Annotated in this window: 59 protein-coding genes (2 of these 59 cut by a window edge); 35 read left to right on the forward strand and 24 right to left on the reverse strand. The window is 46.3% G+C overall.

Annotated features, from left to right (window positions below):
• Both G395_RS0122275 and G395_RS0122285 read left to right on the forward strand, forming a co-directional pair.
• Positions 1-625 carry the 3' end of an outer membrane protein assembly factor BamB family protein gene (locus tag G395_RS0122275; protein WP_026632103.1) on the forward strand. Its footprint begins 1511 nt before the window's first position, so only the last 625 of its 2136 coding nucleotides appear in the window; its start codon lies beyond the left edge, outside the window; its stop codon occupies positions 623-625.
• Between the two features lie 166 nt (positions 626-791).
• A complete protein-coding gene (locus tag G395_RS0122285; protein ID WP_229204256.1) occupies positions 792-1757 on the forward strand; it encodes a bestrophin family protein in 966 nt (321 codons plus the stop codon).
• A gap of 33 nt (positions 1758-1790) precedes the next feature.
• Here G395_RS0122285 and G395_RS0122290 read toward each other — a convergent pair whose 3' ends face one another.
• The 3 genes from G395_RS0122290 to rluF form a co-directional block, all read right to left on the reverse strand.
• Positions 1791-2867 (reverse strand): AI-2E family transporter, encoded by a 1077-nt coding sequence (locus tag G395_RS0122290; RefSeq protein ID WP_026632105.1) that lies wholly within the window; start codon positions 2865-2867, stop codon positions 1791-1793.
• Between the two features lie 86 nt (positions 2868-2953).
• Positions 2954-3658, reverse strand: a complete 705-nt coding sequence (locus G395_RS0122295; protein ID WP_026632106.1) for a hypothetical protein — start codon at positions 3656-3658, stop codon at positions 2954-2956.
• A gap of 87 nt (positions 3659-3745) precedes the next feature.
• Entirely contained in the window at positions 3746-4486 is a 741-nt protein-coding gene (rluF, locus tag G395_RS0122300) for a 23S rRNA pseudouridine(2604) synthase RluF (RefSeq protein WP_084439772.1), read from the reverse strand.
• A 171-nt stretch (positions 4487-4657) separates the two neighbouring features.
• Between rluF and G395_RS0122305 the strand changes: the two genes are divergently transcribed.
• Together G395_RS0122305 and G395_RS0122310 are read left to right on the forward strand one after the other, a co-directional pair.
• Entirely contained in the window at positions 4658-5956 is a 1299-nt protein-coding gene (locus tag G395_RS0122305) for an acetylxylan esterase (protein ID WP_026632108.1), read from the forward strand.
• A 16-nt stretch (positions 5957-5972) separates the two neighbouring features.
• The gene (locus G395_RS0122310; RefSeq protein WP_026632109.1) at positions 5973-7292 is read left to right on the forward strand and encodes a Gfo/Idh/MocA family protein; all 1320 of its coding nucleotides are present in this window, start codon (positions 5973-5975) and stop codon (positions 7290-7292) included.
• A 43-nt stretch (positions 7293-7335) separates the two neighbouring features.
• On the opposite strand, the gene G395_RS0122315 is transcribed toward G395_RS0122310, so the two are convergent.
• Both G395_RS0122315 and G395_RS0122320 read right to left on the reverse strand, forming a co-directional pair.
• Positions 7336-7692, reverse strand: coding sequence for a hypothetical protein (locus G395_RS0122315; RefSeq protein ID WP_026632110.1), 357 nt, complete (start codon positions 7690-7692; stop codon positions 7336-7338).
• A gap of 170 nt (positions 7693-7862) precedes the next feature.
• Positions 7863-8189 (reverse strand): tetratricopeptide repeat protein, encoded by a 327-nt coding sequence (locus G395_RS0122320; protein ID WP_026632111.1) that lies wholly within the window; start codon positions 8187-8189, stop codon positions 7863-7865.
• Positions 8190-8284: 95 nt separating this feature from the next.
• On the opposite strand from G395_RS0122320, the gene G395_RS0122325 reads away from it, so the two are divergent.
• The 13 genes from G395_RS0122325 to G395_RS0122385 all read left to right on the forward strand — a co-directional run bounded on the left by G395_RS0122325 (position 8285) and on the right by G395_RS0122385 (position 20719).
• Complete coding sequence (locus G395_RS0122325) at positions 8285-9022, forward strand: electron transfer flavoprotein subunit beta/FixA family protein (RefSeq protein WP_026632112.1); 738 nt, start codon at positions 8285-8287, stop codon at positions 9020-9022.
• 36 nt (positions 9023-9058) lie between these two features.
• Entirely contained in the window at positions 9059-10030 is a 972-nt protein-coding gene (locus G395_RS0122330) for an electron transfer flavoprotein subunit alpha/FixB family protein (protein WP_026632113.1), read from the forward strand.
• A 242-nt stretch (positions 10031-10272) separates the two neighbouring features.
• Positions 10273-10869 (forward strand): bifunctional nuclease family protein, encoded by a 597-nt coding sequence (locus G395_RS0122335; RefSeq protein WP_026632114.1) that lies wholly within the window; start codon positions 10273-10275, stop codon positions 10867-10869.
• 133 nt (positions 10870-11002) lie between these two features.
• Complete coding sequence (locus G395_RS0122340) at positions 11003-11881, forward strand: cell division protein FtsX (RefSeq protein WP_026632115.1); 879 nt, start codon at positions 11003-11005, stop codon at positions 11879-11881.
• A 53-nt stretch (positions 11882-11934) separates the two neighbouring features.
• Positions 11935-12150 carry a DUF3098 domain-containing protein gene (locus G395_RS0122345; protein ID WP_026632116.1) on the forward strand — a complete coding sequence of 72 codons (216 nt, stop codon included), beginning with the start codon at positions 11935-11937 and terminating at the stop codon, positions 12148-12150.
• A complete protein-coding gene (locus G395_RS0122350; protein WP_026632117.1) occupies positions 12147-12926 on the forward strand; it encodes an undecaprenyl-diphosphate phosphatase in 780 nt (259 codons plus the stop codon). Before G395_RS0122345 ends, G395_RS0122350 begins: the two co-directional genes overlap by 4 nt.
• 28 nt (positions 12927-12954) lie before the next feature.
• Entirely contained in the window at positions 12955-13656 is a 702-nt protein-coding gene (truB, locus tag G395_RS0122355; protein ID WP_026632118.1) for a tRNA pseudouridine(55) synthase TruB, read from the forward strand.
• On the forward strand, positions 13653-14579 hold the full coding sequence (locus G395_RS0122360) for a bifunctional riboflavin kinase/FAD synthetase (protein ID WP_026632119.1): 927 nt from the start codon (positions 13653-13655) through the stop codon (positions 14577-14579). Before truB ends, G395_RS0122360 begins: the two co-directional genes overlap by 4 nt.
• A gap of 106 nt (positions 14580-14685) precedes the next feature.
• The gene (locus G395_RS0122365) at positions 14686-16068 is read left to right on the forward strand and encodes a mercuric reductase (protein WP_026632120.1); all 1383 of its coding nucleotides are present in this window, start codon (positions 14686-14688) and stop codon (positions 16066-16068) included.
• A gap of 4 nt (positions 16069-16072) precedes the next feature.
• Positions 16073-17044, forward strand: a complete 972-nt coding sequence (locus G395_RS0122370; RefSeq protein ID WP_026632121.1) for an ABC transporter ATP-binding protein — start codon at positions 16073-16075, stop codon at positions 17042-17044.
• Entirely contained in the window at positions 17044-18621 is a 1578-nt protein-coding gene (locus tag G395_RS0122375; RefSeq protein WP_026632122.1) for an ABC transporter permease/substrate-binding protein, read from the forward strand. The genes G395_RS0122370 and G395_RS0122375 overlap by 1 nt, the downstream gene beginning before the upstream one ends.
• Entirely contained in the window at positions 18593-19759 is a 1167-nt protein-coding gene (gene egtB, locus G395_RS0122380) for an ergothioneine biosynthesis protein EgtB (RefSeq protein ID WP_035361885.1), read from the forward strand. The genes G395_RS0122375 and egtB overlap by 29 nt, the downstream gene beginning before the upstream one ends.
• An 18-nt stretch (positions 19760-19777) precedes the next feature.
• A complete protein-coding gene (locus tag G395_RS0122385) occupies positions 19778-20719 on the forward strand; it encodes an L-histidine N(alpha)-methyltransferase (RefSeq protein ID WP_026632124.1) in 942 nt (313 codons plus the stop codon).
• Positions 20720-20745: 26 nt separating this feature from the next.
• Here the strand turns inward: G395_RS0122385 and G395_RS0122390 are convergent, their stop codons facing one another.
• On the reverse strand, positions 20746-21171 hold the full coding sequence (locus G395_RS0122390; protein WP_026632125.1) for a response regulator: 426 nt from the start codon (positions 21169-21171) through the stop codon (positions 20746-20748).
• A gap of 194 nt (positions 21172-21365) precedes the next feature.
• On the opposite strand from G395_RS0122390, the gene G395_RS0122400 reads away from it, so the two are divergent.
• On the forward strand, positions 21366-21986 hold the full coding sequence (locus tag G395_RS0122400) for a YceI family protein (RefSeq protein WP_026632126.1): 621 nt from the start codon (positions 21366-21368) through the stop codon (positions 21984-21986).
• 2 nt (positions 21987-21988) lie between these two features.
• Here the strand turns inward: G395_RS0122400 and G395_RS0122405 are convergent, their stop codons facing one another.
• The 6 genes from G395_RS0122405 to G395_RS0122430 form a co-directional block, all read right to left on the reverse strand.
• Entirely contained in the window at positions 21989-22753 is a 765-nt protein-coding gene (locus G395_RS0122405) for an SDR family oxidoreductase (RefSeq protein ID WP_026632127.1), read from the reverse strand.
• 94 nt (positions 22754-22847) lie between these two features.
• Positions 22848-23753 (reverse strand): helix-turn-helix domain-containing protein, encoded by a 906-nt coding sequence (locus tag G395_RS0122410; RefSeq protein WP_026632128.1) that lies wholly within the window; start codon positions 23751-23753, stop codon positions 22848-22850.
• 38 nt (positions 23754-23791) lie between these two features.
• Complete coding sequence (locus G395_RS0122415) at positions 23792-24061, reverse strand: UBP-type zinc finger domain-containing protein (protein WP_035361886.1); 270 nt, start codon at positions 24059-24061, stop codon at positions 23792-23794.
• A complete protein-coding gene (locus G395_RS0122420) occupies positions 24061-25722 on the reverse strand; it encodes a response regulator (protein WP_026632130.1) in 1662 nt (553 codons plus the stop codon). The genes G395_RS0122415 and G395_RS0122420 overlap by 1 nt, the downstream gene beginning before the upstream one ends.
• A 36-nt stretch (positions 25723-25758) precedes the next feature.
• Positions 25759-27159: an ATP-binding protein gene (locus G395_RS0122425; protein WP_026632131.1), complete on the reverse strand. Its 1401-nt coding sequence runs from the start codon at positions 27157-27159 to the stop codon at positions 25759-25761.
• A 99-nt stretch (positions 27160-27258) separates the two neighbouring features.
• Positions 27259-27618: a hypothetical protein gene (locus G395_RS0122430; protein ID WP_026632132.1), complete on the reverse strand. Its 360-nt coding sequence runs from the start codon at positions 27616-27618 to the stop codon at positions 27259-27261.
• 108 nt (positions 27619-27726) lie between these two features.
• Between G395_RS0122430 and G395_RS0122435 the strand changes: the two genes are divergently transcribed.
• The 3 genes from G395_RS0122435 (at position 27727) to G395_RS0122445 (ending at position 32602) form a co-directional block, all read left to right on the forward strand.
• Positions 27727-28479 (forward strand): DUF72 domain-containing protein, encoded by a 753-nt coding sequence (locus G395_RS0122435; RefSeq protein ID WP_026632133.1) that lies wholly within the window; start codon positions 27727-27729, stop codon positions 28477-28479.
• Between the two features lie 23 nt (positions 28480-28502).
• Positions 28503-31259 carry a DNA ligase D gene (ligD, locus tag G395_RS0122440; protein ID WP_026632134.1) on the forward strand — a complete coding sequence of 919 codons (2757 nt, stop codon included), beginning with the start codon at positions 28503-28505 and terminating at the stop codon, positions 31257-31259.
• A gap of 161 nt (positions 31260-31420) precedes the next feature.
• Positions 31421-32602: a PAS domain-containing protein gene (locus tag G395_RS0122445; RefSeq protein WP_026632135.1), complete on the forward strand. Its 1182-nt coding sequence runs from the start codon at positions 31421-31423 to the stop codon at positions 32600-32602.
• On the opposite strand, the gene G395_RS0122450 is transcribed toward G395_RS0122445, so the two are convergent.
• Together G395_RS0122450 and G395_RS0122455 are read right to left on the reverse strand one after the other, a co-directional pair.
• On the reverse strand, positions 32599-33195 hold the full coding sequence (locus G395_RS0122450; RefSeq protein WP_026632136.1) for a hypothetical protein: 597 nt from the start codon (positions 33193-33195) through the stop codon (positions 32599-32601). The genes G395_RS0122445 and G395_RS0122450 overlap by 4 nt on opposite strands.
• Positions 33196-33200: 5 nt before the next feature.
• On the reverse strand, positions 33201-34007 hold the full coding sequence (locus G395_RS0122455; protein WP_035361887.1) for a metallophosphoesterase family protein: 807 nt from the start codon (positions 34005-34007) through the stop codon (positions 33201-33203).
• A gap of 163 nt (positions 34008-34170) precedes the next feature.
• Between G395_RS0122455 and G395_RS0122460 the strand changes: the two genes are divergently transcribed.
• The 6 genes from G395_RS0122460 to G395_RS0122485 all read left to right on the forward strand — a co-directional run bounded on the left by G395_RS0122460 (position 34171) and on the right by G395_RS0122485 (position 38051).
• On the forward strand, positions 34171-34635 hold the full coding sequence (locus G395_RS0122460) for a hypothetical protein (protein WP_035361888.1): 465 nt from the start codon (positions 34171-34173) through the stop codon (positions 34633-34635).
• Positions 34636-34751: 116 nt separating this feature from the next.
• A complete protein-coding gene (locus G395_RS32550) occupies positions 34752-35327 on the forward strand; it encodes a hypothetical protein (RefSeq protein WP_035361894.1) in 576 nt (191 codons plus the stop codon).
• 252 nt (positions 35328-35579) lie between these two features.
• The gene (locus tag G395_RS0122470; protein ID WP_026632140.1) at positions 35580-36050 is read left to right on the forward strand and encodes a helix-turn-helix transcriptional regulator; all 471 of its coding nucleotides are present in this window, start codon (positions 35580-35582) and stop codon (positions 36048-36050) included.
• 119 nt (positions 36051-36169) lie between these two features.
• Positions 36170-36706 (forward strand): DUF4199 domain-containing protein, encoded by a 537-nt coding sequence (locus G395_RS0122475; RefSeq protein WP_026632141.1) that lies wholly within the window; start codon positions 36170-36172, stop codon positions 36704-36706.
• A gap of 33 nt (positions 36707-36739) precedes the next feature.
• Positions 36740-37126, forward strand: coding sequence for a VOC family protein (locus G395_RS0122480; RefSeq protein WP_026632142.1), 387 nt, complete (start codon positions 36740-36742; stop codon positions 37124-37126).
• 328 nt (positions 37127-37454) lie between these two features.
• Positions 37455-38051, forward strand: coding sequence for a short chain dehydrogenase (locus tag G395_RS0122485; protein ID WP_026632143.1), 597 nt, complete (start codon positions 37455-37457; stop codon positions 38049-38051).
• Positions 38052-38118: 67 nt separating this feature from the next.
• Here G395_RS0122485 and G395_RS31245 read toward each other — a convergent pair whose 3' ends face one another.
• Complete coding sequence (locus G395_RS31245; protein WP_157486774.1) at positions 38119-42309, reverse strand: hybrid sensor histidine kinase/response regulator; 4191 nt, start codon at positions 42307-42309, stop codon at positions 38119-38121.
• A gap of 140 nt (positions 42310-42449) precedes the next feature.
• Here G395_RS31245 and G395_RS29965 point away from each other — a divergent pair, with 140 nt between their 5' ends.
• Both G395_RS29965 and G395_RS0122500 read left to right on the forward strand, forming a co-directional pair.
• On the forward strand, positions 42450-43064 hold the full coding sequence (locus tag G395_RS29965; protein ID WP_051350299.1) for a site-specific integrase: 615 nt from the start codon (positions 42450-42452) through the stop codon (positions 43062-43064).
• Positions 43065-43140: 76 nt separating this feature from the next.
• On the forward strand, positions 43141-43440 hold the full coding sequence (locus G395_RS0122500; RefSeq protein WP_026632144.1) for a hypothetical protein: 300 nt from the start codon (positions 43141-43143) through the stop codon (positions 43438-43440).
• Between the two features lie 285 nt (positions 43441-43725).
• Here the strand turns inward: G395_RS0122500 and G395_RS0122505 are convergent, their stop codons facing one another.
• From G395_RS0122505 to G395_RS0122525, 5 genes are all read right to left on the reverse strand, one after another.
• A complete protein-coding gene (locus tag G395_RS0122505; RefSeq protein ID WP_026632145.1) occupies positions 43726-44160 on the reverse strand; it encodes a Fur family transcriptional regulator in 435 nt (144 codons plus the stop codon).
• Positions 44161-44318: 158 nt separating this feature from the next.
• Positions 44319-44792: a DUF4625 domain-containing protein gene (locus G395_RS0122510; protein WP_026632146.1), complete on the reverse strand. Its 474-nt coding sequence runs from the start codon at positions 44790-44792 to the stop codon at positions 44319-44321.
• 92 nt (positions 44793-44884) lie between these two features.
• A complete protein-coding gene (locus tag G395_RS0122515) occupies positions 44885-45868 on the reverse strand; it encodes a DUF4625 domain-containing protein (protein WP_026632147.1) in 984 nt (327 codons plus the stop codon).
• Positions 45869-45887: 19 nt separating this feature from the next.
• Positions 45888-46595: a DUF4625 domain-containing protein gene (locus tag G395_RS0122520; RefSeq protein ID WP_026632148.1), complete on the reverse strand. Its 708-nt coding sequence runs from the start codon at positions 46593-46595 to the stop codon at positions 45888-45890.
• A 39-nt stretch (positions 46596-46634) separates the two neighbouring features.
• The gene (locus G395_RS0122525) at positions 46635-49046 is read right to left on the reverse strand and encodes a TonB-dependent receptor (protein ID WP_211237796.1); all 2412 of its coding nucleotides are present in this window, start codon (positions 49044-49046) and stop codon (positions 46635-46637) included.
• Between the two features lie 208 nt (positions 49047-49254).
• Here G395_RS0122525 and G395_RS0122530 point away from each other — a divergent pair, with 208 nt between their 5' ends.
• The gene (locus G395_RS0122530) at positions 49255-50232 is read left to right on the forward strand and encodes a succinylglutamate desuccinylase/aspartoacylase family protein (RefSeq protein ID WP_229204257.1); all 978 of its coding nucleotides are present in this window, start codon (positions 49255-49257) and stop codon (positions 50230-50232) included.
• Positions 50233-50415: 183 nt separating this feature from the next.
• Here G395_RS0122530 and G395_RS29970 read toward each other — a convergent pair whose 3' ends face one another.
• On the reverse strand, positions 50416-51087 hold the full coding sequence (locus G395_RS29970; RefSeq protein WP_051350300.1) for a DJ-1/PfpI family protein: 672 nt from the start codon (positions 51085-51087) through the stop codon (positions 50416-50418).
• A 222-nt stretch (positions 51088-51309) separates the two neighbouring features.
• Between G395_RS29970 and G395_RS32430 the strand changes: the two genes are divergently transcribed.
• The 4 genes from G395_RS32430 to G395_RS0122560 all read left to right on the forward strand — a co-directional run bounded on the left by G395_RS32430 (position 51310) and on the right by G395_RS0122560 (position 53767).
• Complete coding sequence (locus G395_RS32430; RefSeq protein ID WP_169720058.1) at positions 51310-51756, forward strand: transposase; 447 nt, start codon at positions 51310-51312, stop codon at positions 51754-51756.
• Between the two features lie 552 nt (positions 51757-52308).
• Positions 52309-52788, forward strand: a complete 480-nt coding sequence (locus G395_RS31250; RefSeq protein ID WP_157486777.1) for a transposase — start codon at positions 52309-52311, stop codon at positions 52786-52788.
• Positions 52789-52852: 64 nt separating this feature from the next.
• The gene (locus G395_RS29980; RefSeq protein WP_262485401.1) at positions 52853-53383 is read left to right on the forward strand and encodes a TetR/AcrR family transcriptional regulator; all 531 of its coding nucleotides are present in this window, start codon (positions 52853-52855) and stop codon (positions 53381-53383) included.
• Positions 53384-53404: 21 nt separating this feature from the next.
• On the forward strand, positions 53405-53767 hold the full coding sequence (locus G395_RS0122560) for a hypothetical protein (RefSeq protein ID WP_157486778.1): 363 nt from the start codon (positions 53405-53407) through the stop codon (positions 53765-53767).
• Here the strand turns inward: G395_RS0122560 and G395_RS0122565 are convergent.
• Entirely contained in the window at positions 53741-54028 is a 288-nt protein-coding gene (locus G395_RS0122565; protein ID WP_026632154.1) for a hypothetical protein, read from the reverse strand. The genes G395_RS0122560 and G395_RS0122565 overlap by 27 nt on opposite strands.
• A gap of 257 nt (positions 54029-54285) precedes the next feature.
• Between G395_RS0122565 and G395_RS0122570 the strand changes: the two genes are divergently transcribed.
• Entirely contained in the window at positions 54286-54642 is a 357-nt protein-coding gene (locus tag G395_RS0122570; RefSeq protein ID WP_169720059.1) for a DUF892 family protein, read from the forward strand.
• 218 nt (positions 54643-54860) lie between these two features.
• On the opposite strand, the gene G395_RS31255 is transcribed toward G395_RS0122570, so the two are convergent.
• Together G395_RS31255 and G395_RS0122580 are read right to left on the reverse strand one after the other, a co-directional pair.
• Complete coding sequence (locus G395_RS31255) at positions 54861-57308, reverse strand: PAS domain-containing protein (RefSeq protein WP_051350302.1); 2448 nt, start codon at positions 57306-57308, stop codon at positions 54861-54863.
• A gap of 97 nt (positions 57309-57405) precedes the next feature.
• A protein-coding gene (locus tag G395_RS0122580; protein ID WP_026632156.1) for a hybrid sensor histidine kinase/response regulator crosses the window boundary here: on the reverse strand, positions 57406-57671 show its final stretch. It continues 1291 nt past the right edge of the window; 266 of the gene's 1557 nt are visible here — the last part of the coding sequence; its start codon lies beyond the right edge, outside the window — the gene reads right to left on this strand; the stop codon is at positions 57406-57408.

Below are 57671 nucleotides of genomic sequence, written 5' to 3' on the forward strand. Positions count from 1 at the left end.
AAGCGGTTACCCCTCGCTGGTCAACATCGGCGCCCGCCGCGATCGCGCATTCGTAAGCCAGATCATTTCTTCCGGGAAGGGAATGATGCCGGGTTTTACCACGCTTTCCGCTGACGAAAAACAGGCACTCGTTGCCTTTTTATTTGATGAGGAAAAAGTGGAAGCCACCTCTGTTACGACGACTTCCAATAAAGGGTATCTGCCTTACCAGAGCACGGGTTATAACAAATTCCTCGATGCCAACGGCCTTCCTGCCATTTCGCCGCCCTGGGGAACATTGAATGCCATTGATCTCAACACCGGAGAATTCCTGTGGCGCATTCCTTTCGGTGAAGTAGAATCCTTGAAAAAGCAGGGGTATCCCACAACCGGAACAGAAAATTACGGCGGACCGGTAGTGACAGCGAGCGGCTTACTATTCATTGCGGCAACCAAAGACGGGAAATTCCGGGTTTTTGATAAGAAAAATGGGAAGCTGCTTTGGGAAACAATGCTTCCGGCAGCAGGCTTTGCAACGCCGTCCACTTACGTCGTCAATGGCAGGCAGTTCGTGGTGATCGCCTGCGGCGGAACCAAGCTGGGGACCAGGAAGGGCAATCAATATGTAGCTTTTGCATTGGAATGATAAAAATTTCCACTTCCGGTTTCGGAAGCTTAATGTTTGAAATTATCCGGTTCACCGCATTGCCTGTCCGCGTTTTAATCTAAAATTGAAACCTTAGTGCTTGTTAACTACACCATTTCTATTCAACTGAATGTATACTGCCCGAGAAATTAAACTGGGGATCGTTATGTCCTTCGCATGGAGGCCGATCCTGATCTTTTTTGCTTACGCCACATTACTCTGCGCTCTGAGTTACATTTCCGGCATCACGCTCGGCATCTCATTCGTTCCCATCGGGCTGATTGGTACGGCTGTGGCATTTTATGTGGGTTTTAAAAACAACTCTTCTTATGAGAGGCTTTGGGAAGCGAGGCGCATCTGGGGTGCCATTGTCAACGCCAGCCGGAGCTGGGGAACATTCGCAGCCACTTACATTCAACCCTTACCCGATGATCCTGAGCACAATGTGAAGGAAATAAGCACAACGCTCATTCACAGGCACATCGCTTATATTAATGCGGTACGATTGCAGTTGCGGGCAAAAAGTGTTTGGGATGATAAACATTCCATCGCGCACCACGTGGTGGCAGAACAGCGCGATCCGGATGAATTTCCTCTTTTGCATACATTGAACGGCCTTCTACCCGGCGATGAAGTAGCGTATTATTTATCCAAAAAAAATCCGGCAACGCATATCCTCAAAGCCCAAGCTAAGCAGCTGGATGCTGTTTTCCGTAAAGGCGCGATCAACGAGCTGTTTTACTTTCATATGATGAATGTGATTCAGGAATTTTACAACCAGCAGGGCGCTGCGGAAAGGATCAAAAACTTTCCCTTTCCGCGCCAGTATGCCTTTTTCTCCAAAGTTTTTGTCTGGCTTTTTCTGGCCATTTTACCTTTCGGGCTCATTGGAGAATTCGCTAAACTGGGCGAAAATCTGGTATGGCTTGCCATCCCAAGCTACATCATCATTGGCTGGGTGTTTTACACCATGGAAGTCGTCGGTGACACGAGCGAAAACCCTTTCGAGAATGCTATCAATGATGTACCAATGACAGCGATTTGCCGCACCATTGAAATTGATCTCCGCGAAATGCTGAATGAGGACAACATTCCGGCGCCTGTCAAAGCAGTCAACAATATATTAATGTAGCATGAATGGGCTGGAAACGCGCCAGGCTGTTGCCTAAGCGCTGTTTCGTTCGTCTACCTGATGCTTCACGCCTTCCAGATCCATCACTGGCTTTTCATTCCCCATCAGGAAAGCCAGTGATTTTGTATTGGGCAAATATTGAAATGCGACCCGCAAAATGCCGGTAATTGGAATGGCTATAATAGCTCCCGCAACGCCCCACAGCACACCGAAAGCGACAACCGAAGTAATGGTCATGAACGGGTTAAGATCCACTTCTTTACCTACAATATAAGGCTGGGTAATGTAATTATCGATCATCTGGGCAGCAAACATGACTATGACCACAACCAAAACGCTCGACGGACCGCCTGAAACCAAGGCTAGTAAAGCTGCCAAACTACCGCCTATCGCATTTCCCACGTAAGGAATAAATGAGAAAACCGCTGCAATCAGCGCCAGCAAAAGTGCATACTTAACGCCTCCGATCATAAAACCGGTTCCGTAAAGGATGGCAAGGATGATCATTGCCTTTAACATTCCGTAGAAATAACCGCCGGATGTTTTGCGAATATCTTTCAAGGCTTTACGCACGCGCACATGGTCCTGTTTAGGAAAATTAATTAAGATAAACTCCTTAAAACGCTCCCGCTGCGAAAGTAACAGCACTACATATACGATAATGAGGATAACATTGGCAATGGCCCCTCCTACCGAACCAATGGCCGCCGGACTGCCGCTTCCCAGCTTGGAAACCATTGTTTTTGCCTGAGCAAGCTGCTCGTCTGGATCCAGCCCAGTCTTGTCTTCTATAAACTTTTGTCCGTCTTCCAGATATTGCACTGACTTTTTCTCAATTTCCGGCCAGTCCTTGGATATCATTTTGACCTGAATGGTAATCAGTGATCCCAGAAAAACCAGGAACAGCAGCAATGTTACCGTGCTTCCGGCAACTGCCCAGCCCTTGGCCAGGCCTTTCGACATCAGCCAGTCCATTATCGGAATGAGCATCATGGAGAGAACTGCGCCGATAACAAGTGGCGCGAGAAAAGTTTTGCCGAAGTATAAACCGGCTGGAATGGCAATCATTAATAATACCCAAACGAGGATCTTGGAGACGCTTTCCTTCATAGAGAATAAGTTTTCAGGAAAACCTAAAAAATCATTCCAAGCCTCCGATCCACAGTATACGTCTCAAAATTCGTTCAAATTCGAGTTTATTCCAGACTGCTGGCAAATTCCAGCACGTTCTTCAGATCCGCTTCTTTCTCGAAACTTGTCTCGTTCTCCCGGAGGTATTCGTTGAGCTTTCTTTTGTGTTTGGGATAAATTTTCAGAAGGTTGGGCCGGGTAGCAAACATAACGCGCTCATTCTTATCGATTAGAAAGAAAATGGACCTGCGCTTTAAGATCACTTTCACATTACTCTCCAAATTTTGAAAGTTGCCATTTTGATTTACAAATGAGGAATAACTCGAAATCGCAGAAGTAGCCGAATATTGCTCATAGGAAGCATATTTCTCATTGCCCATCCGGACCAGAAACTGCTTTTTACCCAATTGCACACCACTGTAATCCTTGATTGCATGCACGTGCCCGTGGCCTTTGGCGTAAAAATAGAGATTGTCACCAACGAAGATTTTGCTGATAAACGGATTATCGTTGAACATCAGCGTATCTTTTTTGACGTCAACAAACAGCACTTCGCCATGAACAAGACTGTAGTTCATTTGCGCTTTGGAGGTTTTTCCATTGCGGAAAAGCACATGCCCGTCCAGAAATTTGTCAAACTGGTAACGTTCCGTGAAGGCGATCACCTTCGTGACGTCAGAGCCGTTCTTGACTCGATAAATATCGTTGATCTGCCCGCGGACTATATTTCCAGAAAACAGCAGTACGAAAAGCAGAGACCAAGTTTTCATGAAGATCCGGGGAAGGGGTTTATTTCAATATTTTATTATAAATTTAGACAATTCGGACAAATATTTCTTTGTTTGTTCAATTTAAACCTACTCTTCCCAGCCGGAGACATATGAACCTTCCTCGGTTTTCACAGAACTCTCCACAGCAGCGTTAATCGTCTGCATTTCCTCAGCCGTCAGGTTTCGCCATTTCCCGGTGGGCAGATTGTCCAGTGTAACGTTCATGATCCTGACCCGTTTCAGTTTCGTCACGTGATAGCCCAGATATTCACACATGCGCCGGATCTGGCGGTTCAGGCCCTGGGTCAGGATAATGGTGAAAACATGGCTGCTTTCCTTTTTGACGTAACACTTTTTGGTAATCGTGCCCAGGACGGGAACGCCGGCTGACATTTTAGCGACGAATTCAGACGTGATCTGTTTATCGACTGTTACCACATATTCCTTTTCGTGGTTGTTTCCGGCCCTTAATATCTTGTTCACAATGTCGCCATCGCTGGTCAGGAAGATGAGCCCTTCGGAAGGTTTGTCCAGCCTGCCGATCGGGAAAATGCGTTCGGGGTGCAGGATGTAATCGATGATGTTTCCCTTTACATCGCGCTCCGTTGTGCACGTTATGCCTACGGGTTTGTTAAACGCAATATAGACCGATGCTTTCCTGACTTTCAGCAGCTTACCATCAATTTTCACTTCATCCTCGGCCGAAGCCTTATCACCCAGAACAGCCGTTCTGCCGTTCAGCATAACGCGGCCCTGTTCCACCAGCTTATCCGCTTCCCGCCTTGAACAAAAACCTGTTTCGCTGATATATTTATTAATCCTGATCAAAATCTGCTTTTTAAGATATTACTGATCCAGCCCAGAAGGCCGCAATTAAAGAGAAGCAAATTACTGCAATTCGCAAAAATTATCCTGTTTTTATTAAAGATTCCGGCAGCGTGTCACTTTTACGTTACAAGCTGAAATCATTTTAACTCAATTGACAAAATCTGTCCACTTATGAAACATCGTTTTTTACCATTAGCCGCGCTTTTCTGGCTCTCATTATTAACCGCTATCGCACAGCCCGCAAGGCGCCCTGTGGAGGTGATCGTTACCATGGACCGGGATGACTGGACTTACAAAACCGGCGACAAAGTGCAATTCCTGGTGACTGTGATAAGAAATGGGAATATGGTAAAAAATGCCTCTGTACGCTACGAGATCGGTTTGGAAAAACTGGATCCAACCATTAAGGAAACCAAAACAGCCACTGACGGCAAACTGACCATTGACGGCGGAACACTCAAAACCCCGGGCTTCCTGAGATGCATTGCCTGGGTTACCGTGGACGGAAATGAATATCGCGGCCTGGCCACAGCTGGTTTTGACCCGCAAAAAATTGAACCAACCGTTGCCAACCCACAGGATTTCGACACATTCTGGGCGACGGCAAAGCAAGAACTTGCCGCCGTTCCTATGGACGCAAAAATGACGCTCTTGCCCGAACGTTGTACTGAAAAGGTGAATGTGTATCACCTTAACCTGCAAAACAACCGGAAAGGCGTCCGCGTTTACGGGATTCTGAGCATTCCTAAAAAAGAAGGAAAATACCCTGCGTTACTAAGGGTTCCGGGCGCAGGCGTGAGAGCCTACTATGGTGATGTGGCCACCGCAGAGAACAACATTATCACTCTCGAAATCGGTATTCACGGCATTCCGGTGACTATGGACCCTTCGGTATATGTGGATATGGGACAGGGACTGTTGAATGGTTATCCGGCTTATAATATGGATGACCGCGATAAATTCTATTACAAAAAAGTTTATCTCGGCTGTGTGCGTGCCAATGATTTTCTGACAAGCCTTCCGCAATACGACGGAACCAACCTGGCAGTAACCGGCGGAAGCCAGGGGGGTGCATTGTCCATCATCACAGCCGGGCTTGATCCGCGCGTGAAATGGCTGGGTGCATTTTACCCTGCATTGAGCGATGTGACAGGTTACCTGCACGGACGCGCAGGCGGCTGGCCGCATTATTTTGATAAAAACGGTGTGAAATGGAACAATACGAAAGAAAAAGTGGCGACGGTGGCCTACTACGACGTGGTGAACTTTGCCAGAAGGGTTAAAGTGCCCGGACTTTATATCTGGGGATATAATGATGAAACCTGCCCTCCTACTTCCATGCACGCGGCCTACAATGTTACCACTGCGCCAAAAGAGCTGAAACTTTACCTGGATACCGGGCACTGGACCTACCAGGAAGAAAAGGATATCATGAACAACTGGCTGATTGAAAAACTGACCAAAAAATAGTTTAAAAAACATTAAAATGGATCGTAGAACCTTTATAGAGAAATCGGCACTTGCGGGTGCTGCACTATCCAGTGCGGCCTTCTCATCACTCCCACTCCTAAGCGCCATCAGCCGCGCCGCTCCTTACCGCACGGCGCTGATCGGAACGGGATGGTGGGGAACCAATATCCTGCGCTGCGCGCTGCAATCGGGAGAAAACAAACTGGTTGCGCTTTGTGATGTGGATGATAACCAGCTCAAAGTTTGCGCGACGGAAATGTCCAAGCTCACGCCGGACAAACCAAAAATGTATAAGGATTACCGCGAACTGCTGGCGAAGGAAAAGCCGGAAGTGGTGATTGTTGCGACGCCGGATCACTGGCATGCGTTGTGCTGCATTGCAGCTATCGAGTCGGGTGCGCACGTGTATGTGGAGAAGCCCATTTCGCATACGATCAAGGAAGGACGGGCAATGGTAAATGCGACGCGTAAGCATGGGAAAATTGTGCAGGTAGGAACGCACAGGCGCGTCTCACCTCACAATGTTTCCGGCATGGAGTTTCTGAAATCAGGTAAGGCAGGAAAAATTGGCATGGCGCGCGCATTCGTACATTATGGCGGCGGCCCGGGACAGAAGACGCCGGATTCCGAGCCACCACAGGGACTCGACTGGGATTTTTACTGCGGTCCCGCGCAATTACAGCCCTATAACAAAACCATGCACCCGCGCGGATTCCGGAACTATCTTAATTTCGCAAACGGAACATTAGGCGACTGGGGCATTCACTGGCTCGACCAGGTGTTGTGGTGGTCGGAACAAAAATATCCAAAAAAGATTTATTCAACCGGTGGCCGGGCCATCCGCCAGGACAGCACCGACGCGCCTGATCACCAGGTGGCGGTTTATGATTTTGATGGTTTTACGCTGGAATGGGAACACCGGAATTTTGCCGCAAACAATGCGGAGAAAACGCATCCGCAGCAGGCCGTGGGCGTTTATTTCTACGGAACCGAAGGCACATTCCATATGGGCTGGCTGGATGGCTGGACATTTTATCCGACTGATCCCAAGAAACCTATCATTCACGAGGATGCAAAGCTTAACAAGCCGGACGACCAGAATATAAAGGAACTTTGGGCCAATTTCATTGAATCGATCAAGACTAACAAGCCGCCAATTTGTGAAATTGAGATCGGGCAGCGTTCAACCAATGTGGCGCTGCTGGGCATGCTCTCGCTCAAATTAGGCAGAAGCATTATCTGGGATGGAGAAAAGGAAACGATTGAAGGGGATCCGGAAGCGAATAAGCTTCTAAGCAGGGAATACCGGGGAGAATGGAAATACCCGCAGGTATAAAAACGAAAAAGGGATTGTTAGCTTTAACAATCCCTTTTTCGTTTCAGTCGATCTTCACAACCTCCGCCGGAATGTTGTACTGATCTATAATTTCGCGTGTGAACCTGACATGCCCTCTTGGCGCCATCAGATATAATTTAGCACCTTTCATGCCTGCAAGTTCGCTGAGCAGTTTCCATTTCGAGATACTTCCCCGAAGCTGGTCTGTTTTCATTGAGACTTCCAGATAGTGCCTGTTGAACATATTTACGCCTGTAACATCCGGGGTAAATTTGGCATTATCGGCGGCCCGTTCGTAGGACTTCGGAGTTTCAAATCCTTCCATATTGGCCTGGATATCCTTGAACCCATGCGCCTGTGCCCACTTTACCACAAGTGGAATAAATAATTCCTTTTCCATAATATTAAATGAATAATTTTTTCTATCCCGTAAACCAGGGGAACTCCTTTAAAATCAAACTAAACTGAGCAGAGGAAGTAATTACCGAAAGCAGTCTGGATTGTAGTACTCTTACTAATCATGAAAGGTACGGCATTTTACGTCAATGAGCAAATTTTTGCTGCAATCAGTTAGTCGTCCATTTCGTCCAGAAAGTTGTTATAAGCCCTTACCAGCTCCTGGTGTGCCCTGGTATTTTTTTGTAAAAGCGCCAGGGCCACCCCTTTGCGATAAATTTCCTCAGCCTTTTCCACATCTTCATTACCAGCAAAAAATGAACCAGCGTGATAGTATGTGGCCAGGTAATCGGGATGCTCGTTTAAAAGGATATCAAAGAAATGCGCAGCTTTCGCCGGGTCAAACTTGGCATACTCGATGGCAAGGGCATAAACATTGAACGGATCGGCAGGATCCTCTTCGTAAAAGCTGATCAGATTGTTGAGTAAAGTGGTATTCATTATGGATTATTATGCTTGCATACTATATAAGATTTCCCTTTATTTGCCCGGACAAAGTTATATTCATACCAGGCAATAATTCTAAATAAAAGCTCATGAAAATACTCGTTTGTATATCCAATGTGCCCGATACAACCGCTAAGATAACATTTACGGACAACGACACCAGACTTAATAAAACCGGCATTCAATACATAATTGGTCCATATGACGATTACGCACTGGCCAGGGGCGTTGAATTAAAAGAACAATCCGGAGGAACATTAACCGTGCTGCACGTAGGCGAAGCCGACGCCGATCCACAGATCCGCAAAGCACTCGCAATCGGTGCCGACGATGCGATCCGGGTGAATGCCGATCCCCTCGACTCTTACTTCGTGGCCGTTCAGATCGCAGCTGTTGCTAAGCAAAACAATTACGACCTGATCCTGATGGGTCGCGAATCGATTGATTATAACAGTGGCGTTGTCCATGGTCTGGTAGGTGAAATGTTGGGAATCGCTTCCTACTCCCCCGTCATGAAGCTGGATATTGCAGACGGTTCAGCTACGATCAGCCGTGAAATTGACGGAGGAAAGGAAATCTTGAAAGCACCTTTGCCGCTCGTTCTCGGCTGCCAGGAACCGATTGCAGAATGGAAAATCCCGAATATGCGTGGCATTATGACGGCCCGTACCAAGCCGTTAACCGTGGTTGAACCTGTGTCCGTGGACGAAATGACCGTGCCTGAAAAATATTTCCTGCCTGCCCCGAAAGGCGCATGCAAAATGATCCCGGCCAGCGAGGCCGGAACATTGATCCGCCTTTTGCAGACAGAAGCAAAAGTGTTGTGATCTTTTGAAACAATCATTAATTAAAACAGAAAGAAAATGTCAGTCCTTATATATGTAGAACTGGACAATGGTTCTATCAAAAAAACATCGCTGGAAGCAGTGGCTTACGGCGCAAAAGTGGCGGAGAAAACGGGTGATAAAGCGGTGGTGCTGGCCATTGGCAAGGCGGATGCGTCTGCATTGGAAATTGCCGGAAACTATGGCGCTGTCAAAGTCCTGCATGCCTCGGATGAAAAACTATCGCACGAAAACAGCCTTGCCTATGCGGATGCATTGGCGCAGGCGGCCGGGCAGGAAGGCAGCAAAATCATCATTCTTTCCAAATCCGGCTTAGGCGATGCCATGGCGGCCCGTGCTGCGGCCAAGTTGAAAGCGGGAGTCGTCTCCGGCGTTACAGCTTTGCCTGAGATCAATGGTTCATTTAAAGTAACACGCGGGATTTTTACAGGAAAAGCGTTTGCTACAACCGAATTGAAATCAGATGTAAAAATCCTGGTAGTCAAAAAGAATGTCATCGAGATCAATGAGGATGATGTCGCTTCCGCCAATGCGGTTGTGGAAACATTCTCCCCGCAATTGCGTGATGCTGACTTCAAGGCGTCCGTTGTGAATGTTGAGAAAGCTAATTCTGAACTGTCTCTTACCGAGGCACAGATTATCGTTTCCGGCGGTCGGGGTATGAAAGGGCCTGAGCATTGGCAGCCGCTGGTGGACCTTGCGAAGGCGCTGGGTGCTGCAACGGGATGTTCAAAGCCCGTTTCGGACCTCGACTGGCGTCCGCATCATGAGCATATAGGCCAAACCGGGATTAAAGTTGCACCGAACCTTTACATTGCCTGCGGAATTTCCGGCGCCATCCAGCATCTGGCCGGCGTAAACGGTTCCAAATGCATCGTGGTTATTAATAAGGATCCCGAAGCTCCGTTCTTCAAGGCGGCTGATTATGGAATCGTCGGCGATGTTTTCGAAATTCTGCCCAAACTGACAGAAGCCGCGAAAAATCTCTAAAAAATGCGGTTTCAGGGCATATTGAAATTAATTGTAATAAATACTGATTGGCCGTATTTGAAAAAATAGCTTAAAAATCAGATAATTAAGCCGCTTTATTTCCATCCGGCTGTCAATGAGCATATTCTTAACCCGTACTTCATTTTTTTATGCAGTACGGGTTAATTATTTTTGCAACTTCGAATACATTTTCAGGCAAATTCACCACAACTGTTAACCAAACTTGCGCATTTAGTTTAAACGTGAAAAAAATCAAGTTAGAAATACTCGGGCTGTCTCCAAGCCAATCACAGGCAGGTTCCTTCGCACTGGTTCTGGGCGAAGAGCTGGGTAACCGCCGCCTGCCCATCATTATTGGTGTGTTCGAAGCACAGGCCATTGCCGTTCAGATAGAAAATATTGTCCCAAACCGTCCGATGACGCACGATCTCTTCAAATCGTTCGCGGATGGAATGAATTATACATTGAAAGAAATCGTCATTTCGGACCTGAAAGAAGGCATATTCTACGCCAAGATCGTCTGCACGGACAATCTCAGGGAAGTGGAAATCGACGCGCGTCCTTCCGACGCCATCGCCATCGGCTTACGGTTCGACATTCCTATTTTCACTTACGAGGCCATACTTTCAGAAGCAGGCATCGTGTCGAGCTCTTTAACAGAGGATGAAGAAGACGAGGAAGATGGTGTAAAAGAAACGTTGGGAACAACGGGATCATCCAAAGACCAGCTGCGCGACCTTACATTCGACGAGTTACAGCGCATGCTCGATGACGCACTTTCCAAAGAGGATTACGAAAAAGCTGCCAGCATCCGCGACGAAATGGGCCGGAGAAACTAGTCTGCGCCGTTTTGTTAAAGTTAAAAATAGTTAACAAACCGGCCATTCCTGTCCTTATGCCATTATAATGCTTATTTTTGCCAACGTTCATTCCAGAGTCTGGACCAACTGCTAAGCAAAACCTTACGCTCTTATGCCTAAAAAAAAGAAGATTGGAAGTTATCCCAATGCAATGATTGTAATGAGCCTCACGGCTGCATTGTTCCTGATCGGTTTTTGCGGGCTGCTGGTGATCCAATCCAAAAAACTGGTTTCCATTATCCGTGAAAATATTGAGGTCCGCGTATTCCTGAACAAAGAAGAAACTCAGGCGGGCCAGGATTCCATATTAAAAGTAATACAGGCAAAACCATTTGTTCTTGCATCTACGGAAGTAAAGCCGATCACGTTTGTCTCCAAAGAAGAAGCGGCCAAAGAATTTATTGAAGGCACAAAAGAGGATTTCGTAACTTTTTTAGGAGAAAATCCTTTGCGTGACAGTTATCGTGTAAAAATCCAGGAAGACTATTTCGAAGAAGCCAAATTACAGGCGATCAAGAAGGAACTGGAACAGATTAAAGGCGTTTACGAGGTCGTTTATCAGGAAGATCTGGCAGATAACATTAATCGTAACGTCACCAAAATCTACGTGGTTCTGGCTAGCTTTGCACTGATCATGCTGATCATCATCGTATTGCTCGTTAACAACACCATCCGCCTTGCTATCTATTCCCAGCGTTTTCTCATAAGGAGTATGCAGCTCGTGGGAGCGACTAATGGCTTTATCCAGCGTCCTTATGTTGTGCGCGGCGCCATTCAGGGCCTAATCGGCGGCGTTTTAGCCGGGGCATTATTGGTTGGCTTACAACAGCTTGCAGTTCGCAATGTCGAAGGATTAGGCATGTTGCAGGAGTATGACAAGATTATTATCCTGGTGGCTTCTGTTCTTATTCTTGGTATTTTAATCGGCATAGCCAGCACTTACCAATCGCTTACGCGCTATCTGAGAATGGCCCTGGATGACCTCTACTGAGGCATTCTTTTCAAAAAATATTACCGTTCAGATTATAGTAAATCGCAAAACTGATGAACAACACAAAAAACGAACTACCATTTTCGACATCGAACTACACTACGATGTTAATCGGCATTGCATTGATCCTTGCCGGATTCCTGATCATGACATTCGACAGCACGGAATTCGGTTTCGGCTTTCTGGGATTGACTTTGGGCCCGCTGGTGACGATTAGCGGCTTTATCATCGAGTTTTGGGCGATTCTACGTAAACCCCGTAATTCATGAGTATTTGGCAAGCCATTATTTTAGCAATTGTTGAAGGGATTACCGAGTTTTTGCCCGTTTCTTCTACCGGCCATATGATCATCGCCTCTTCTTTCATGGGGATCAGTCATTTGGAATTCACTAAAATGTTCACGGTTAATATCCAGTTTGGTGCGATATTATCCGTTCTGGTGCTTTACTGGAAGCGTTTTTTCCAGACCACAGATTTCTATTTCAAATTATTTGTAGCGTTTCTTCCGGCCGCTGTCATCGGGTTTTTACTCAATGATTTTATTGATGCCATGCTGGAAAACGTTGTGGTGGTTGCCGTTTCACTGCTTGTAGGCGGGATCATATTGATCTTCATCGACCGCATTGCCAATGATAACACCCGCGAAAGGGAGATTTCCTATTTCGATGCGCTAAAAATCGGTTTTTTTCAATGCATAGCCATGATCCCGGGTGTTTCGAGATCAGCTTCCACCATCATCGGCGGAATGTTGCAGGGGCTTTCGCGCAAGCAGGCAGCGGAATTCAGCTTCTTTCTGGCAGTGCCAACCATGGCAGCAGCAGGCGGCTATAAGTTGCTGAAAACCTACGACACCATTCAAGCGGAAGACATTAAAGTGCTTTTGATCGGGAATGCAGTTGCATTTGTGGTGGCTATGCTGGCTATCAAGTTCTTTATCAGCTTTTTGACCAAATATGGTTTCAAAGTTTTCGGTTATTACCGGATCATTCTCGGGCTGATCCTTTTAGGGTTGCTTGCCTCTGGCTACAAGCTGGACCTTGTCTAAGCGCTTCATTTAATACGCATTCCATAATTTGAATAACGAAAATAACATACCGGACGAAGGCGAAGTCATTCTCATTGACAAGCCTTTGACCTGGACTTCATTTGACGTGGCCAATAAGCTTAAAAGAGCTTGCAAATTCAAGAAAATCGGTCACGCGGGCACATTGGATCCGCTGGCTACCGGCTTGCTTATATTGTGCACCGGCAAAAAAACAAAGCAGATCGACACCTACCAGGCGCAGGAAAAGGAATATACCGGTACATTGGTTTTGGGCAAAACAACGCCCTCTATCGACCTGGAAACCGAATTTGATGCCGAATATCCAACAGATCACATTACCGCAGCAATTCTGGAAAGTGCTCGGCTGGCATTAACAGGCAGCATTGCGCAAACACCGCCGATTTATTCGGCATTGCGTGTCGATGGCGAACGGCTTTATAAGAAGGCGCGGCGCGGCGAGGAAATTGAGATTAAGAAACGCAATGTTGAAATTTCGCTTTTTGAAATTGATGCCACACATTTTCCCTCGGTTGATTTTAGGATCATTTGTTCAAAAGGTACTTATATTCGCAGTATGGTTCGCGATTTCGGTCAGTTGGTGGGCAGCGGCGCTTATATGAGCGCGTTATGCAGGACCCGGATCGGAGCGTTTGAATTGAAGGATGCGTGGAATCTTGCCGATTTCATTCAGCAAAAAAGACTTGAATTGAAGTTAGAAGTGGACGAATGAATATTTATCACAGCCTGGATTCCTTTGAAAAACTGGAATATGGCGTCGTAACAAGTGGCACATTCGACGGTGTGCATCTTGGACATAAAAAAATACTTTCCCGGCTTCGGGAAATCAGTGAACAGTCTGGCGGAGAAACCGTTGTGCTTACTTTCTGGCCGCATCCGCGTATGGTTGTTTCAGATGACAGCCAGGGACTGCAACTCCTTTCAACCATTGATGAAAAGATTGAGCTGTTCTCTGAACTAGGCATTCACCATTTGCTGATCGTCCCTTTTACACGGGCTTTCTCCGAGCTGTCCTGCCACGAGTACATTAAGGAAATCCTTGTTGAAAAGATCGGGACCAAAAAGCTGGTAATTGGCTACGACCATCGTTTCGGGCGCAACCGCGAGGGAAGCTTTGAATTTTTGCAGGAAAATTGTGCTTCCTATGGTTTCGAGGTGGAAGAGATTCCGCGCGAAGACATTGAGGATCTGGCCATCAGTTCTTCCAGGATCCGTAAAGCGTTGGTTACCGGGCATGTAGGTGAAGCGAATGGCCTATTAGGCAGACCCTATACCCTTTCCGGCACTGTGATCAAAGGCAAGCAGCTGGGTCGCACCATCGGCTTCCCGACAGCGAATGTGCATTTGCACGAGTCTTATAAGCTGATCCCGATGAACGGCGTTTACGTCATTCAAGCAACTTACGACGGCGAGAAATTCAAGGGCATGCTGAACATTGGTGTCCGACCGACCGTAGACGGAACCATGCGGACGATCGAAGCCAACTTATTTGATTTTGATAAAGAAATTTATGGCGAAGATTTAAAACTGGAACTGCTGCATTACCTGCGTCCGGAGCAAAAATTCGAAAGTCTGGATATGCTGGTGCGCCAAATTAATGTTGACAAGGAAAATTCCCGGGCTTACTTTTCTTAAAATCTGACGGAATATATTGTAAAAGGCGTGTCCCGACGGCACGCTTTTGTTGTTATTTGGTGTAATTGCATTTGCAAATCTTACATCCCATTAACACACCGCCTCTATGCAACATTACGATGCCATAGTAATCGGTTCCGGACAAGCCGGAACGCCTCTTTCCAAAAAATTAGCCGAGTCTGGCTTAAAAACAGCATTAATAGAAAAAAGATGGGTCGGCGGGACTTGCGTGAACGATGGGTGCTCCCCTACCAAAGCAATGATCGCTTCTGCAAAAGCAGCCTGGTCTGTCTATCACAATAAAAGCTTAGGCGTTATTACCGATCATTTTTATGTTGATTTTTTAGCTATTATAAAGCGTAAGGACGACATTGTGCACCGCATGCGCAGCAATTCCGAGAAAAGCATTCAGGAAACAAAAAACCTGGACTTGTTTTATGGAACCGCAACATTTTCAGGCGATAAGGAAATCACTGTCACATTGAATGATGGCGGAACAGCTGTTTTTACCGCGGATAAATTCTTTCTTAATACAGGAGAAAAACCCTCTGTTCCAAAGATCGATGGCATTGAAAGTGTAAATTACCTGACTTCGACCACCATCATGGAACTCGACAGCATTCCCGAACATTTACTAGTGCTCGGCAGCGGATATATCGGACTGGAATTCGGACAAATGTTCAAGCGATTCGGAAGCAAGGTGACCATTATTGAGCCATCAGAGCGGATCCTAAAAAAAGAAGATGCTGACATTGCGGAGGAAGTTGTTAAGATTTTGAAGGAGGAAGACATTCAGGTTCTTACAAACACCAAAGCGAAATCAGTAACCAACAATGGAGATCATATTGCCGTGACGGTTGATGAAAACGGCAAGGAAACCGTGCTGGAATGCTCGCATATCCTGGTTGCAACAGGCAGAAAGCCGCAAACAAAAGAGCTCGGCCTCGACAAAACCGGTGTGGACGTCGATGAAAAGGGTTATATAAAAGTAAATGATAAGCTGGAAACGTCTGCGGTAGACATTTACGCATTGGGAGACGTGAAAGGCGGGCCAGCGTTCACGCACATTTCATACGACGACTACCGCATCATTACCGAGAATGTTATCAGCAATGGATACGCATCCATAAAAGACAGGCTTGTCCCCTACTGCATGTTCATCGATCCGCAGCTCGGCCGCGTGGGCATCACGGAACAGGAAGCACGCGAGCAAGGCCTGGACATACTTGTAGCGACGATGAAAAATGACAGCGTTGCACGCTCCATTGAAACCGGCGACGAACGCGGAATGATGAAAGCGGTGATCGACGCCAAAACGAAACAAATCCTGGGCGCTTCGGTCCTGGCCGAACAAGGCGGAGAAATCGTGACCATTCTGCAGATGGCCATGATGGGAAATGTTACGTACGACCGCCTGATGAACGGCGTCTTCGCGCACCCTACTTATGCGGAATCGCTGAACAATCTTTTCATGTCGCTGGAACAGTAAACTCATGATCATTGCCGAACGCATTAGCAAAGTTTTTAATGATATCCGGGCAGTTGATGACATTTCTTTTGAAGTAAAAGAAGGCGAAACCATGGTATTGCTGGGCACAAGCGGATGCGGAAAGACCACAACATTGAAGATGCTTAACCGACTGATCGACGCCTCGGGTGGTTTTATTTCCATCAATGGCCAGAATATCTTTGATCAGCAACCGGAATTGCTCAGACGTACAATCGGTTACGTTTCCCAGAGCAATGGTCTTTTCCCACATTATTCGGTTGAGGAAAATGTATCGGTTGTTCCAAAGCTATTGAAATGGGATAAGGCCAAAACCCGCAAAAGAGCACAGGAGTTACTGAACCAGTTGAAGCTTCCGCTGGAAGCGTTCGGTCACAAATATCCCGATGAACTCAGCGGCGGCCAGCAGCAGCGTGTTGCCATTGCGCGTGCGCTCATTTCTGATCCGCCCGTTTTATTAATGGACGAACCTTTCGGTGCGCTTGACCCGATTACGCGCGCTGGCGTGCGCAAGGAATTTCTAGAATTGCCTGAATTGAAACAAAAAACCATCGTGCTCGTAACCCACGATGTGCAGGAAGCATTTGAGCTCGGAGACAGCATTTGTTTAATGGATAAAGGTAAAATCGTCCAGACCGGAACCGCAAAAGAGCTGATCCTGAAACCCGCGAATACATTTGTCCGAACATTCTTTGATCACCAGCGCTTGTTTCTCGAACTGAGCGCGGTCACCTTTGAGTACATTTGGGATGTTGTTACTACTGCTGATTTTGATGCCGTTAATAACGCGCCTAATGCTGAAGTGAATGCTAAAACGAGCTTATGGTCGGGCATGGAGCTCCTTTCAAAATCCGGAAATGAGGCGCTGGCTGTTCGTAATCAGGCTGCGAATAAATTAAAGTTGTTCACGACTTCCAATATTCAGGAAGCTTACAAAAAGTTAAAACAGCAGATTTAATGGAAGTGCAGCAAAGTTTGTGGGAATTCATCGCGCAGCAATCCGATAAACTTTGGAGCCAGACGCTTGCGCACATCGGGTTGACATGTATTTCTTTGCTGATTGCCGTCCTGATAGGACTGCCGCTGGGAATCTGGATCGCGAAGCGAAATAAGGCGGCATGGCTCGTCCTGGGCATTGCTGGCGTGTTGCAGACCATTCCGAGCATCGCATTGCTTGGCTTTATGATCCCGCTGCTGGGCATCGGCGCGCTTCCGGCGATCAATGCGTTGTTTTTGTATGCGTTGCTCCCGATCATTAGGAACACTTATACGGGCATTCGCGGCGTAAATCCGGCCGTGACGGAAGCTGCCCGCGGAATGGGCATGAGCAGCTCGCAGGTTTTGTTTAATGTGGAGCTTCCGCTTGCTATGCCGGTGATCCTGGCTGGGATTCGCACGGCGACGGTCATTAATGTGGGCGTTGCGACCCTTGCAGCATACATTGCAGCGGGCGGTTTGGGCGAATTTATTTTCGGAGGCATTGCATTGAATAATTCGAACATGATCCTCGCCGGAGCGATCCCGGCTGCATTGCTCGCCATATTTTTTGATATGCTGCTGTCTTTGGTTCAAAGAGCGAATGTCAGGAAAATGCGCAAGGTGTCCGTCATTCTGCCGGTTTTACTGCTCTTGCTATCCTCATTTTACATATTCCCTTATGCAGATGCGAAAATTCTGGGTGGCTTTACGCCTGAGTTTATGGGGCGTGAAGATGGTTATCTGGGTTTGAAATCAAAATACAAACTGGATATGCCGACCGTTGTGATCAGCGATGCAGTAATGTACAAGGCGGCATATGAAAAGAAAATCGATGTCATCAGTGGTTATAGCACGGATGGGAGGCTTAAAGCGTACGATCTTATTACATTGGAAGATGACAAACGCATTTTTCCGCCCTATTATGCCTCTCCATTGGTTAGAAAAGAGGTTTTGCTTCAATTTCCGGAACTGGAAAGTGCATTGAATCTCTTGTCCGGAACGATTAACGATTCGATCATGACCGATCTGAATTACAGGGTTGATTACCTGAAACAAAGCCCGGAAAAAGTAGCGCATGATTTTATTTTGGCTAATAATCTTTATAAAAAGCCTCGAAACGGAAACAAAGGCACGATCCGGCTGGGCTCCAAAATCTTTGCCGAGCAATACATTCTGATCAACATGTACAAAGCGCTGATCGAAGGGAATACGGATTTAAAAGTTGAAACAAAAACGGGACTTGGCGGAACGAAGATCTGTTTTGATGCATTAACCAATAACGAGATCGATATGTACCCTGAATACACAGGAACGGGGCTTTTAGTGATCCTGAAACCGCCTAAAAACGACCTGGCAGCACTTGCAGGCAGTCGTGAGAAGGTTTTTAGTTACGTTCAAAACGGCTTTGACGAGCAGTATAACCTAAAATGGCTCAAACCAATCGGTTTCAATAATGCCTATGCTTTGATGATGCGCAAAGAACAGGCACAGTCATTGAATATAAGAACTATTACAGATTTAAAAGAATATGTATCCGCTGACAACCACCGCCATTAATGAAGCATACAATCGTGTGAGGCAACATTCGGAAACGATTTGTGAGCCCCTTGAAACCGAAGACTATGTCCCGCAGCCTGTTCCGTTTGTAAGTCCGCCTAAGTGGCACCTGGCGCATTCGACATGGTTTTTTGAAACATTCATTCTTAAACCTTTTCACCCCGGATACCAGGTTTTTGATAACGACTACAACTATCTGTTCAACAGTTATTATAACAATGTAGGCGAACGCACCCTGCGCACCGACAGGGGAAATGTTACACGGCCAACGACCAAAAATGTGTACGCTTACCGGCAACATGTGGATCGTCATATGTCCGACCTGCTCGAAACATTAACAGATCCCGAAGCATTAACGCTGGTGCAACTGGGCCTGCACCACGAGCAGCAACATCAGGAATTGCTCGTTACGGACATCAAATATATCCTGGGCCATAACCCTTTGTTTCCGGTTTACAAATCGGGCTATAATCTGGTGAATGACGTTAATGAAGACTCCGGATTTGCTCAGGTTACGGAGGGCGTTTACGAGATAGGGTTCAACGGCCCCGGCTTTTGCTTTGATAATGAACTGGGCAGGCATAAAGTGTATCTGCACGATTTTGAAATTTCCAAAACGCTGGTTACCAATGCTGAATACATTGAATTTATGGAAGCGGGCGGTTATCAGGATTTTAACCTGTGGCTGGATGCAGGCTGGTCGTGGATCAACGACAACGCGATCAATGCTCCCATGTACTGGCATAAAATAAGAGGAGCCTGGCATTACTATACGCTGGACGGGTTACAGCCAGTGAACCCGGAAGCGATCCTGAGCCACATTAACCTTTACGAAGCTTCCGCCTATGCGCAATGGAGAGGCATGCGGTTACCAACCGAAGCGGAGTGGGAAATTGCATCGGAGCAGTTCCAATGGGGCAAGCGCTGGGAATGGACGAATAGCGCTTACTTGCCCTACCCCGGCTTTTCGAAGGCTCCGGGTGCCGTAGGCGAATACAACGGAAAATTTATGATTAACCAAATGGTGCTCCGTGGGGCATCTGTTGCAACTTCGCCTGAGCATAGCCGCAAAACTTACCGCAACTTTTTTCAAGCACACGAACGCTGGCAATACACGGGCATCAGGCTGGTGAAGTAATTGAATTAACACAACAATATGTCGGACAATACATTCGCAAAAGATATACACAAAGGCCTTTCGGCGCCACTGAAGCACATTTCTTCCAAATATTTCTATGATGATATAGGCAGCGTCATTTTTCAGGATATCATGAAAATGCCGGAATACTACCCTACTGCCTGTGAATTTGAAATTCTGTCATTGCAGGGAAACCAGATCATCGAAAGACTAAACTTTGATCAGCCTTTTAACATTGTGGAATTCGGAGCTGGTGATGGCATTAAGACGCGCCAATTGCTTAAAACACTGGTTGAGAACGGGGTGCAATTCTCTTATGTGCCCATTGATATCTCCGCAAAAGCCATAGAAGAGCTGGAAGCTAATATGCTCGACCATCTGCCTGATTTACAGATCAAACCGATGATCGGGAATTACTTTTCCATGATAGAGGAGCTGGCTTCTTCCGAAACGCCCAGCTTGTTTCTTTTTCTGGGCGGCAACATTGGCAATTATGAAAAAGATGAGGTGAACGATCTGCTCACCAGCTTCAACCAAAGCATGAAGCCAGGAGACAAATTGCTGACGGGCTTCGATTTACAGAAAAACCCGGCTACAATCCGCAACGCTTATGATGATCCGCAGGGCATTACCAAAGCATTCAATATGAATCTCCTCACCAGGATCAATCGCGAACTGGGCGGGAACATCAAAACCAATCAATTTGACTTCTACTCCCATTACAACCCTATCAATGGTGAAGTGAGAAGTTACCTGGTAAGTCTGGTAGTGCAGAAAATCCATCTGCAGCGTATAGACAAATGCTACGATTTCGCCCAGAACGAGCTGATCCGTACGGAGTTATCTAAAAAATATACATTAAAAGAAATTGAAGAAACCGCAGATAATAATGGCTTCAAAGTGATCGAACACTTCCTGGATTGCAAGCATTATTTCACAGATAGCCTTTGGGTGAAATAGTTGCCCGACATTGAATGCTGCATGTCCTATACGTAATTATTCGGGTGCAGACAGCTCTGCCAATATTCGAAGATGGTGCCGATCCGTTTTTTCAGATCTTCAAAACTATTCTCCTTTTTGAAAAATCCCTGGATCGTGGCCTCATAGGCTACTGAAATGATGTGGGGATTGTCTGCGGTGCTTAAAAACACGAACGGGATTGACTTTTTCTTTAAATACTCATTCTGCTCAATGCGCTGGCGGAGTTCCAGTCCGTTCATAACCGGCATGTTGATATCACAGAAAATGATGAACGGCTGCTCCGCAGTCGTTTCAAGGAAAAGCAATGCTTCCAGACCATTTGAGAAGAAAATAATCGGGTTTGGTATCTGCAATTCCTCTACGATGCTTTTAAGCAAAAACTGGTCATCGGAATCGTCTTCAATCAATATGATAGGCCCTTTTACTGACATTACAGGGGATTTAGTTCTAGTTCCTCTTTGTAAATATCACATTTATTCAAACGAATACCTATTCCGAAGTCAATTACGGATAATTCGTCTCGCGTAGGTTTTACTCCGTTTCGCGTAGGCGCTTCCGTGCGTGCACGCCTTAGTTTTGCATCATTAATCAAAGCCATGATCAAGCAACCAAAACAAAAACAACAATGAAAAAGCAACTTTTTAGTCTATTAGCCTCAATTTCAATTGCATTCGGTTGCGCAGATCACGATGTGCAATCAACAAATTACAAGCTCGATGAATCCGTTTCCGTCGCGGAATGGAAAGGATATCTCAGAAATGAGTATTTCAATGAAGGTTCCATTGCCATCAAAAGTGAAAGCCTGGTCATTCGTGAAGGACAGGTCAAGAGCGGTTCTTTCACCATTCCGATAGCCTCTATCGTCAACTTTAACCTGCCGACAGAGGAATTGAAGCATGCGCTGGTGCACCATTTACAAAGCCCGGACTTCTTTAATATGGCGCTTCACCCGGAAGTAAAGTTCAACATTACAGGCGTCGCGTCTTACAGCGGAACTGGTGAAAATGTAATTGCAGGCGCCGATCAACTGGTGACCGGGAATTTAACGATGCTAGGAATCACGCATTCAATCTCATTTCCTGCCAAAATTGATTTGAACGGAGATAATCTGAAAGTGGAGGCTAAACTAAAAATAGACCGGACCAAATGGGGTATCACCTACGCCACCGATCCTGCCTTACCAGACGATGCGGTCATCAAAAACGATATTGACCTGCATTTAAAACTCGCCGGAAAAAAGATATAACATTAAAGGTTCATCCCACCCGAGGCCTCGATCCGCTGGGCATTGATCCAGCGGGCGCCCTCGGTGCAAAGGAACGCAACCACCGCGCCAATGTCCTGCGGCTCGCCTACCCGGCCCAATGCAGTAATGGAATTGATCTGCGCTTCCAATCCTTCGTGCGCCTTGAATGCTCGTTCAGTGAAGTCGGTGTGAATGATCCCGGGTGCTACGATATTCACGGTAATGCCTCTGTGCCCCAATTCTTTCGCCAGATATTTGGTTAGGACTTCAATAGCGCCTTTCATAGATGCATATGCTGCGTAACCCGGTGTTGCAAAACGGGTTAGCCCAGTGGAAAGGTTGATGATACGGCCATTATCCGCAATGTAAGGCAATGCTTTCTGGGTCAGAAAGTAAACGCCCTTGAAATGCACATTCATTAATGCATCAAAATCCTCCTCCGTTGTATCAGTGAATCTAGAATTGGCATCTATGCCGGCATTATTGATCAGAGAATCGAAAGTTTTGCGGTTCCAGGTAATTTCCAGAACGGATTGAAGATCCGTAAAAAATGTATCGAAAAGCTTTGTATTTGCCGTATCCAGCTGCATAGCGACGGCTTTTCTGCCCATGGCCTCGATCGTCTTCACAACTTCAAGCGCTTCCTGTTCCTTGCTGCGATATATGACAATAATGTCGGTTCCTTGCTGAGCGAGATTGAGCGCCATATTTTTCCCTAATCCTCTGCTGGCGCCTGTTATCAGAGCTATTTTATTTCCTTGTTCCATCTTTCTGTTAGTTTGATTTTTGATGGAACAAAGTTATGCCATGTAGCAGACGCAAGCTTGCCGCTTTCAAATCAAAACTTACAAAAATCAAATCTCATGCCCGAAATGCACGAGGACTTAATGCTATGTGTTTTTTGAAGAGGTTATTAAAGTGTGAAGGTTCCTCGAATCCGAGGCTGTACGCGATCTCGGAAATGTTCCAGTCTGTGTGTTTCAGCAAGATCTTGGATTCTTTGATAATACGCTCAATGATGAGTTCAGTAGTGGTTTTGCCCGTCACCATCTTCAAAACCTTATTGAGATAATTAACATGGATCGTCAGCTGATCCGCATAATCCTTTGCCGAACGGAACATCAGTTTCTGGTGCGGGGGCTCGATGGGAAACTGGCGTTCGAGCAGCTCAATAAAAAGGGAAGAAACGCGCTTATGCGCATTGGTTTCATTAAAAAGACCTGTGGCAGGCTGTAACTTCTGCCCGCTATGAATCAGTTCGAGCACATAATTACGCAGCAGATCATATTTGAATGCGTAATCGGAAGAAACTTCTTTGAACATTTTATTGAAAATGTGCTTAACGTCCGCAAGCTGCTCATCGTTCAGGAAAAAAATTGGCACATTACCGGGCCTGAAAACGGGCAAATCCTTCAATAGAATCCCGCTGTTGGTCTGGGTAAGGAAATCTTCTGAAAAAATACAGAACATTCCGGATTGCTTGTCATCTAGTGCCTCCCAGTTATAGGGAATCTGGGGTGTGGCAAAAAGCAATGCATTTTCTTGAATGTCAATAACTTTATCCGCATACTCCGCACGGTTTCTGCCGATGATCAGGCTGATCTTATAGTAAGCCCGCCGGTTGTAAGGAACTGCTTTCGGCTTGGAATCCCTGAAAAGATCCTCCGTCCGGAAAATGTTGAAATGGCCGATCTCCTTCTGGACTGGCTCCGGGATCAGCTGTGAAGTATCTTTATAAAATTCCGGGATTGAAGTCGGTTTTTCCATAGACGAAGTTACAAAATTCAATCCCGAAATTTCAATGCCTAATTGTATTCGACAAATGATTCATCCTTGTAACACCAAAGCCATTGTTCGCCGGGCTCTGCCGAGCTGGCAACGGGGTGGCCGGTTTGGTGATAATGCTGCGTCATGTGTTTTGCCGGCGAGCTGTCACAGCATAATGTTGCGCCGCAGGTCTGGCAGGTCCGCAGGTGCAGCCATCTGCCGTCCACTTTCACGCATTCCTCGCATACGTGAGCAGCCTCTTTTTTGATTTCGGTGATTTTCTTAATGTGTTGACAAACCTGATCCATTATACTTCACTTAAATATTGGTGAACAAAACTAATCGACATAGAACCTTCTCCGACTGCGGAAGTGACACGGTTCATAGCACCGGCACGTACGTCGCCTGCGGCAAAAATGCCGGGAGAGCTGGTTTCGAGCAAATAAGGATCACGCTGCATTTTCCAGACCTGCCGGAAACTCTTGTGGCTCTTCATATCGCGGCCGGTTTCTATAAACCCTTTGTTGTTTTTAATGATCTGTAAACCAACCCAGTCTGTATAAGGTCTCGCCCCGATAAAGATGAACAGCGCATCGGCCGGAACCTCACGCTCTTCTGAGGAATTGAGGTCAACCAATCTCAAAGCTTCCAAATGCTCGTCCCCTTTTGCTTCCATAATTTCCGTACAACCCAGTATCGAGACATTATCTGTGTTTTTGATCTGGTCAATGAGGTAGGACGACATCGAAGAAGTCAGATCGTTCTTGCGGACGATAATGTAAACGTTTTTGGCGAATTTGGATAAATACATGGCTGCCTGGCCTGCCGAGTTACCTCCGCCGAGCACGTAAACATCCTTGTTACCGCAGGAACTGGCTTCTGTGCTGGCCGCGCCATAGTAAATGCCCTTGCCTGTAAATTCCGCTATTCCTTTGGTTTCCAGCTTGCGATAGTCAACGCCCGTCGTGATAACGACGGCTCTCGCATTGATTTCCGTATCATCTTCCAGCACGATGGTCTTGTACTGATCCTTCAATTTGATCTCCTTCACCGACTGCGGCGAAAGGAATTCTGTTCCGAAACGCGTGGCTTGTGTAATGGCCCTTCTCGTCAATTCCGACCCGCTCAAACCCGCCGGAAAGCCCAGGTAATTCTCAATCCTGGAACTCGTACCAGCCTGACCACCAGGCGCTTTGCGCTCGATCAATAAAGTACTTAAACCTTCTGACGCGCCGTATACGGATGCTGCCAGCCCAGCCGGACCAGCACCGATAATGACCACATCGTAAACTTGCAGCTTCACCTTCGCATTCAATCCGATATGTGAAGCTACATCCAGTAACGATGGCGTTTTCAGGATCGTCCCATCTTCGAAAATGACCGTCGGAAAGTCGGTGGGACAAAGTCCGTTGGTTTTGATGATCTGCTTGCCGACATCACTCGAACTGGCGTCCATCCATGAATACGGGACGAGATTGCCCGCAAGAAAATCCTTGATCTCATGGGACTTAGGAGAGAATTGATAACCTATCACTTTAATGCCTGTAAAGTCAGGACGGTAATTGGCCTGCCAGTCGTGCAGCAATTCATCAATGGCGGGATACAGCTTTTCTTCGGGCGGGTCCCATGGTTTCATCAGATAATAATCCAGCCGCACCTCGTTAATCGCCTTAATGGCCGCATCTGTATCTGAGTAAGCAGTCAGTAAAACCCTTTTAGCGAAAGGAAAAATAGCCATTGCTTTTTCCAGGAAATCAACGCCCTGCATCTCCGGCATGCGTTGATCGGAAACGAATATGGCCACTTCTTCGCCTTTGTTTTGAAGTTCGACCAGGCTTTCCATGGCTTCGCTAACGGAGGAAGTGCTCAGTACGCGGTATCTGTCCCTATATTGGGCTTTCAGGTCGCGGCTGATCGCCCGCAAAACCTGTGGATCGTCGTCAATTGAAAATATAATGGGCAAACCCATAGTAGACTGCTGTTAAAGGGTAAAAAGAAATCTAAATTAATTATTGATAGGAAAACAAACTAAAAATTCCGTCTTACCCGGGGCACTGTGCAATGTTACCGAGCCGTGGTGCTGCTTTATAATGCGTATGACCACGTCCAGGCCCAATCCCGTGCCTTTTCCAACTGACTTTGTTGTAAAAAACGGATCGAAGATTTTGTTCTTGATTTCGGCCGGAATACCCGGACCATTATCACAAATGGAGACTTTTACAAACTCCTTATCATGATGTGTAATGATCCGTAGTTCCGGATCAGGCTGATTTTCCAGCGCATCTACTGCATTGTCAATCAGGTTTGTCCAGACCTGATTGAGCTCGCCCACCATCACTTTAACATGCGGCAGACTGAGATCAAACTCTTCTGTAACTTTAATATTAGCTTTTTTCAACTTATAATTCAGCATCGTGAGCGTATTTTTGATGCCGACGTGAATGTCTATCACTTCTTTTTCCCCGCCCCTGTCCATGTGCGTGAATGTCTTCACCGATCCCACCAGATCAGCGATCCTTTTGGACGCTTCCTGAATGTCGGCTACCATCCGCTCCGTGGTCAGGTTGTTGTTGATCCAAAGCAGTATCGGGGAAAAATCATCTTTGTTGATTTTGCTTTTAAGCTCTTCCAGATCATCCTCGGTGATGCCAAATTCTACAATATTTTCCGCAATATCGTCGCATTCCCCAATGCTGTTCATATCAAGCCAGTCCAGGATTTGGTCCTCACGCTCGGAACGCTGCATCATGCTCATCACCGGCCTGTCCTTCGTAGCCATGATTTGAAGCATTTTCTCATTGATGAGCTCAATTTCTTCCGGGGAAAGGTGAATGGAGATCAGCTTTTTGAACGCTCCGGGCTGCAACAAAAGGTGTTTTTTCAAAGAAACAGAACCTCTTACAATCGCCGCAGCAGGATTATTAAGCTCATGGGCGAGGCCTGCTGACAATTTCCCAAGCGCCATCATTTTCTCATTCTGCTGCTCCAATTCAGTGAATTCGCGTACACGGGACGTCATTACGATCACCAGCGCCTGGGTAAGCTCATAATGCGAAATGATCAATTCGCGCATCAGCTCAACCGGGAACGTCATGATCTGCGTCAATTCCGTGCACTGGCCATAAGCCACGCCAACTTTTCCTCGCGAAAATGGCAGGGACCCGGTTATAGTGCCGGGAAGCAGCTCAGCAATAAATAGTTTTGCATTGTTTTGAATGCGGTATAACTCAATCCGGCCGGAAAAGATGACGTGGGTGCCGGTTAGAGGCTCGCCCGGCGATGTCATAAATTCGCCTTCCGGCAATTCGTAATGCTTACTTCTGTCGATCATCCATTGCAGCTGATCGTCAGGCACATCCTGAAAAACCTTGATGGCTTTCAGTTCTCCAACGGTGATATCCTTCATAAAATAAACGGCTTGACGTAACTCAATGTCCCAATTTCGAAATAATTGAGGATTTGACGGAAATTTTTTTACGCAAACCTGCCGAATTCGGCTGTGAAGCTATGCGGCCCCTCCTGAAACAACGCGGTTATAGAGCTTGTATTCAGGAAACCCGCTTATATGCTCGGCAAGACTGATCTCAACCCAATCGCGGTTTGCCTGATGCACAAAAACACCATTGCAAGCGGGAAATAGCGCTTTCAGAATCTCCATCGACGCTTCTTCCATATTTACTTCTTCATGGCCCAACTCGCCGGAGTGATAATAACCCCTGCAAAGTCCCATGGAAGTTTCAAATTCTATCTTAACCAAACTCCCCGAAAGCTCCTCTTGCAAACTTTCAACAATAATCTCTTCACGAAGGTCTTCCGCAGTTCCCAAAGTTTCCTCCTGTTCGCCAAGAATATCGATAATGCTCATCACAAAATGATTTGGTAAGCAACCAACAACGAAAAAACCATTCCTGCCAGCGGCTCAGCGCCAAGTCGGTATGATTATTTTATTCAATCGTTCCCACATCATCACGTTATGAAAGCAACGGATCGCATACATATTGGGACTTCCGGGTGGAGCTATAAGCATTGGAAAGGGATCTTTTATCCAAATGAAATGAAGCCGACCGATTACATTTCTTTCTATGCGGACCACTTTTCCGTCTCTGAGCTGAATGGTAGCTTTTACAAACTGCCTACCCAGGAAACAGTCCTAAAATGGATCACGATGGTGCCTGAGGATTTCCTGTTTTGTCCCAAAATGAGCCGTTATCTGAGTCATATGAAGAAGCTACATGACCCGGAAGAGCCCTTACAGCGCTTTTTCAACATTTTTGAACCAGTCAAACAACACCTGGGACCTGTGCTGATCCAGCTGCCTGATAATGTAAAGTTTAACGAAGCGGTTGTCAGGCCATTTTATGAATTACTTCAAAGCGATTACAGTGATTACCGTTTCGCCATGGAAGTAAGGGATGAATCCTGGTTCTCCGATGAAAGCCTCAAACTGCTGAAAAAACACAAGGTAACCCTCGTTTTCGCACAGTCGGAGAAGTTTCCCTATTATGAAGAAATCACTGCCAAAGACATCTTTATCCGCTTTCACGGCCCGGAATCGCTATATAGTTCTTCGTATTCCGATGAGACGTTGAAAGAATATGCACTGAAATTCGGCGAATGGGTTAAGCAGGGCCACGAGGTTTGGGCCTTTTTTAACAACGACGTCGGCGGTCATGCACTCCAAAACGGTGCGAAACTTAAAGAGCTTGTCGCCGAGCTGACAGACTAATGTTCCATTAAACCACTAAAACCATGAGCCTGACCAAATACAACGAGAAACGTTCCTTTGAAAAAACACCTGAACCAAAAGGCGGTAAAGCTGATTCGGAAGAACTCATTTTTGTCATCCAGAAACATCATGCGTCCAGGCTGCATTACGATTTCAGGCTGGAAATGGATGGTGTGCTGAAAAGCTGGGCGGTTCCCAAAGGCCCGTCGCTGGACCCGGCAACGAAGCGGCTGGCCATGATGGTGGAGGATCATCCTTATGATTATAAAGATTTCGAAGGCATAATCCCGAAAGGTAACTATGGGGCAGGCACGGTAATGGTTTGGGATGAAGGCACTTATGAGCCATTGGAAGAAGCAAAAACAAAGAAAGAGAAAGAAGAAATACTACTCAAAGAACTTTCATCCGGCTCCGTGAAGATCCGGATGAAAGGCAAAAAACTGAAAGGTGAATTTGCATTGGTCAAAACAAAAGGCATGTCGGAGAACTCCTGGCTGCTCATTAAGCACCGGGATAAATTTGCTTCGGACGCGGACATTACGAAAAAAGACAAATCGGTTATCTCAAACAAAACACTTGAAGGAATAAAAGCGACCACAGACAACGTTTACGGGGAATCGAAAGAAGACAAAAAGAAGGCCGATAAAGCCGAAAAAAAGAAAGATAAAGATAAGGAAGACGAAGCCGCTCCGATCGACGAATATATAGAGAATGAAAAGGATGATAAATCCGACGAAAAAAGTGCCGCAGCGCTCTTAAAGAAAGGGAAAAAAGCAGCATTTCCAGACGACATCGTGCCTATGCTCGCTACGCTCGTAGACGCACCTTTCGATGATCCCGGTTGGGAATATGAGGTCAAATGGGATGGTTACCGCGCCATTGCCTACATGAATAAAGGCGTTACAGAGCTGAAATCACGCAATAAAAAATCTTTCAACGACAAGTTCTATCCCATCCATGAAGGCCTTTGCGATTGGAAAATCAATGCGGTGCTGGATGGTGAAGTTGTTGTGATCAATGAAAAAGGCCATTCGGATTTTGGCGCTCTGCAAAACTGGCGGAGCGAGGCGGACGGTGAATTGATTTACTATGTGTTCGATATTCTTTGGTATGAAGGTAAAAGCCTGATGCATTTGCCGCTGACCGAGCGGAAAGCCATTCTGCAAAGCATTGTTACTGAGGACAGTCCGGTCCGGATTGGTTACAGCATTGCTTCGGAGGGAACCGCTTTTTTTGATGCTGCACGGGAAATGGGGCTTGAAGGCATTATCGCTAAACGATCAGACAGCCCTTATCTCGCCGGGCTGCGGACGAATGACTGGCTTAAAATCAAGGTTAACAAGCGGCAGGAAGTGATCGTTGCCGGTTATACGCGTAATGCAGGCACGTCAAAACATTTCAGCGCGCTGCTACTTGCTGCCTATGATCAGGGCGTTTTGCAGTATGTGGGGAAAGTGGGGACTGGTTTTAAGGATAAGCAGCAAAAGGAAATGCTGGAACTGTTTAAGCCGCTGGAAACAGAGAACAGCCCATTTAAGGAAACGCCGGACTACAACAAACCTTCCCGTTTCCGGCCCAATCCGCCCAAGGCAAATGCAACCTGGCTTAAACCGGAGCTGGTTTGTGAAGTAAGTTTTACAGAAGTGACTTCGGACGGCGTATTCAGGCATCCGTCATTTGAGGGAATGCGTGAAGACAAGAAGGCGAAAGACGTGGTCCGTGAGATAGAGCAGCCTACCGGGCAAGTGGTTGACGAGGAGAAGAAACCGGAAGCTAAGTCTGCCGAAAAGTCGGAGAAAAATGATGAAATTATTTCAAAGCCTGCAAAATCGAAACGTAAAACACTGCTTAATCCAACCGACGAGACGCAGGTCAGGAAAATCAATGGTAATGAGGTGAAGTTTTCAAACCTGAGCAAGATTTTCTGGCATCAGGAAAAACTAACCAAGCGAGATCTGATCAACTACTATTATCAGATAGCGCCTTTCATATTGCCCTACCTGGAAAGAAGACCGTTGTCTTTGAACCGCTATCCGAATGGGATTGACGGCAAAAGTTTTTATCAAAAAGATGTTACAGGTAAAGTGCCGGCCTGGGTGGAAACATTTCCTTACACTTCCAACGACGAAGAACAGGAAAAGAATTTCATGATATGCAATGATGAAGCTGCATTGCTATATATGGCTAATCTGGGTTGCATTGATATGAACCCCTGGAACAGCCGCACCAACAAACCCGACAACCCCGACTGGTGCCTGCTGGACCTGGATCCGGACACAACCAACACATTCGAACAAGTGATAGAAACCGCACTCGTTATCAAGCAGCTGCTGGACTCGTTGGACATTAAAAGTTATTGCAAAACCTCCGGCTCGACAGGCCTGCACATTTACATTCCGCTGGGCGCCAAATATTCGTACGATCAATGTCAACTCTTTGCGCAATGGGTTGCGAGCCAGGTGCAGCAGGAATTGTCTGGCTTCACCAGCATCGAGCGGATGACCAAAAACCGGAAGGGAAAATTGTACATCGATTATCTCCAGAACAGGCCAAAGGCAACGCTTGCAGCCCCCTATTCAGTGCGGCCCAAGCCAGGCGCAACGGTGTCGATGCCGCTGCACTGGGAAGAGGTAAAGATTGGTTTGCAGCTGCGCCATTTTACGATTCTGAATGCAATGGACCGGTTGGAAAATGAAGGAGATCTGTTTCAACCCGTGCTTGGCGAAGGCATTGACCTGGAAGCGGCGATAGGAAAAATCGAGGCGGAAAATAAGGAATGACACGGGTCTTTTTGCCCGTGTTAACGATCACACATCCCGGACCGGGGATATCCGATAAAATCAGTTCGCCGAAAGCATGATTTATTGATTTTTTGGATATATATTGTAATTATACTCTGTATTTACCTCCACGATGTGCCCGAATAACTAAATTCAGAAATATGGATTTGAGCTTGGTTAATGGAAAGGTCCTCGACAAGACCTGGAATGCTACGCAACCTGCTGCACGTGTCGGAAATTGGGAGGATCGGTTCGAGTCCCTTGTGCAGACCGTCGATGGAATTGTTTGGGAGGCCGATGTGGCAACATTGGAATTTTCCTTTGTAAGCGACCAGGCCGTCCGCATTCTTGGCTACGCACCCGAAGTCTGGATAAACACGAAAAATTTCTGGCAGGACCGCATCCATCCGGATGATCGCGAGCAGGCGATCGGCTATTGCCACCGCCAGCTCCGGGACGGGAAAAATCATATTTTTGATTACCGCATGATTTCCGCAACCGGCGACATTGTGTGGCTGAAAGACATTGTTGCCGTCATTAAAACCAATGGTGTGCCAACGCTATTGCGCGGTGTAATGGTGGATGTTACGGAAAACAAGCGCTTTGAAATCCTGGAACAATTAGAAAAGAAGATTCTCGATTTAAATTCCGATAGAGAAATTCCGCTTCAAAAAGTGCTTTCTGAGTATCTCTTGGGCATTGAGCATATCTATCCGCGCATGAAATGCTCGATAACCGGCATTGTGGATGGTAAACTGGACAACTGGTCATCCCCGAGCCTCCCAATTGCTTACACCCAGGCACTAGATGGTCTGGATATCGGGAATAATCACGGGTCTTGCGGAACTGCCGCCTATCTGAAAGAAAAAGTGATTTCCAGTGATATCGCGAATGACCCGCGCTGGGCAAATTACCGGCAGCTGGCGCTTCCTTATCAACTTCTGTCTTGCTGGTCGCACCCCATTCTGGATTCCGAAGGTAATGTTACCGCAACTTTTGCCATTTATTACGACCACATTAAAACACCGGATGAAGATGAGCTGAATGTGATAGACCGGGCCGTTGCGATTTTAAAAATGATCCTGGAAAACAGGAAGAATTCCGAGATAATCACATCCAGCAACTCGCGGCTCAGGAATTATGTGGAAGAAATAGCGTTCCTGCAATCGCACGTGGTGCGTGCCCCGCTGGCACGGCTCATGGGCATTGTGGATCTCATCAAAAACTACGAGCACACAGACATTGAAAAACAGGAACTCCTCGATCATCTGCTAATGTCGGCCAAGCAGCTGGATGATGTGATCCGCGACATTGCCCGAAAAGCGGGTGAGAAAAGTGTTTAAAATCCAAATCTCACTCCAAGTGCCAGGTTCACAATGTCGGACGGACGCAGGTAACCGGTATTCTGGACATAACTGATCAGTAACAAATCATAGGTCCCCAGCTCATAATACAATTCCACTGACCGCTGGCGATTCTTGATCGAGACATCCTTTCCTATTTTTCCACCGATATATGCGCCCGGCCGCAAAGATGTTGCCCACCAGTAATAGCCAACGGGATAATGTTCGGGAAGTTTCGTATTGAACTGTGTTCCGAATGTATAGCTCAGATAAAAACCAAGTGAAAACGGTTTGATATAATAGTCGCTTTTCAATGGAATGCTCCTTGGCGAGTAAGTGGTTTTGAGCGTGGTGCTTATCAGACCGTCGCCGCCAAATTTCTGGGGCAGAAAACCAAATAACAAGTCGGTTTCCAATGTTTTGTTACGAGAAATGTAACCCGGCCCGCCCGACAAAAACCCAATGTTCCCGGCGAATTGCAATTTGATATGATCCGGCATAAACCACTTCCGTTTCGCATCCACATCATCGCGGATTTGTGCAGAGCTTGTTAGTGGCGTAAGGAGGATAAGTAGTAAAATTATTTTTTTCATGGCATTCAGTATTCAATTCTTTCTGCCTTATAGCCACCTTTCCAGGTTGTCAAAAGCCAATATCCCCGCTCTCCCATGGCGGTTGTTAGGTAGTAATGCACACCGTCGTTGTAAAACGTTCCGTCCTTGAAAGTGTGCTGGTGACCGTAAAGTGTAAACTTTACATTCTTGTCATTCGCAAGCAGCCCGGAATAATCATCGGCCAATGCCGGGTCGAAATCCCCGTCGAACGGCGGGATATGCGCCACGACGATCGCATTCTTATTGTCCGGATTATCGGCGAGTTGGGATTGCAGCCAGTTAATGTTGGGAACCGAGCCGTTGAAAACGTATTCCCTTGAATTTGTATTAATAAAAATAAACTTGTTGTGCCCGTACTCGAACGAGTAATCCATAGGGCCGTAGATTTTTTTGTAGGCCGCGGGACCATTCGCAACAAGATCGTGATTCCCGATAACGGTCAGGTAAGGGCAATTAAGCTTGACCATAATCTTATTCACCCATTTGAATTCCTGCGAAAGCCCGAAGTCCGAAATGTCACCGGCATGCACGACAAAGGCCACATCCTTCTGACTGTTCGCACTTTTCACAAAATCATCTGTCTCGTCATACCAGCGCTGCGTGTCACCCATTAGGATAAACCGTAGCGTGTCCTTTACAGGAATTGCCTGGATGCGGTCGATGTTTTTTTGATTTAAATTGGTCTCGTTTTCCTTAAAAATGACCTGATTGGGATTGTACTGAAATACGCCTTCACAAGCTGTTAAAGTCATTCCCCAAACGAGCAGCAGAGCTTTTGGAAAATTTTTCAAAGTATGGCTAATAATAATGAGTTAATCAAACGGGCCTTTAAGGCTGTTAGGTAACCGAGAACCAACGCTTATAATTCCACAAAAAACCGCTATTTCGATCCTGTCCGGCATTTATTTGCGGCACGATTATTGCAATTCGGTTTTGACCTTACAATAAACCAATATGAAAATCAAGACCATCCAAACGCTAGCACTGCTAGGACTCCTCTCTGTTGCCATGCCGCTAACCGCGCAAGTCGTGTCACGGGATTCCCTCAACACATTAAAAGAGCAGAAAGAGAGTATTGAGCTGAATAAAAAATTAAACGAGCGCAAAACCGAGCTCGCGAAGCTGGAAAACGAACTGGACGGCGCCACCCGGGATGTTGAAAAAACAGCGGAACAAGCGCAGCGATCAGCCGATGATAATCAGAAAAATGCGGAGCGGCTGGGCAGCGACCCTCAGGATAAGAAGCTCGCGCGCCGTGCGGGGAATAGCGCAAGCGGCGCCCGTAAAGACGCCAAGCGCGCCCGAAAAGCGTCGGATCATCTGGATGATCTGAGAAAAGACATTGAGTCATTGAAGAGAAAGATAGCTGATGACGAAGCTAAATTAGCCAACATGCCTGGCGGATCTTCTTCAAGGTAATCACATGATCCTCTTCTTTTTAGCGGGTGTATCCAATATTTTGGATGCTCCCTTTTTTTGTGATTCCGCGGCATGCTTTTTTATTAAAAAACGGCATATATCAACAACCAATAATCATGGCTACTACAACAGCAAAATCCGATACTAAAAAGGCGGCAACAAAAACCGCAACAAAGGCAGCACCGAAAGCTGCCGCCAAATCAGAACCGAAAAAATCGACGGCTTCGGCTGCTAAGTCCACAGCAGATAAAGCGACAACGAAAACGGCTGCCAAGAGCGATTCAAAAAAGTCGGCAACTCCGGCTTCTAAAAGTTCAGCAGACAAAGGTGAAACAAAGTCAGCATCCAAGACGGGCTCAAAAACAGCGTCTAAAACGGCTTCCAAGAGCAGCGCGAAGAAAGACAGCGACTCTGATTCCAAATCCAACACCACAACCGACCATGAAGAGATTCGCGCCTGGGTCGAACAGCGAGGTGGAAAACCAGCGATGGTGAAAGGTACGAATAAGAAAAAATCAGAAACAGGCATACTGAGAATTGACTTCCCTGGTTACACAGGAAAAGACACGCTCGAAGAAATTGGCTGGGACGAGTTCTTTGAAAAGTTTGACGAAGGAAACCTACAGTTCCTTTATCAGAGCGAAACTGCCGATGGAAAAGAGAGCAGATTCAATAAGTTTATTTCAAAGTAAGGTTATATCAAATTTGAATTAGTTAATTGTTATTTTAAAGATCAGCTTTACGAAGCAGAGAGGCTATGAGTGTTCATGGCCTCTTTTGATGTCCGTACTATTAATACTTTTTGTAATAACTATACATTATGTTAATATTAAAAGTAATTTACATTAGTCATAAGCAGCTGTAAAAAGATGCTTATTTAAATGCCATTAATTCGGTGGAAACATTATTTTTGATGCGTCAACTGCGCCAACCGTTATTTTTGAATGACTTCGGAATTTCTTCAAAAGCACAAAGCAACAATTCTTTACGGGATATCGCTGGCCATGCTGCTGTTCCTTTTAAAGTGGCTGGAACTGCGGTTTATCATTATCAATCATATCTTTGAAATCTACGCAGGCGCCATTGCATTGCTTTTCACAGGCCTGGGCATTTGGATCGCCATGAAACTGACCAAGCCCAAAGTTGAGACGGTTGTGATAGAGAAGGAAATTTTTATTGAAAGCAAGAGTTTTCAGTTCAATGAGCAGCAACAGGCATTACTGGGACTAAGCAAAAGAGAGCTCGAAGTGCTTAATCTGATCGCGGAAGGACTGAGTAATCAGGAAATTGCCGGGCAGCTTTTTGTTTCCCTTAACACGGTTAAAACCCACTCTTCGAAATTGTTCGAAAAAATGGAAGTCAAGAGCCGCACCCAGGCCGTCGAAAAGGCCAAACGCCTGAGCCTCATCCCCTAGCGGCCAATCATACTTTGGCATGAAAAAGTCTCTTTAAAGGTAAAATCACCCAAAAGTATGAGTTAATTTAGCGATTGACTCGCCAATTTTGCTGCCCAACCAAACCAAACGATCGCGTTATGAGAAAAATAATCCTTGTCTGCGGAACCATTGCCGGGATCATTGTGTCGGTGTTCATGGTGTTGTCCATCGCCGTCTGTTATTCCAGCAATAATTTTGAAGGGAACATGCTGCTGGGCTATGCGGCCATGCTCCTCTCCTTTTCATTAATTTTCGTAGGTGTCCGGAATTTCAGGGATAAATACAACGGCGGTTTCGTTTCATTCGGCAAGGCATTTCAGATAGGTCTTTATATTTCTTTAATCGCCTCGACCATTTACGTGATTGTCTGGCTGGTAGATTACTATTTATTCGTTCCGGAATTTATGGAACGTTACGCAACGCACGTTATGCGGGAATTACAGCAGGAAGGCGCAAGCGCGCAGGAGTTGCAGGCAGAATCTGTCAAAATGGATGGATACCGCGAAATGTATAAAAATCCATTGATGGTCATTTTATTTACCTACTTTGAAATATTACCCGTAGGCCTTATCGTATCATTGATTTGCGCGCTGATCCTGAAAAAGAAACCCACGCAATCGCTTCCCGCCGCCTGATTTCAAATTCTAAATCTTAAACAATTCAAGCAAATGAAAATCATTGTAACCAGTGTGATGGTCAACGACCAGGAAAAAGCAAAGCAGTTCTATACCGAAAAATTGGGATTTGTAGTAAAAAATGAGATTCCCATCGGAGAGTACAAATGGCTGACCGTTGTATCACCGGAAGACGATCACAAGGTGGAATTGCTGCTGGAACCGATTGCTTTCGGGCCTGCGAAGGTGTATCAGAAAGAATTGTTTGATGCACATATCCCTGCCACCATGTTCGGTGTCGATGATATCAGAGAAAGTTATGAAAAGCTGGTGAAACTGGGGGTAATGTTCACCGGAGAGCCCAAAACAATGGGTAATGTTACGATTGCAGTGTTCGATGACACTTGCGGAAACCTGATCCAGATCGCCGAGCAACATTAGATCAATTGCTTCCGGCGTTTCGACAGATTGGGATAGCCTGTATGTTTTCTGTATCCCAAAATAAAATATAGTGTGCGTATAGGTTAAAGCATAGTGTGTGTACCAGAACTTTATTAAGCCGTCACAAATAAACGTTAATAGAATTTTGTTCTCAAAGCCGTTGATTGACTGGTGAGGTTGAGTTAGTAATCGGTAAATTGAGGGTCAAATGTCCAACACTGGTGTTTGGAACAGATAGTAAAACTTTCACAGCAACGCCTTTACAAAAGAAGTTAGAAAACTGACTTAACGTTTAAAACTTTCCTCTTTTGTAAAACAAATCATTACTATGAAAATTATTATCATCGGCGCTACCGGGACCATAGGTAAGCACGTCGTAAAAGCATTGGAAAACGGCAATGAGATTATTCAGGTCGGTTCAAAAAGTGGCGACTTCCAGGTGGACATCGCGGATGCAGCTTCTATCAAAGCCCTGTTTGAAAAAGTCGGCCCATTCGACGCGGTGGTGAGCACTGCCGGATACGGCCATTTCGGCCCGCTCGCCGACATGACTGAAAACGAGTTTCGCGCCGGAGTGGACAGCAAGCTGATGGGTCAGGTTAACCTAGTGCTGATCGGCCAAAAGTACATTAATCCAAACGGCTCATTCACCTTAACATCGGGAACCATGGGAGACGATCCGATTATTCTGGGCGCTGCGGTGAGTGCAATAAATGGTGCGATTGACGCCTTTGTGAGGGCCGCCGCTATCGAGCTCAAAAATGGTGTTCGGATCAATGCAGTCGGACCGGATGTAGTGGAAGAGTCGCCCGGATATTTCCCATTTTTCCCTGGCCACGTGCCTGTTTCAATGCATCGCGTTGCACAAGCTTATGTCAAAAGCGTAGCAGGCGGTCAAACTGGGCAGAATTATAAGGTTTTGTAAAACACCTGGTCAGAAACTGCCGTAGATTATAATCAAAAAGAGGTTGCATGTTCGCAACCTCTTTTTGCTAGTGAGCCTTTATCTGCTTATAACCCAATTGAAGGGCAGCTTTAAGTTCTTCAAGCCGCAGCGGTTTAGACAAATAATGATCCATTCCTGCCTGCAAACAAGCTTCCTTGTCTTCACGCATGGCGTTGGCAGTCATAGCAATGATGAAAGGCTGGCTGATAGTCGCGCTTCTGATCTTCCTGGTCGCTTCCAAACCGTCGAGTACAGGCATCTGCACATCCATAAAAACAACGTCGAAGTTGGTCGAAACGGCTTCCTTATAAGCCTCAGCTCCGTTGCGGCTGATGGTAGGACTGTAACCGAGTTTTCGCAGAATGCTCACAAACAACTTCTCATTGACAGCATTGTCTTCGGCCAGCAGAATGTTCAAGGGGTAATGCTGCTCAAACTCAGTAGTAAGATTCAGTGTGTTTTGCGGCTCGGGAGCAGCTTTCATTTTGTGCCCCAATTTCAGAATTAACTGAATGGTTTTTTCCAGATGCGCATGTTTAACAGGCTTTGTAAGCACTTGTGCGAACAGTGCTTTCTCGTTTTTACCCGAATCATCACCCACCGAACTCAACAATATGATGGGAAGCTCCGGATGCCGCTGCCTGATTTGTGCAGCCAGTTCAATGCCATCCATTTCGGGCATCTGCTGGTCTGTGATTACCATATCGAAATGCTGGCCGGCTTGCAGATAAGCCAGCGCCTGGGCTGCCGATGATGCCAGCGTACAAGACAGTTTCCATTGGTGCATTTGCATTTCAAGAATCCTCCGGTTCGTGCTGTTATCATCAACAATCAGAACAGATTTTCCTTCATTTTCTGCCAGGGGCAGCAAAACATTTTGCTTCGAAGGCATGCTGGCAATGCCCGCCATAATAGTAAAATAAAAGCAAGATCCGCTGCCAGGGATGCTTTCCACCCATATGGTGCCGCCCATTAGGCCAATTAACCGCTGACAAATGATAAGTCCCAGACCAGTGCCACCGTATTTGCGGGTATGGGAAGAATCTACCTGCGAAAATGCCACAAACAGCTTACTAAGCTTGTCTTCGGGAATGCCTATCCCCGTGTCCCGGATGCTAAATTGCAACTCGACCTGATCACCGGCAATCTTTTTTGCCTGCTTAATGCTCAGAAATATTTCCCCTGATGCCGTGAACTTGATCGCATTGCCGACCAGGTTAATCAGCACCTGCCTCAGCCGATGGCTGTCCGCGTTGATTTGCGAAGGTGTGTCCACGTCTATCTCATAAACCAGGTCCAGGCCTATTTCTGCCGCTTTGGAAGCAAACAAATCCAAAACACTTTCAACACATTCCCTGAGGTCGAAATCCAGATGCTCCAACTCCATATTCCCGGATTCGATTTTGGAAAAATCCAGGATATCGTTAATAACCGTGAGCAGGCTATCGCCGCTTTTGATGATGGTCTCCGTATACTCGGCCTGCTCGGTCGTCTGGGCGGTTTGCGAAAGCAGCATCGCCATGCCCATCACGCCATTCATCGGCGTCCGAATCTCGTGGCTCATGGTTGCCAGGAAAACGCTTTTGGCAACATTGGCCTTCTCGGCGTCCTGACGAGCAAGCTGCTCCTGCTGGTTTTGTATTTGCAATTGAGTATTTAGCTCTTGAAGTCGATGCGTCTGGTTCAAAATTTCCTGTTTTTGCAGGTTTATTTCATTCGTCCTTTCTGTGACTTGCGAAACCAATGCCTCTTTCTGTGACTTGATAACACGCATCCTGATTCTGTACAAACCAAGCAGCAACGCTATCGCCAGCGCCCCGCAGCCCAGTTTGAACCAGATTGTTTGCCACAAGGCCGCCGCAACATGCACCCGCACCTGCGCTCCCTCTTTGTTCCATATTCCATCATTATTAGCCGCTTTGACCCGAAAAACATAGTCGCCCGGATCCAGATTGGTGTAAGTTGCCTTCCTCGCCGTGCCGCTGAATGTCCAGTCTTTGTCAAAACCTTCGAGCATGTATGCATATTTGTTTTTTTCAGGCATCGTATAGTTGAGCGCTGCAAATTCAAATGCTAACACCGATTGCTCATGGGTAAGATTAATCTGCGTGGCTTGAATGGCTGCTTTGTCCATTGAAGTGTCCTTACCGGCCGCAACGGGCTTGTTGAACAACAAAACTTCGGTAATGTAAACAGGTGGCAAATGTGTGTTATCAGTCAGTTTGTCAGGATAAAAAGAAGTAAAGCCTCTTACCCCGCCGAAAAACATTTCACCGTCCTGCGTTTGAAAACAGGAGTTACTTTTAAACTCGTTACCCTGTAAGCCGTCGGCAAGCCCGAAGTTTCTGAATGTTTTATTTTTTGGATCAAAATCACTCAGACCATTATTGGTACTCAACCAGAGATGCCCTTTCTTGTCCTCTAAAATGCCATATATAACATTGCTGGCAAGTCCCTGTTTCTCTGTAAAAGAAGTAAATCGGTTGTTGTCAGGATCAAATCGATTTAAACCACCGCCCAATGTCCCGATCCATAAACTGCCATCCCGCGACTGTTGTATAGTCTGTATTTTATTGTTAGACAGCGCGTTGTGATTGTTGTGGTGGGCATGAAACCGCTTAAAGCCTTTGGTCTGCGGGTCAAAGAGGTTGAGCCCCTGGAAAGTTCCTACCCAGATTCTCCCTTGCCGGTCTTCGAAAACTTTGGTCACAATATCGCTGCTGATGCTGGCATCGTTGGCAGGATCGTGCTGGTAATGTGTGATGTGTCCGGTTTTAGGATCGTAAAAATCAAGTCCGCCATTCCATGTGCCCAGCCATATGCCACCCTGCCGGTCTTTGAAAATATTGTTGACATCCGCGGTGGTAAGGCTGTAAGGATTGGCCGGAGCCGGTAAATGATGCGTAAATGTTCCGGTGCGTGTATTGAAAAAATCAAATCCACCCATGTGATACGCAAGCCCCAGCATATCATCAGAAATTCGCGTTATGGAGATCACATAATTATTGCTGGGTGAGTTGGGGATGGCTGGATCATGCCGGAAATTTGTAAACTTTTTGGTTTTCCTGTTGAAAAGGTTCAGCCCTCCCCCGTCTGTTCCGATCCAGACTTTATCAGGATCTTTATCTCCGCAAATGCTTAAAACCAAATTGTTACTTAATGTATTGCTGAGCGCGTTTGTCTTGCGGTAGGTGGAAAACTTTTTGCGGAACCGGGATAAAAAATTGACCCCACCAGAATACGTGCCTACCCAAAGGTTATTGATCCGGTCGCGGTAAATGCAGTAAACCGAATTGTCACTCAGGGCCGTGTTGTCGCCCTCAATGTGGCCTATCCTCTGGAACAGGCCGGTTGTTTGATTGAAAATGCTGATGCCGCCGTTCTCTGTGCCAATCCAGAGCTTGCCGTCCGAATCCTGGGCGATTGAAAGGATATCATTGTGCGAGATGCTCAGGCTGTCGGCGGGATCGTTCAAGTAACTTTTAAAATCTCCGCTGCCTGTTTCCAGCATGGAAAGCCCGCCACCGCGCGTGCCCACCCAAATGTTGTCATTTTTATCCTTATACAGGACTTTGATCCAATTGGAATGCAGCCGCCCCTGGCTAGTCCTTCCGCTATAAGCCCGGAAGCGCAGTGTTGCCGGATCAAAGATGTATAGCCCTTGCCTGGTGCCGACCCAAAACTTCCCTTTCGAATCCTCTGCAATGCAAGTTATATTGAGCGGCTTCCTATACGCGCTGTTATCGGGACTAGCCTGTAAAAACACCTTGGCTTTGTCCTTTTCGGTGTCCAGCAACACCAGGCCCTCATCTGTGCAGAGCCATAATTTCCCTGCCCGGTCTTCAAAGATTTTATTGACAGAACGCGTGCCCAATATCCCGCCGAAGCGCACGAAGCGGTCTTTGTCAAAATCGAAGCGGTTTAGTCCGCTGGAAGTTGCAACCCAGAGTCGTCCGTGGCGGTCTTCAAGCAAATCGAGAATGTAGCTGTCGTTAACGCTGCGCGGATCGCTTTGGTCGTGCTTATAATGTTTGAATGTGTATCCGTCGAACCGGTTCAGGCCGTCATCGGTGCCGAACCACATGAAGCCTTTTTTGTCCATCACGATCGAAGCAACGTGGCTCTGGGAAAGTCCGCGGCTTGTCGTCAGCTGTCTGAATCCCATGCCCTGCCCCATAACCAAAATGGGCAAAAGCAGAATTATTAACAGCTTGATGAGGGTATAGCGTTTCTTCAAAAATGGGTTGATATACGATATGACGTAAACTAATAGTAAATGTAATATTATATACCATGTAATAATAATTGTGTAGGTATAGAAGTTAACCGTCACAAAACTATCAAAGCAAAAAAGCACTTATAAGTTTTACCTTACAAGTGCTTTCGGACAACCGGGATTTGTACCCATTCTCCAAAAACCGTTACACCATTCCAGCTGGAAGCAATACCAAAAAAGCCCTAACCAAAGCCGAAGTATTAAAGATCATGGAATACCAGTGTGCACCCGGCATGGAGCAACGAAGCCGAAACCTATGGGTATTTTCCTATTTATGCAATGGGATGAATATCAATGATATCTGTCGATTGAAATGGGAGGATATTCAGTCTGACAAGTTGCCTTATGTTAGGCAGAAGACCGCCAGGAGCAGAAAGAGCAACCAAACCCGTATTAAGGTTACGCTGTTCCCCGAAACGCTGGCAATCATAGAAAGGTGGGCAGGCACAGACCGACACCCCAAAAAACACATTTTCCCATTCCTTGAAAATGATATGCCGGTTTTAAGAGAGCGGATTATCATCAGCCAGGTCATTAAGATCACCAATCAATATATGAGAGGGATTGCCAAAGAGCTTGAAATCGAAAGTGACGTTAATACGTATAGCGCCAGGCACTCTTTCGCAACAATCCTTCTTCAATCAGAAGCACCACTTGCATTCATTAGCCAGTCGCTTGGTCACACTTCAATTTCCACCACGGAAAGCTATGGGTAGTTTTGATGATGAAAAAAAAAATATCTAAGCGCGCTGTTGTAGTTTTTGACTTTCAGCATCGTCAATAGAAACAATAATGAAATTTCAAAGCATGGAAGTCTTTAAAGCTGGCTATGACATCACTCGTCAGACCCCACATTTCTCGTTGCAGTTTGCAAAGCGATTGCAGATTTTAAAGGACCTGGCCGTCATCGACATCATTGGCGCAAATCCTGGGAGACGAAAAGCATATCTGGATCAAACAAAGAAGCTTCAATCCCTATTCAATAGGTTTTGGGAGAGTTATTTCGCCATTACCCTGGGAATGGCGAAAATTTCCAGGACAACTTTTTGCTGGTTATCGAATTCGCTGAAATCTTTTAAACCGATCTGTTAGAGCCCAATAAAACAGATGCCATCATAACGCCAGAATTTGTGGAAGATCTTTGTGATTCAATCCGGGAAAGGGAGGAGAGCTCGGCGGGTTTTATCGCAGAAGTTACTGCGCTCGAAAAAACAGAAGATCAAGATTGGGAGATAGAAAAGATAAGTGATGGAGAACCAACACCAATACGAATCCGCCCTGCTGTGGCGAACCTTGACTTCAACTTGAAAATACAATAGCGACTACACTAAACCCGGTATAGCGCAGCAGCAAGCTTAATGCTGCTGCTGCTTTGCTTTACCATTTACCAATGCTGCCAGATCTAACGCATTCGTTGCAAATGCCTTCCAGCAACAGCCGGGATTGTTGAACGCGGCCAATTGAGGCTATCTGCTGGATGTAGGTTTCGGGAAGGGTTGGAAGCGCAGTAATGCCTTCACAACTGCTGCATTTAAAATGTGGGGTAAGTATCCCTTCCTGTTTTGTTTTTGCTTGCCGGAAATGAAACTGGGCAACACCTTCTGCATCAACAAGTCTTGTAAGCAGGTTCGCACTAACCAGGTCGAGCAGCGTCCGGTACAAACTCACCCGGTCAATCTCATAGTTAAGCAAGCATTGCAAGCGCCCATGGGACAGTGATTTGTGCTCCCGCAGGAAAACGTCCAGAACGGCAATGCGGTTGGGCGTTGGACGCACCTTGCTTTTAATCAAAAGCTTTTTTACCTGGGCCATAAAAAAGTGATGAAGTAAGCCAGCCTACTTTAAAAGCCGGCAAGTTGCTTGCGGGTATGGTAAAATGCTTGTGGACATTGGTATTTTTAGCGCCCTTGTCCCATGTGATTTGTTTTTTGGATTTATTGGGCGAACAAGGGCATGTTACAGCCTGGATGCTATTGGATCTTGATGCTAATGCCCCTGATCGTCTGCCATCCTTCCTTGTCTGTCAGGCGGATCATGAAGTGGTAGTCGCCTGGGTCAATGCCCGCAGGGACCTTGATTGTCTGGCTCGCTTCAAATCTTTGCTGGCTGGGGTCAATGTCAAAGCTTTTGATCAAAAGGAAAGGATTGACTGGTTTCTTGACCGGATCCATATTGCAATCACTTACTTCTGTACTATGGGTGTGGTGATCGAAATTGTGATGGATATCCACACTATAAGAGCCCAGTGCGATATTGTCAGAGAATGTTGCCTTGAAGGTGAATGCTTCGCCTCGTTTAAGGGTGCTGCACTGAATGGGGAAAGTGCCTGGGGCTTCCGCCTCAATGACAGGATAATCGGTATCTATTGCGGGCTCATCTCTATCGCAACCAACAGCGGCTAATGCAATCACTGCTAACAGAATAAATTGTCGGAGTTGTTTCATGTTGTTTTTAAGAATGGACCGGTGCATGGCTCACCGGCCCGGCGGTTTTTAGTTGTGGTTGATAATCAAATTACCATTGGTGATGGACAACGTTAATTGTAATCGATTCCAAAGGGGATTGCCTTATGGATCGTCTGGTTGGTGGTCACATTCTTATAGATCACGACCAGATTGTAATCCCCGCTTTCCCAGGCCTTACCACCACTGATCGCATTCTTCGTTGGTGCATTGTTGTCCTTCTCAGCTCCAATGATCAAATCAGGAATGTTACGAATGACCGTATAGGTTTCCATATCAAATTCTGAATTGCCAAAGTCCTGAACGGTTTTCTCATCCTTATGCTCATGTACATCATATACAATGGCTTTGCTCAGGTCAACTTCCTCAATAGTCTGCGGGTTGTAGTTTGCCGACTTCTTGATCAGTAGCAGATACAGCTTCCCATCCCCTTTCACAAAAGAAATATTGGCCTGTACCTGAATGGTATCCCCTTTTTTGTAGCGCTCGGTGGGGAAACTATCTTTATCAGAATGATAGTCATACATCGGGTTCCAGTTTTTATGCATCCATAACCCTGTAAACATGGGCCTTACCGGAAGACTTTCCCGGGTGTAGATTTCAAAGTCCCGCTTCACTTCAAGCCTGGAACCGTTCTCATCGACAACAGTCACCACAAGCTCATACTTGCCTTCGACAGCATCTTTGGGAAGGTTGAAATGCTTGTGAACATTCGTATTCTTTAAGCCCTTATACTGGTCCCAGGTAATCTCATGTTTCCAGGGTTTAGTGTAAGTTTCTCCTTCTTTGGGCAAGATACCGACTTTGACTGTATCAATTTTATCAACCGCTAAAATGTCAGCTTCAAAGTGGAAATCTTCGCCAATTACACCAATACCAGCATTACCCAGTCCCAGTTCCAGGTTTTCCAGAGTTGGTTTTGGAAGCTCGGGTTCAGGCTTGGGTTCTGGCTCAGGATCGTTGTTATCACAAGCCGCCAGGGTCAGCATGATCATGAGAAGTGCTGAAAGAAGTACGGATAGGCTTTTGGGCTGGCGCTTAACTAAATTGTTTTTCATGGCTAATAGTAAGCTCGGTTTATTTGTCAAAGTGTTCTTCAAATTCATTTTCTTTTCCAGCCTGGTCAACTACCTTTAAATGCACATGGTAGTGGCCCACTGGCGCTGCGGTGATATCGACATGCTTATGAAACTCAAAGGCCGTTTGACCTACCATGGCAGCATCTTTGAATTCAAATTCCTTTTCCCATTTGTCCCCATGGACTTCCACAGTTACTGATGCGATTTTGTTGGGTGCTGCAATAGCTGCTTCCAGGTGCAGTCCTTTTCCGGCATCTTCCACTTCAACGGCAAAGCCAGTAAGTGCAGGCAGTGTCGGGTCTTTGATCACTTCCAGCTCCGAGTCGATCTCTGCTTTGTTACCATTCTTATCAAAAACAGTCATATGCAGGTGGTAATCTCCCAGTGCGGCACTGGCAGGAACATCAATATGCTCATGCAGTTCTGCATTTTTAAGTCCCGAAAGACCAGTTGTGTAAACCGTATCCAGCTCCCAGCCACTTCCATTCTCAGGGTGGATTTCCAGTTGCACGCGGTCGATGTCGCCTGGTGCTACGATCTGCGCCTCGATATGAAAGTCGCTGCCCGCCTGGGCTTGTTTGTTGTTACCCGACCCGATTTCAACATTCGAGATCGTTGGTGCGGCCACGTCTACATCATCATCGTCGTTACAGGAAGCGAAAAGTGCCCCGGCCAATAGCAGGGCAAGCATTGATTTGATTTTCATTGTTTTGGATTTATGGTGAGTAATAGAATTTGCATGAAATTAACTTTGGGCTTTTGCTTTGAAGGCAAAAGGAATTTTAACGGCCAGCACGACATTGCGGCCTGCTTCGGGCAGACCAATCAGACGGTAAAAGCTGGTATGGTTTAAATAGCGCTTGTTCAGCACATTTTGTACTTGCAGGCTAACATTCATCAGTTGCTGGCCGATTTTCAGGCTTCCGCCCGCTGAAAAGTTAAAGACCTGATAAGCAGGCGTTGGCCGCTCAGGGGGCACAATCCGGTTTTGGCTGGCCGAAAGCCGGCAGTCGATGGTAAAGTAAGCGCTGGTCAGAGGCCCCTCCCACTGCGGCTCATAGGTCAGGCTCACAAGCGCAGATGGCGGCGGCGCGAAAGGCAAGCCGTAGCCCCGCTTGGCCCCGGAAAGCTGTTTGCTGAAAAGATATTCAGCTGCAAGCCCTGCTTTCCAGCTTTTTAAAAAGCTGTATGAGACCTGCAACTCCGAGCCGTAGCGCATCACCCTGCTCTGCGCGTAGTTGAAAACCTGGTTACCAGCACCATAGAAATAATCATGTTGGGCGGTAGGGTTTAGAAATATGTAGTTAGGAAAATAATTGAAGAACGGCGTGAGCTGCGCAGTGAGCTTTTCACTATTAACCCCTACGCCAAGATCTAATTGATACGATTTTTCGGCTGAAAGTGAAGGATCGCCTTTTTCATACCGGAAGTAATGATAATTGACCCCGTTTGCGGCCAGCTCTTTGGCTATCGGCATCCGGAAGCCGGTTCCCGCATTCAGTTTCAGAAAGAATTCACCCGGTGTATAATTCAGACCCCCAGACCAGTTGATACTATTAAATCTGCGCGTAATGGCGTCTGCGCGCGTAAGGTAGGTGGTCGTGCCGCTTTCTGATTGGGTTGTGAACCAATCTTTGTATTCCTTAATATCAATGCTTCCATAATCGTACCGGATCGCACCTTGAATGAGAAGCTTTTCATTGACCTTAAATTTATCCAGGATAAAAGCGCCAGCGCTGCTTTGCGAGAATGCCGGGATCAAGAAGCCCCAGCCACCGATGGTGTTGTGCTGATGCTCTCCGCTTGCACCAATGGTCAGCATGTGCCTGTCTATAAGAAGCTCATTTTTAACATTGACTGAGAAAACGCTCTTGTCATACTGCCGCTCCAAGGTTTCCGGCGCAGACTGCTCGGATGGATAAACCGGTGGCATGTAGCCATGGTTGACATACTGACTGTGCTCCTGACGGAAATTATGCTGATAACCCAGCTCGACATTCAGCCTGTTTTTCCCGTAGCGAAATTCAGTCCGGTTGATCACTTTGGTATGTGAAACCTGCTGAGAGGGTAGCTGGATGTCCCTGGATAAACGGTCGTGCAGATCCAGGTCAACGCGCCGCGGCTCCAACCCATGCGCATTAGCAAAAAAGCCGCTTTTGCTGGATGTATTGCTGATGTAGAATATCGATTCAAACGGCGCTGTAATCCAGCCCGCCCGCAAGTGCAGGTTCCGCTCCTCCCCTGCCGTATTACGCAGCCTGTTCTTGTAAAGCGCGACCCCATAATCGTAAACAAATATAGAATCCACGGACACACGGTAGTCTCCATACGTTTGCCATGTCATACGGGCATCAGCAAACAGGCGGTCTTTTCTGCCATACAAATTAAATGAACCACCATACAGACCGTTGTTGCTTTTGGCTGTCAGATCCACGGCTCCACCTCCCGAGCCAGAAGCCGGAATTGCTGCTGGTTTAATGTCAATTGCCCCACCAATGGCCTCGGATCCATACAGGAATGCCGATGGGCCTTTGATCACTTCTACCCTACCCGCTGCAAACTGATCAATTTCTAATGCATGATCAGCGCCCCATTGCTGCCCTTCATGGCGCACGCCGTTCTCGATGACAACCACCTGGTTAAAGCCAAGTCCACGGATCAAAGGCTTTGAGCCGCCCGAGCCGATACCAATGGTCTTGACGCCCGGCAGCTTTTCAAGCGATTGCATCAGGCTTCCGCCCAGATTGCGCCTTATATAGTCTGCGCTGACAATATCAACATTTAGTGAAACCTGCTGCTGCCGGAGCTGCTCATAGTTGTCTTTGACTATGACTTCCTTTAACTGCGCTTCATCGGCTTCCAACACCAAATCTCCAAGTGCGACAGCTTCTGATTTAATGGTTAATGCTTTGGTGATTGGCTTAAAACCCACAAAGGAAACCCTCAGGCTGTACCGTCCCTTTTCAACCTGGTTAAAGACAAAAGTGCCGCCTGAATCACTCAGGCTGCTAAGCTCGCCAGGTATTAATGTGATTGTTGCACCTATCAGCGGCTGACCAGTAGTGCTAACAACTTTGCCTGACAAGGACTGCCCCATTAGCACCGCCCGCGGCACAAATAGCAATGTCATCAAGCAAACAAGTACACGTATCTTCATCAAACCAGCTTTCAAGTCGGCATTCGGCCGCCCTACATGAAACAATGTTGCAAATAAAGCTTTGATATTTTTAACCTGCAACCATGTTGCAATAATTATTATGGTAGTGGTTACATTTGTCTCTTATTACTCGATGATGAAACACTTTGCAATTCTGTTATTTTTTATCTTAATGGTGAATATGTCCACTGGGCTCGCCCAGCGTGCTATGACATTAGACATAGACATAAAGCCCGGCTCGGCTTCCGAGCAGATCCTGACTGTGCGCAGCGGCGCTGATGCTGCTGAATTACCTGTAAAGGTGATCAAAGGAAAATTGGACGGACCCGTTTTCTCCATCATCGCCGGCATTCATGGCTATGAGTATCCGCCCATCATAGCGGCCCAGGAGATCATGGCTGAAATTGACCCGGGCAAACTGAAAGGCACACTAATCATTGTTCCTATTGCTAATACAGCTGCCTTCTTTGGAAGGTCCGTTTTCTATAATCCACTTGATGGGAAGAATCTGAACCGCGTCTTTCCTGGAAAGCCAGATGGAAGTATCTCCGAGCAGCTGGCCCATGCGATTACCATCCAGGTTATCCAGCGTTCAACGGTGCTTCTGGATATACATGCGGGTGATGCCAGTGAAGATCTTACGGATTTTATCTGCTACTATGACAATAAGGATACGCCCGGGCAGACTTCCCAGGCCCGTAAATTGGCTGAGTCCGCAGGTTTTCCATTGATGGTTATATATCCATTCAATCTAAGCAAAACCCAGCCTGCTGAATATGCTTTCAAGCATGCGACCCAGCAAGGCATTACTGCGCTAAGCATGGAAGCGGGTAAATTAGGAGGTGTTCAAAACAAGTCCGTAGAACAGATTAAGACGGGTATTTATAATATTCTTGTCGAGCTCGGCATGTATAAAACCAATCGTAAACCTGTCTTAAAACCCGTCGTTCTGAACGGGCAGCATTATATTAAATCGCCTGCGAAAGGCATATTTTACAGTGACTTGAAAAGTGGTGATCAGGTTGTCAAAAGGCAAAAGATCGGTTATATCACCGACGTCTTTGGAAAACAAATTGCTGATATCAATGCAGATCAAAACGGGATCATCCTGTATAAAGTGGGCACTCCACCGGTTAATGAAGGGGAAACATTATTGTGTATTGGATACACTGCTACCGCCAATTAATAGCTGATAATGGTACGATTTAACCTACTCCCAAGCACCTAAAACATACCAAAATAAGCTTCCCGATGACTGAAACTGATAAAAGTAGTGAGCCTCCATATTTCTTTTTAACCACCGTGGCTGTTGCACAACTCTCAAAATGACATTTAAACAGTTGCGATGAAGAGAGAATATTTGGATATACTATTTAAATTTTTGGAGATGAGCTTCGATCTGAGCATCTCGCGCAGATATGATATTCTTTGAATCGTTAGTAAGTTCATGGTTGAGCGCTACATCCGTTTCGAGACTTGTATATCTGTAGAGTGGCGATGGATTGTACTCGACAAGCAACTGGATTCTTCTAGCCTCATGAGGCCCGGCAATTTTATTGACGAAGTAAAAGCCTAGATCGATTCCTGCTGTTACCCCGCCGCAGGAGATAATATTACCGTCTTCGACAATACGCTCGTCAACTACAATAGCACCAAACTTCTCAAGGGCCTGGTACGCGCTCCTGTTAGTTGTCACTTTCTTGTCAAAGAGAAGTCCACAGAACGCTAGAATTAGCGAACCTGTACATACTGTGAGAACAAAACCGGCTTTTTCACAGACTGCCTTGACGATTCGAAGGTTATCTTCACTTTTACAAAATTCTATCTGTCCACGACCTCCCGGAATAAGAAGGACATCCAATTTCGTCTCCACCGTCAATATCAGAGAAGGCTCGACGAATAGCTTGTTTCCAACATCTATCCGGCCTGGCAAACAGGCAACATTTTGAACATCCCATGCTTTAACTCGGCCTAAAATATCCATTGGACCGAACGCATCTAACGCAGTCACTTGGTCATAAAGCAGTATCCCAATTTTCATGAATTTGTGATATCAGAATTTATAGAGTAAACCATCATTAACTATAAGAGGTAAAATTCGCCATGACAAAACTAAAACCAATGATGGAAAAAAACACTTTCCAAAGCATTCATGATCAACTCTAAGTTTGCCTTGTTGTTGGCTTATTACGGTAGAATTTTGTAACTTCAGGACGCAAGGACGAAAAAATTACTCAGTGCGACGGCCGCCGAAAAGCTGTTCATGAACTTCCAGTTATCCGAGCGGATCCCAACGGATAATTTTTATCGGAAGTTGAAAGAATCACTGGATTTGAACTCCATCTCCAAAGAAACCAGGGAGCTTTATGGAAGCACTGGAAACCCATCCATAGATCTGGTTGTATTTCGCCCGGCGACCCGGTTTAAGCTAATGCTTGTCGGTTACCTGGAAAATATAACGTTTGATCGCAAACTGGTAGATCACTGTTCGGTGTGGGCTATGATATTGACGAGCAGCTGCCCTGGCATTCAACCATCAGCCGGACCAGGCAGCTATATCCGGCTACCGTTTTTGAAGGTTTATTCAATAAGGTATTTACTCTGTGTGTTGACAAGGGCATGGTCAGTGGACATACACACGCAATGGACCGCGGCGGCGGCCGTTCAGCACCAGTTAAAGCCAATGCTTCAATGGAAAGTCTTGAACTGAAAAGACCTTTTCAATCTGTTGAAGGCGCTTTGAAGCCGTAGATACCAAGAACCAGTAATCACTGCCCCTCCTTCGACAGCGGGGTTGATAACTGCCCCGCAGCATCATTTGAATCGTGTGAAACATGTTCATGATAAACTGCTTAAAAATCCGGCCGGTGCCAGCGGCGCTTCTCATGAAAAAGCTCAGTTGTTCAGTAATAAAACGCATTATAATCCGCATGATCCGGATGCTCGTATTTCGGTAAAGCCTGGCAAGGCAAGAAAACTTAACTACCACTGCTGCACGGAGTAGATTCAGGGCAAGGCGTCATTAGCCATATACAGGCCGACTTTGCAGACGGGAGAGATAGTCAGTATCTTCCAGCAATGACTCTACAAATTCAAAACCGACTAAAAGCGAATGAGCTTCGCATGACAGAGTTGTTGGCAGATGCCGGATACTCAAATGGTTTTAATTATGGGTACTAATTAAGAAACATCACACCATGGATTCCTGTTTTTGGCAAGTACAAACCAGAACGGGGATGGGTTACCTATAACAGGAAAGAAGATGTTCTTACCTGTACCATGGAAGACAATTCCTTTTAAAGGCTTTGATCGAACCTCTGATAGAAAGCCAATAAAAAACTACCGGGCTTCGAAAAGAGATTGCATCCCCTGTGTTCTAAAAGAATCCTGCACGCCTAAGTCCCAGTTTAAAAGAATTTTTACGACAGCCTATGAAGATTATTACCATAGAGCTTATGAAAGACAACTAAGCAGACGAGGGAAACAGATGAAACAAGTCCGGCAAAGTACGGTAGAGCCGGTCTTTAGAAGCCTGGTCCATCATTACGGATTAAGTAAAATCAATGTTTTGAGAATAACCGCAGCACATAAGGTGATGCTGATGGCAACGACCTGCTTCAACCTCAAAAAGTACCTCAAAATATTTAAAAGGAAATTGACAAATAGTGCAGCAATAGAGACCATGGTTCGCTTAACGGGCGCATTTTTGAAGCCCTCGATTGCTTTTACGCTAAACTTTTAGAGTTCGCAGAAGTCAGCACTAATTTCCTATTTTTACGCTATGAAAGATACAAAGGCGCATATAGTTGAGTCAGCTATTATTATTTTTCAATACAGACTATTCAGCTACACTCGATATGGTTGCAGAAAAAGCCGGTGTACACCGGCGGACCTTGCACCTTTACTTTGGTAACCGGCAAGAGTTAATTGAATTCTGCAAGGCTGAAATGATGACGACTTGCCAACATGCAATGACAGTAGCTTATCATGCTTCCACTGACCCAGTAAAACAACTTGAACTGATGCTGTATGCCGGCATTGATTGTGGTGCCAAGTATGCGTTTTTGGACAAGATTTATGGGCATACTGCTTATGGTGATATAGCGCAGGATGAGAAAAACGGCGCATACGACTCCATTAAGTCCGAGTGGTTCAAAGTGATTGCTTCCCTTCAGCAAAACGGCTCGATCAGCCAGCAGCTCTCAATAGCATGGATCTTTGCCTTGTTTGGTAGCATGATCACTAATACGATTAATGTAAGCAATTCAGGTGATGTTGTACTAAACGATATTAAAGGTTTTGCGTGGTATTCGTTCAGCAAAAGCATTGGCTTATGAACTACTAATGACGAGTTTAAAATGTCTATTTTAACAACTAATAATAAAATGAGTGATCAAGAGATGATCCCGGAAAACCGCAGCCATATTTTGCTGTATTATTTGTTTGATAATCTGAGCTTTGATAGAAGCTCAATAACAGAATATGACCGTTTGGTATATGCAACATCTTACAACCAGATCAGTAGCATCCGAGCAGCCAACAAGTGGTACCAGGCCTTTCCGCAAGATGCCGTTGATAGTAAAAGTTATCAGAAATTATCAAATGCCGATCCTTTCGGGGTTTTGTTTTATATCGGGTGTCCACATACATACGACGGTAAGCGTGAACAACGGATCTTATGGAATCCATGCTTACTATTTGGCTGGATCTTCATTTCCTGAAAGCGTTCCTCTTTCTGTCTCTGTCACTGCTTTGGCCCTTATTTTAATTTCAGGGCTGTCAACTTCCGTAGTCCCCGCTGGCGACCTAGCAGTGTGCTCGCCTTTTTGTTTTTCAAGTTTCTTCTGCTGCTTGATGGAAACCTTGATTATCTTTTCGGCAAGCTTTTTAGCCGTCTTTTTAATGGCTTTCGCCAGCTTTTTACTATCGGTTTCAGTGTGTCTTAGCTTGTCTTGAAGCGACTCTGTAAGATTTGCTGTCAACTGCTTTTATTCACGTTTCATAGGATTTCAGTTTGTTGAAAAGATTGCTTATAAAATTACAACTGGCTCTTTACAGCCAATATTAAGTTTCATGCGCCTACTGGCACAGTTTTAAACTAAATGTGCCCATGGATCAACTCAGCGCCAAATGACAGCCCACCAACTACTTACCATAGAACTACGGCAGATGCATTGGCTCGAAAATGCATGGGTTGCCATGTTAGGCCAGCTCGGCAGGTCAACCTGCCCTGCCAGAATTGGGAAGTGCCTTAAAAAATGAGCGTGCATACACCCAGGAGCATGTTAATCGTCTTCGGCGAATTTTTACTTCAATCAACGAGCCCTTGGAAAACACAGAGAGCGCAGCTCTTGCAGGCCTAATAGCAGATCTAAAAGATGCATACGCATGCCTAAAAGAGGATGATACTTGGTGTGACATTTCATTTATCCTGGCCGTCATCAAAGCAGTAAATTATCAGATTGGGGCTTATTCAAGCATTCTTGCACTTGCCAGTGCATTGCAGTACGGACCGGCACAGGGAATGGTCAGGATACTATCAATGAAGAAAAACGGACAATCCAGGACTTGCAGGTGCTGCTTTCCCAACAGGTAATATAGTGCTTGGCAACAAAAAAGGCACCTTAAAAGGTGCCTTCTGACTTGTGCTATATATTCTTTATAGATCTAAACGTGATCTTCTGAGCCTTTCTTTATCTGTAAGGTATTCAACTTCCACCTCCGTACTATGCAGGGTTTTATGGATTACTTCTCACGCTCATCGCCTACTACCGATTCTTTTTGCAATGGACAGGCAATGTGAGAGCTTTGTTTTTATTTTAAATTTATTGAACATGTGGCGTCAGTGATCGAGTGGATCACATGGTCGAGCTCCTTCGCCGATGCGACCAAGTAATTGTAAATTAGCTGCTGCTCTGCATCGGGTTCAGCAGGCAATTCCAGCATTGGAAGAAGCGCCATGATGCGGGCTAATGGCGCCCGGATCACATGTGATTGCATCCAGGAGATCTCTCGAAGTTTTTTATTTTGAGCCTCAATTGCTTGAATATATCGCATACGCTCGGTTACATCATTGGCAAGCACCACCTTTGCCTTTATGCCTTGGTAAGTAATTGCGTTACTCTGGATATCGACGTTGATCAGTTCTCCATTTTTTTTCCGGTGCCGGAAAATACCATGCAGAATGACCTTCTCCTGTTCCACGTGCTGCCGCACCGTCTGCTGTACGAGCGGAATATCCTCGGCCGGCCGGATATCTAGTATCGTCATGTCCAGAAACTCTTCGTGACTATAACCATAATGGGCAATTGCTGCCGCGTTCACATCCAGGTACTTTAACGTGTCTACGGCGTAGACGAACATCGGCTGGGGGCTTAGCTGAAAGAGGTCACTGTAACGCTTTTCGGATTCGGCGAGCGCCTGCATCGTTCTTTTACTTTCCGAAATATCCCTAAAATATACGGACAGTCCATTCTCTGATGGATAAGCGCTTACAGTGAACCAAGCCTGCATCGCCGGATAAAAGTCTTCAAAGTGGACCGCTGTCCCTTCAAGCATAGCTTGTTGGTAAAACCTGTAAAAATCCAACTCCCACACATCCTCATAGATATCCCAAAAATATTTACCAAGCATTGTTTCACGCGGCTTGCCCGTGTTTTTTTCGGCAGTCGCATTCCAATAGGTAACAATCCAGTTACGGTCGACGGCAAAAAAGCCATCGCCGATACTTTCAAGGATAGCATTTCGTTCAGCAAGCGCCGTGGTCGCCGCTAGTTCCGCTCTTTTACGGTGATCAATGTCCTGGAAGCTGCCGTAGACCCGGACGCATTTGCCGTCCCTGAACTCGGCCTCCGCCATCGCCCTGACCCAGCGAAGGTTGCCCCGTGCGGTAACCAGTTCTACCTCGGCGTCGCAGGGCACCCCGGTCACAATTGTGTCAGCCATTTTGCCAGCGATATAATCTCTATCTGCTCCCTGACGGTAAAAGGACAGCCAGTTATCAACGCTCGGAGTGAAGGAATCAGGGACTTCATAAATTTCCCTTGTGATCGGTGACCAGTAGGCCGTTCCGCTCACCCGATCGACTTCCCAGCTTCCGATACGTGCGAGTTGATTGGCTTTATGCAACAGGTTTTCAATCTCTTTTTTATCCGAAATATTTTTGCCTACACAAAACAACAGTTTTTCATTAACGGACCGGGTAACTGTCCAGGATAGCCAGATTGCTTTGCCGCTTTTTGTCAAGAAGCGGTTTTCAAAGTACATGGTCTGGTTACAACTGGCAATGAAAGCTTTGGTGCGTTCGCGACTGACTTCCAAGTCGTCCGGGTGAACCAGAAGATCGAGCGGCGCATCCAGCAGCTGCTTTTCGGTATATTCCAACAGGCTGCACATGGCAGGATTAACCTTTTTAAAATAGCGGTCGAGCCCAAGGATCCCGATCATATCCGGCGCACGGTCGAAGAGCAAACGCAGCTGCTCATCCGCCTTTTTACGACCCGTAACGTCCTGGATAAACATAGAAAAGCCATCGGTGCCGGGATAGACCCGGTTTTCCTGCCACAGGCCGAGCGGCGCATAATAATCTTCGCTGCGTACAAAACGATTTTCTTGAAGCGCTTGCTGAATCGAGTGATAGGTGGTCGATCCGACCGCGTCTGGGAAAACGTCCCAAACCCGCCGTCCGATCATTTCCTGGGGTGTCAGGCCGACCATTTCACAGATCCTCCTGTTCACATAAGTATAGCACTGCTTAGCATCCGCCGTGAAAAAACCGTCCGTGATACTGCCTAATAACGCTTCCAGCTGCACTGACTTCTGGCTAGCCTCGGTTTGAGCATTCCGGCTTTGCTGCTCTTCGGCTTCCAGTTTTACCTGCGTAGTCACATCTATAAAATTCAAAACGATCGCTTTGACCTCGGGCTCGCACAGCAGGTTGGTTAGTGTGCAATCAATTGTAATGTAGTGCCCTGCATAATGCCGGGTCCGAAAGCGTGTCGTAACCGGCTTGCCGGGATGTGCATATACCTGTGATAATACCTGATGAAGTGTCTGGCCGTCATCGGGGTGTATCAAGGAGTTTACGGCTTGCTTTGTCCGGTTAGCTAAGCTCCAGCCGGTAATCCGTTCGGCCGATGGACTTCTGTAAACCACGGTCAGCTCGCCGTCAAGAAGTGTAACGCCGGCGTAACTATGCTCAATGAGTTTGCGGAAGCACAATTCTCCGCGATCGGTTTGGTCCGTGTGTGAAGCAATAACCATATCAGGCTTCAAAACTTAAAGTTGCGAATAGTATCTTTTGAAACTCATAATTTGTGGCGCAATGCAGTAGTTGTAATGCACGTTCCATTAGAAGCGGTTATAATGTTATATTGAAAACAGCGCCATCGTCGTTTAAGACGGCGATTTTGCCACCATGGGCCGTCACGTAATGTTTTACGATGGCCAGGCCCAAGCCTGTTCCATGGCTTTTATTTTTGGTAACAAATGGCTCAAAAAGTGTTTTTAGCAGGCCCGATGGTATACCGGGGCCATTATCTCTGACCTGCATACTAACGGAGCCACTTTGCTTACGAGCTGCAATTGAAATTTTCGGCTCGTTGACTTTGTGATCCAGAAGTGCGT

Source organism: Dyadobacter alkalitolerans DSM 23607, assembly GCF_000428845.1.
Lineage (GTDB): Bacteria > Bacteroidota > Bacteroidia > Cytophagales > Spirosomataceae > Dyadobacter > Dyadobacter alkalitolerans.

Bases quoted from the DNA above. Each gene is read 5' to 3' on its own strand.
- G395_RS0122430 (WP_026632132.1), bottom strand. From the start codon at position 27,618: ATGAGCATTATCGATATTCTTGGCGAACAGGAGGAAACTTTGGGAACT.
- G395_RS0122320 (WP_026632111.1), bottom strand. From the start codon at position 8,189: ATGAATACCACTTTACTCAACAATCTGATCAGCTTTTACGAAGAGGAT.
- G395_RS32430 (WP_169720058.1), top strand. From the start codon at position 51,310: ATGAACTTCCAGTTATCCGAGCGGATCCCAACGGATAATTTTTATCGG.
- G395_RS29970 (WP_051350300.1), bottom strand. From the start codon at position 51,087: ATGAAAATTGGGATACTGCTTTATGACCAAGTGACTGCGTTAGATGCG.
- G395_RS31250 (WP_157486777.1), top strand. From the start codon at position 52,309: ATGTTCTTACCTGTACCATGGAAGACAATTCCTTTTAAAGGCTTTGAT.
- G395_RS0122405 (WP_026632127.1), bottom strand. From the start codon at position 22,753: ATGGAACAAGGAAATAAAATAGCTCTGATAACAGGCGCCAGCAGAGGA.
- G395_RS0122290 (WP_026632105.1), bottom strand. From the start codon at position 2,867: ATGAAGGAAAGCGTCTCCAAGATCCTCGTTTGGGTATTATTAATGATT.
- G395_RS0122420 (WP_026632130.1), bottom strand. From the start codon at position 25,722: ATGGGTTTGCCCATTATATTTTCAATTGACGACGATCCACAGGTTTTG.
- G395_RS0122415 (WP_035361886.1), bottom strand. From the start codon at position 24,061: ATGGATCAGGTTTGTCAACACATTAAGAAAATCACCGAAATCAAAAAA.
- G395_RS0122340 (WP_026632115.1), top strand. From the start codon at position 11,003: ATGCCTAAAAAAAAGAAGATTGGAAGTTATCCCAATGCAATGATTGTA.
- G395_RS0122365 (WP_026632120.1), top strand. From the start codon at position 14,686: ATGCAACATTACGATGCCATAGTAATCGGTTCCGGACAAGCCGGAACG.
- G395_RS0122385 (WP_026632124.1), top strand. From the start codon at position 19,778: ATGTCGGACAATACATTCGCAAAAGATATACACAAAGGCCTTTCGGCG.
- G395_RS0122315 (WP_026632110.1), bottom strand. From the start codon at position 7,692: ATGGAAAAGGAATTATTTATTCCACTTGTGGTAAAGTGGGCACAGGCG.
- G395_RS0122485 (WP_026632143.1), top strand. From the start codon at position 37,455: ATGAAAATTATTATCATCGGCGCTACCGGGACCATAGGTAAGCACGTC.
- G395_RS0122410 (WP_026632128.1), bottom strand. From the start codon at position 23,753: ATGGAAAAACCGACTTCAATCCCGGAATTTTATAAAGATACTTCACAG.
- G395_RS0122560 (WP_157486778.1), top strand. From the start codon at position 53,405: ATGTCTATTTTAACAACTAATAATAAAATGAGTGATCAAGAGATGATC.
- G395_RS0122285 (WP_229204256.1), top strand. From the start codon at position 792: ATGTCCTTCGCATGGAGGCCGATCCTGATCTTTTTTGCTTACGCCACA.
- G395_RS0122470 (WP_026632140.1), top strand. From the start codon at position 35,580: ATGACTTCGGAATTTCTTCAAAAGCACAAAGCAACAATTCTTTACGGG.
- G395_RS0122305 (WP_026632108.1), top strand. From the start codon at position 4,658: ATGAAACATCGTTTTTTACCATTAGCCGCGCTTTTCTGGCTCTCATTA.
- G395_RS0122505 (WP_026632145.1), bottom strand. From the start codon at position 44,160: ATGGCCCAGGTAAAAAAGCTTTTGATTAAAAGCAAGGTGCGTCCAACG.
- G395_RS0122525 (WP_211237796.1), bottom strand. From the start codon at position 49,046: ATGAAGATACGTGTACTTGTTTGCTTGATGACATTGCTATTTGTGCCG.
- G395_RS0122400 (WP_026632126.1), top strand. From the start codon at position 21,366: ATGAAAAAGCAACTTTTTAGTCTATTAGCCTCAATTTCAATTGCATTC.
- G395_RS0122425 (WP_026632131.1), bottom strand. From the start codon at position 27,159: ATGAAGGATATCACCGTTGGAGAACTGAAAGCCATCAAGGTTTTTCAG.
- G395_RS0122530 (WP_229204257.1), top strand. From the start codon at position 49,255: ATGACATTAGACATAGACATAAAGCCCGGCTCGGCTTCCGAGCAGATC.
- G395_RS0122370 (WP_026632121.1), top strand. From the start codon at position 16,073: ATGATCATTGCCGAACGCATTAGCAAAGTTTTTAATGATATCCGGGCA.
- G395_RS31255 (WP_051350302.1), bottom strand. From the start codon at position 57,308: ATGGTTATTGCTTCACACACGGACCAAACCGATCGCGGAGAATTGTGC.
- G395_RS0122375 (WP_026632122.1), top strand. From the start codon at position 17,044: ATGGAAGTGCAGCAAAGTTTGTGGGAATTCATCGCGCAGCAATCCGAT.
- G395_RS32550 (WP_035361894.1), top strand. From the start codon at position 34,752: ATGGCTACTACAACAGCAAAATCCGATACTAAAAAGGCGGCAACAAAA.
- ligD (WP_026632134.1), top strand. From the start codon at position 28,503: ATGAGCCTGACCAAATACAACGAGAAACGTTCCTTTGAAAAAACACCT.
- G395_RS0122520 (WP_026632148.1), bottom strand. From the start codon at position 46,595: ATGAAAATCAAATCAATGCTTGCCCTGCTATTGGCCGGGGCACTTTTC.
- G395_RS0122515 (WP_026632147.1), bottom strand. From the start codon at position 45,868: ATGAAAAACAATTTAGTTAAGCGCCAGCCCAAAAGCCTATCCGTACTT.
- G395_RS0122325 (WP_026632112.1), top strand. From the start codon at position 8,285: ATGAAAATACTCGTTTGTATATCCAATGTGCCCGATACAACCGCTAAG.
- G395_RS0122295 (WP_026632106.1), bottom strand. From the start codon at position 3,658: ATGAAAACTTGGTCTCTGCTTTTCGTACTGCTGTTTTCTGGAAATATA.
- G395_RS0122435 (WP_026632133.1), top strand. From the start codon at position 27,727: ATGAAAGCAACGGATCGCATACATATTGGGACTTCCGGGTGGAGCTAT.
- G395_RS0122360 (WP_026632119.1), top strand. From the start codon at position 13,653: ATGAATATTTATCACAGCCTGGATTCCTTTGAAAAACTGGAATATGGC.
- G395_RS0122460 (WP_035361888.1), top strand. From the start codon at position 34,171: ATGAAAATCAAGACCATCCAAACGCTAGCACTGCTAGGACTCCTCTCT.
- G395_RS0122450 (WP_026632136.1), bottom strand. From the start codon at position 33,195: ATGAAAAAAATAATTTTACTACTTATCCTCCTTACGCCACTAACAAGC.
- G395_RS0122500 (WP_026632144.1), top strand. From the start codon at position 43,141: ATGAAATTTCAAAGCATGGAAGTCTTTAAAGCTGGCTATGACATCACT.
- G395_RS0122330 (WP_026632113.1), top strand. From the start codon at position 9,059: ATGTCAGTCCTTATATATGTAGAACTGGACAATGGTTCTATCAAAAAA.
- G395_RS0122475 (WP_026632141.1), top strand. From the start codon at position 36,170: ATGAGAAAAATAATCCTTGTCTGCGGAACCATTGCCGGGATCATTGTG.
- egtB (WP_035361885.1), top strand. From the start codon at position 18,593: ATGTATCCGCTGACAACCACCGCCATTAATGAAGCATACAATCGTGTG.
- G395_RS0122350 (WP_026632117.1), top strand. From the start codon at position 12,147: ATGAGTATTTGGCAAGCCATTATTTTAGCAATTGTTGAAGGGATTACC.
- G395_RS0122390 (WP_026632125.1), bottom strand. From the start codon at position 21,171: ATGTCAGTAAAAGGGCCTATCATATTGATTGAAGACGATTCCGATGAC.
- G395_RS0122345 (WP_026632116.1), top strand. From the start codon at position 11,935: ATGAACAACACAAAAAACGAACTACCATTTTCGACATCGAACTACACT.
- G395_RS0122510 (WP_026632146.1), bottom strand. From the start codon at position 44,792: ATGAAACAACTCCGACAATTTATTCTGTTAGCAGTGATTGCATTAGCC.
- G395_RS0122445 (WP_026632135.1), top strand. From the start codon at position 31,421: ATGGATTTGAGCTTGGTTAATGGAAAGGTCCTCGACAAGACCTGGAAT.
- G395_RS0122480 (WP_026632142.1), top strand. From the start codon at position 36,740: ATGAAAATCATTGTAACCAGTGTGATGGTCAACGACCAGGAAAAAGCA.
- G395_RS0122310 (WP_026632109.1), top strand. From the start codon at position 5,973: ATGGATCGTAGAACCTTTATAGAGAAATCGGCACTTGCGGGTGCTGCA.